The organism is Micromonospora lupini str. Lupac 08 (genome assembly GCF_000297395.2).
Classification (GTDB): Bacteria; Actinomycetota; Actinomycetes; order Mycobacteriales; family Micromonosporaceae; genus Micromonospora; species Micromonospora lupini.
Genome location: NZ_HF570108.1, coordinates 460,838 through 516,318 on the forward strand (window position 1 = coordinate 460,838; position 55,481 = coordinate 516,318).

The 55,481-nt window shown below is 71.3% G+C and carries 54 protein-coding genes (1 of these 54 cut by a window edge); 29 read left to right on the plus strand and 25 right to left on the minus strand.

Going from position 1 to position 55,481, the window contains the following annotated elements; translation table 11 throughout:
* The coding region (locus MILUP08_RS34335; RefSeq protein WP_475027863.1) for a collagen-like domain-containing protein at positions 1-797 on the minus strand (797 nt) is incomplete at its 3' end.
* A 542-nt stretch (positions 798-1,339) separates the two neighbouring features.
* On the opposite strand from MILUP08_RS34335, the gene rfbD reads away from it, so the two are divergent.
* The gene (gene rfbD / locus MILUP08_RS03365) at positions 1,340-2,344 is read left to right on the plus strand and encodes a dTDP-4-dehydrorhamnose reductase (RefSeq protein ID WP_007454732.1); all 1,005 of its coding nucleotides are present in this window, start codon (positions 1,340-1,342) and stop codon (positions 2,342-2,344) included.
* Positions 2,345-2,459: 115 nt separating this feature from the next.
* Here the strand turns inward: rfbD and MILUP08_RS03370 are convergent, their stop codons facing one another.
* A complete protein-coding gene (locus MILUP08_RS03370; RefSeq protein WP_007454734.1) occupies positions 2,460-3,077 on the minus strand; it encodes a pyridoxamine 5'-phosphate oxidase family protein in 618 nt (205 codons plus the stop codon).
* Between the two features lie 164 nt (positions 3,078-3,241).
* Between MILUP08_RS03370 and MILUP08_RS03375 the strand changes: the two genes are divergently transcribed.
* Genes MILUP08_RS03375 through MILUP08_RS03385 form a run of 3 tightly spaced genes read left to right on the plus strand, consistent with a single transcriptional unit; the run spans position 3,242 to position 5,411 of the window.
* On the plus strand, positions 3,242-3,748 hold the full coding sequence (locus MILUP08_RS03375; RefSeq protein ID WP_007454737.1) for a DUF2231 domain-containing protein: 507 nt from the start codon (positions 3,242-3,244) through the stop codon (positions 3,746-3,748).
* Positions 3,745-4,296: an Hsp20/alpha crystallin family protein gene (locus tag MILUP08_RS03380; protein ID WP_007454738.1), complete on the plus strand. Its 552-nt coding sequence runs from the start codon at positions 3,745-3,747 to the stop codon at positions 4,294-4,296. The genes MILUP08_RS03375 and MILUP08_RS03380 overlap by 4 nt, the downstream gene beginning before the upstream one ends.
* A gap of 8 nt (positions 4,297-4,304) precedes the next feature.
* The gene (locus MILUP08_RS03385; protein ID WP_007454740.1) at positions 4,305-5,411 is read left to right on the plus strand and encodes a glycosyltransferase family 9 protein; all 1,107 of its coding nucleotides are present in this window, start codon (positions 4,305-4,307) and stop codon (positions 5,409-5,411) included.
* 7 nt (positions 5,412-5,418) lie between these two features.
* On the opposite strand, the gene MILUP08_RS03390 is transcribed toward MILUP08_RS03385, so the two are convergent.
* A complete protein-coding gene (locus tag MILUP08_RS03390; protein ID WP_007454742.1) occupies positions 5,419-6,297 on the minus strand; it encodes a glycosyltransferase family 2 protein in 879 nt (292 codons plus the stop codon).
* Positions 6,294-8,090: a D-glycero-beta-D-manno-heptose 1-phosphate adenylyltransferase gene (gene rfaE2 / locus MILUP08_RS03395; RefSeq protein ID WP_007454743.1), complete on the minus strand. Its 1,797-nt coding sequence runs from the start codon at positions 8,088-8,090 to the stop codon at positions 6,294-6,296. The genes MILUP08_RS03390 and rfaE2 overlap by 4 nt, the downstream gene beginning before the upstream one ends.
* Before the next feature lie 180 nt (positions 8,091-8,270).
* On the opposite strand from rfaE2, the gene MILUP08_RS03400 reads away from it, so the two are divergent.
* Positions 8,271-8,810: a type 1 glutamine amidotransferase domain-containing protein gene (locus MILUP08_RS03400; RefSeq protein ID WP_007454744.1), complete on the plus strand. Its 540-nt coding sequence runs from the start codon at positions 8,271-8,273 to the stop codon at positions 8,808-8,810.
* Between the two features lie 111 nt (positions 8,811-8,921).
* Positions 8,922-10,598, plus strand: coding sequence for an MDR family MFS transporter (locus MILUP08_RS03405; RefSeq protein WP_007454745.1), 1,677 nt, complete (start codon positions 8,922-8,924; stop codon positions 10,596-10,598).
* Positions 10,599-10,637: 39 nt separating this feature from the next.
* Here MILUP08_RS03405 and MILUP08_RS03410 read toward each other — a convergent pair whose 3' ends face one another.
* Positions 10,638-11,495, minus strand: a complete 858-nt coding sequence (locus MILUP08_RS03410) for a helix-turn-helix transcriptional regulator (protein ID WP_007454746.1) — start codon at positions 11,493-11,495, stop codon at positions 10,638-10,640.
* A gap of 147 nt (positions 11,496-11,642) precedes the next feature.
* On the opposite strand from MILUP08_RS03410, the gene MILUP08_RS03415 reads away from it, so the two are divergent.
* The gene (locus MILUP08_RS03415; protein WP_007454747.1) at positions 11,643-12,752 is read left to right on the plus strand and encodes an NAD(P)/FAD-dependent oxidoreductase; all 1,110 of its coding nucleotides are present in this window, start codon (positions 11,643-11,645) and stop codon (positions 12,750-12,752) included.
* A gap of 111 nt (positions 12,753-12,863) precedes the next feature.
* On the opposite strand, the gene MILUP08_RS03420 is transcribed toward MILUP08_RS03415, so the two are convergent.
* The gene (locus MILUP08_RS03420) at positions 12,864-13,355 is read right to left on the minus strand and encodes an NUDIX domain-containing protein (protein WP_007454749.1); all 492 of its coding nucleotides are present in this window, start codon (positions 13,353-13,355) and stop codon (positions 12,864-12,866) included.
* 56 nt (positions 13,356-13,411) lie between these two features.
* Here MILUP08_RS03420 and MILUP08_RS03425 point away from each other — a divergent pair, with 56 nt between their 5' ends.
* On the plus strand, positions 13,412-15,061 hold the full coding sequence (locus MILUP08_RS03425; protein ID WP_007454752.1) for a fatty acid--CoA ligase: 1,650 nt from the start codon (positions 13,412-13,414) through the stop codon (positions 15,059-15,061).
* Positions 15,062-15,248: 187 nt separating this feature from the next.
* Here MILUP08_RS03425 and MILUP08_RS03430 read toward each other — a convergent pair whose 3' ends face one another.
* The 6 genes from MILUP08_RS03430 to ku form a co-directional block, all read right to left on the minus strand.
* Positions 15,249-16,259 (minus strand): NADPH:quinone reductase, encoded by a 1,011-nt coding sequence (locus tag MILUP08_RS03430; protein WP_007454754.1) that lies wholly within the window; start codon positions 16,257-16,259, stop codon positions 15,249-15,251.
* Positions 16,260-16,287: 28 nt separating this feature from the next.
* Positions 16,288-16,941 (minus strand): HAD family hydrolase, encoded by a 654-nt coding sequence (locus MILUP08_RS03435; protein ID WP_007454758.1) that lies wholly within the window; start codon positions 16,939-16,941, stop codon positions 16,288-16,290.
* Between the two features lie 32 nt (positions 16,942-16,973).
* Positions 16,974-17,864 (minus strand): SCO6745 family protein, encoded by an 891-nt coding sequence (locus tag MILUP08_RS03440; protein ID WP_007454760.1) that lies wholly within the window; start codon positions 17,862-17,864, stop codon positions 16,974-16,976.
* 123 nt (positions 17,865-17,987) lie between these two features.
* Positions 17,988-18,704, minus strand: a complete 717-nt coding sequence (locus tag MILUP08_RS03445) for an FKBP-type peptidyl-prolyl cis-trans isomerase (RefSeq protein ID WP_083915797.1) — start codon at positions 18,702-18,704, stop codon at positions 17,988-17,990.
* A gap of 100 nt (positions 18,705-18,804) precedes the next feature.
* Positions 18,805-19,443, minus strand: a complete 639-nt coding sequence (locus MILUP08_RS03450; protein ID WP_007454764.1) for a DUF4241 domain-containing protein — start codon at positions 19,441-19,443, stop codon at positions 18,805-18,807.
* Positions 19,444-19,517: 74 nt separating this feature from the next.
* On the minus strand, positions 19,518-20,540 hold the full coding sequence (gene ku / locus MILUP08_RS03455; RefSeq protein WP_007454766.1) for a non-homologous end joining protein Ku: 1,023 nt from the start codon (positions 20,538-20,540) through the stop codon (positions 19,518-19,520).
* An 85-nt stretch (positions 20,541-20,625) separates the two neighbouring features.
* On the opposite strand from ku, the gene ligD (MILUP08_RS03460) reads away from it, so the two are divergent.
* Genes ligD (MILUP08_RS03460) through MILUP08_RS33600 form a run of 3 tightly spaced genes read left to right on the plus strand, consistent with a single transcriptional unit; the run spans position 20,626 to position 23,569 of the window.
* Entirely contained in the window at positions 20,626-21,567 is a 942-nt protein-coding gene (ligD, locus tag MILUP08_RS03460) for a non-homologous end-joining DNA ligase (RefSeq protein ID WP_007454768.1), read from the plus strand.
* Positions 21,557-22,468 (plus strand): non-homologous end-joining DNA ligase, encoded by a 912-nt coding sequence (gene ligD / locus MILUP08_RS03465; protein ID WP_007454769.1) that lies wholly within the window; start codon positions 21,557-21,559, stop codon positions 22,466-22,468. Before ligD (MILUP08_RS03460) ends, ligD (MILUP08_RS03465) begins: the two co-directional genes overlap by 11 nt.
* 33 nt (positions 22,469-22,501) lie before the next feature.
* Positions 22,502-23,569: a hypothetical protein gene (locus MILUP08_RS33600; RefSeq protein WP_007454771.1), complete on the plus strand. Its 1,068-nt coding sequence runs from the start codon at positions 22,502-22,504 to the stop codon at positions 23,567-23,569.
* Between the two features lie 6 nt (positions 23,570-23,575).
* On the opposite strand, the gene MILUP08_RS03475 is transcribed toward MILUP08_RS33600, so the two are convergent.
* Both MILUP08_RS03475 and MILUP08_RS03480 read right to left on the minus strand, forming a co-directional pair.
* Positions 23,576-24,316 carry a hypothetical protein gene (locus MILUP08_RS03475; protein WP_007454772.1) on the minus strand — a complete coding sequence of 247 codons (741 nt, stop codon included), beginning with the start codon at positions 24,314-24,316 and terminating at the stop codon, positions 23,576-23,578.
* 76 nt (positions 24,317-24,392) lie between these two features.
* Positions 24,393-25,292: an NAD(P)-dependent oxidoreductase gene (locus tag MILUP08_RS03480; RefSeq protein ID WP_007454774.1), complete on the minus strand. Its 900-nt coding sequence runs from the start codon at positions 25,290-25,292 to the stop codon at positions 24,393-24,395.
* Positions 25,293-25,350: 58 nt separating this feature from the next.
* Between MILUP08_RS03480 and MILUP08_RS03485 the strand changes: the two genes are divergently transcribed.
* Positions 25,351-25,716, plus strand: a complete 366-nt coding sequence (locus MILUP08_RS03485) for a MerR family transcriptional regulator (protein WP_007454775.1) — start codon at positions 25,351-25,353, stop codon at positions 25,714-25,716.
* 27 nt (positions 25,717-25,743) lie between these two features.
* Here the strand turns inward: MILUP08_RS03485 and MILUP08_RS03490 are convergent, their stop codons facing one another.
* Positions 25,744-26,832 carry a hypothetical protein gene (locus MILUP08_RS03490; RefSeq protein ID WP_007454777.1) on the minus strand — a complete coding sequence of 363 codons (1,089 nt, stop codon included), beginning with the start codon at positions 26,830-26,832 and terminating at the stop codon, positions 25,744-25,746.
* Between the two features lie 145 nt (positions 26,833-26,977).
* On the opposite strand from MILUP08_RS03490, the gene MILUP08_RS03495 reads away from it, so the two are divergent.
* On the plus strand, positions 26,978-27,730 hold the full coding sequence (locus MILUP08_RS03495; RefSeq protein ID WP_007454779.1) for a TIGR03089 family protein: 753 nt from the start codon (positions 26,978-26,980) through the stop codon (positions 27,728-27,730).
* Between the two features lie 124 nt (positions 27,731-27,854).
* Here the strand turns inward: MILUP08_RS03495 and MILUP08_RS03500 are convergent, their stop codons facing one another.
* Positions 27,855-28,340 (minus strand): carboxymuconolactone decarboxylase family protein, encoded by a 486-nt coding sequence (locus MILUP08_RS03500; RefSeq protein WP_007454780.1) that lies wholly within the window; start codon positions 28,338-28,340, stop codon positions 27,855-27,857.
* A gap of 78 nt (positions 28,341-28,418) precedes the next feature.
* Here MILUP08_RS03500 and MILUP08_RS03505 point away from each other — a divergent pair, with 78 nt between their 5' ends.
* A complete protein-coding gene (locus tag MILUP08_RS03505; RefSeq protein WP_007454782.1) occupies positions 28,419-29,423 on the plus strand; it encodes an RNA polymerase sigma-70 factor in 1,005 nt (334 codons plus the stop codon).
* A 150-nt stretch (positions 29,424-29,573) separates the two neighbouring features.
* Entirely contained in the window at positions 29,574-30,524 is a 951-nt protein-coding gene (locus MILUP08_RS03510) for a zinc metalloprotease (RefSeq protein ID WP_007454784.1), read from the plus strand.
* A 57-nt stretch (positions 30,525-30,581) separates the two neighbouring features.
* On the opposite strand, the gene MILUP08_RS03515 is transcribed toward MILUP08_RS03510, so the two are convergent.
* Positions 30,582-30,839, minus strand: a complete 258-nt coding sequence (locus MILUP08_RS03515; RefSeq protein WP_007454786.1) for a hypothetical protein — start codon at positions 30,837-30,839, stop codon at positions 30,582-30,584.
* 476 nt (positions 30,840-31,315) lie between these two features.
* On the opposite strand from MILUP08_RS03515, the gene MILUP08_RS03520 reads away from it, so the two are divergent.
* The gene (locus MILUP08_RS03520; RefSeq protein WP_007454788.1) at positions 31,316-31,543 is read left to right on the plus strand and encodes a winged helix-turn-helix domain-containing protein; all 228 of its coding nucleotides are present in this window, start codon (positions 31,316-31,318) and stop codon (positions 31,541-31,543) included.
* 593 nt (positions 31,544-32,136) lie between these two features.
* Here the strand turns inward: MILUP08_RS03520 and MILUP08_RS35105 are convergent.
* Positions 32,137-32,589 carry a hypothetical protein gene (locus MILUP08_RS35105; protein ID WP_007454791.1) on the minus strand — a complete coding sequence of 151 codons (453 nt, stop codon included), beginning with the start codon at positions 32,587-32,589 and terminating at the stop codon, positions 32,137-32,139.
* A 93-nt stretch (positions 32,590-32,682) separates the two neighbouring features.
* Between MILUP08_RS35105 and MILUP08_RS34340 the strand changes: the two genes are divergently transcribed.
* The 6 genes from MILUP08_RS34340 to MILUP08_RS03545 all read left to right on the plus strand — a co-directional run bounded on the left by MILUP08_RS34340 (position 32,683) and on the right by MILUP08_RS03545 (position 41,721).
* Complete coding sequence (locus tag MILUP08_RS34340; protein ID WP_007454794.1) at positions 32,683-33,834, plus strand: DUF4062 domain-containing protein; 1,152 nt, start codon at positions 32,683-32,685, stop codon at positions 33,832-33,834.
* A 478-nt stretch (positions 33,835-34,312) separates the two neighbouring features.
* Positions 34,313-34,525, plus strand: a complete 213-nt coding sequence (locus MILUP08_RS03525) for a hypothetical protein (RefSeq protein ID WP_007454797.1) — start codon at positions 34,313-34,315, stop codon at positions 34,523-34,525.
* The gene (locus MILUP08_RS03530) at positions 34,525-34,869 is read left to right on the plus strand and encodes a type II toxin-antitoxin system HicB family antitoxin (RefSeq protein WP_007454798.1); all 345 of its coding nucleotides are present in this window, start codon (positions 34,525-34,527) and stop codon (positions 34,867-34,869) included. Before MILUP08_RS03525 ends, MILUP08_RS03530 begins: the two co-directional genes overlap by 1 nt.
* A 172-nt stretch (positions 34,870-35,041) precedes the next feature.
* Positions 35,042-35,761 (plus strand): hypothetical protein, encoded by a 720-nt coding sequence (locus MILUP08_RS03535; RefSeq protein ID WP_007454800.1) that lies wholly within the window; start codon positions 35,042-35,044, stop codon positions 35,759-35,761.
* Between the two features lie 152 nt (positions 35,762-35,913).
* Positions 35,914-40,845 (plus strand): carbohydrate-binding protein, encoded by a 4,932-nt coding sequence (locus MILUP08_RS37055; protein WP_051065655.1) that lies wholly within the window; start codon positions 35,914-35,916, stop codon positions 40,843-40,845.
* A 156-nt stretch (positions 40,846-41,001) separates the two neighbouring features.
* A complete protein-coding gene (locus MILUP08_RS03545) occupies positions 41,002-41,721 on the plus strand; it encodes a hypothetical protein (protein ID WP_144056857.1) in 720 nt (239 codons plus the stop codon).
* Positions 41,722-41,837: 116 nt separating this feature from the next.
* On the opposite strand, the gene MILUP08_RS03550 is transcribed toward MILUP08_RS03545, so the two are convergent.
* Positions 41,838-42,209, minus strand: a complete 372-nt coding sequence (locus MILUP08_RS03550) for a DUF4267 domain-containing protein (RefSeq protein ID WP_007454805.1) — start codon at positions 42,207-42,209, stop codon at positions 41,838-41,840.
* A gap of 88 nt (positions 42,210-42,297) precedes the next feature.
* Here MILUP08_RS03550 and MILUP08_RS03555 point away from each other — a divergent pair, with 88 nt between their 5' ends.
* Positions 42,298-42,870, plus strand: coding sequence for a TetR/AcrR family transcriptional regulator (locus tag MILUP08_RS03555; protein WP_007454806.1), 573 nt, complete (start codon positions 42,298-42,300; stop codon positions 42,868-42,870).
* A 115-nt stretch (positions 42,871-42,985) separates the two neighbouring features.
* On the opposite strand, the gene MILUP08_RS03560 is transcribed toward MILUP08_RS03555, so the two are convergent.
* Complete coding sequence (locus MILUP08_RS03560; RefSeq protein ID WP_007454807.1) at positions 42,986-44,665, minus strand: DNA repair helicase XPB; 1,680 nt, start codon at positions 44,663-44,665, stop codon at positions 42,986-42,988.
* Positions 44,666-44,838: 173 nt separating this feature from the next.
* Here MILUP08_RS03560 and MILUP08_RS03565 point away from each other — a divergent pair, with 173 nt between their 5' ends.
* Together MILUP08_RS03565 and MILUP08_RS03570 are read left to right on the plus strand one after the other, a co-directional pair.
* Positions 44,839-45,735, plus strand: coding sequence for a L,D-transpeptidase family protein (locus tag MILUP08_RS03565; protein ID WP_007454808.1), 897 nt, complete (start codon positions 44,839-44,841; stop codon positions 45,733-45,735).
* A 95-nt stretch (positions 45,736-45,830) separates the two neighbouring features.
* On the plus strand, positions 45,831-46,067 hold the full coding sequence (locus MILUP08_RS03570; protein ID WP_007454809.1) for a hypothetical protein: 237 nt from the start codon (positions 45,831-45,833) through the stop codon (positions 46,065-46,067).
* Positions 46,068-46,125: 58 nt separating this feature from the next.
* Here MILUP08_RS03570 and MILUP08_RS03575 read toward each other — a convergent pair whose 3' ends face one another.
* The gene (locus MILUP08_RS03575; protein WP_007454810.1) at positions 46,126-48,609 is read right to left on the minus strand and encodes a helicase-associated domain-containing protein; all 2,484 of its coding nucleotides are present in this window, start codon (positions 48,607-48,609) and stop codon (positions 46,126-46,128) included.
* 83 nt (positions 48,610-48,692) lie between these two features.
* Between MILUP08_RS03575 and MILUP08_RS03580 the strand changes: the two genes are divergently transcribed.
* Together MILUP08_RS03580 and MILUP08_RS03585 are read left to right on the plus strand one after the other, a co-directional pair.
* Complete coding sequence (locus MILUP08_RS03580; protein ID WP_007454811.1) at positions 48,693-49,316, plus strand: HAD family hydrolase; 624 nt, start codon at positions 48,693-48,695, stop codon at positions 49,314-49,316.
* Positions 49,317-49,343: 27 nt separating this feature from the next.
* Positions 49,344-49,730 (plus strand): cold-shock protein, encoded by a 387-nt coding sequence (locus tag MILUP08_RS03585; protein ID WP_007454813.1) that lies wholly within the window; start codon positions 49,344-49,346, stop codon positions 49,728-49,730.
* On the opposite strand, the gene MILUP08_RS03590 is transcribed toward MILUP08_RS03585, so the two are convergent.
* Positions 49,691-50,521: a 1,4-dihydroxy-6-naphtoate synthase gene (locus MILUP08_RS03590; RefSeq protein WP_007454815.1), complete on the minus strand. Its 831-nt coding sequence runs from the start codon at positions 50,519-50,521 to the stop codon at positions 49,691-49,693. The two genes, MILUP08_RS03585 and MILUP08_RS03590, sit on opposite strands and share 40 nt — an antisense overlap.
* Before the next feature lie 575 nt (positions 50,522-51,096).
* Here MILUP08_RS03590 and MILUP08_RS03600 point away from each other — a divergent pair.
* The gene (locus tag MILUP08_RS03600) at positions 51,097-51,984 is read left to right on the plus strand and encodes a helix-turn-helix domain-containing protein (protein WP_007454817.1); all 888 of its coding nucleotides are present in this window, start codon (positions 51,097-51,099) and stop codon (positions 51,982-51,984) included.
* Between the two features lie 53 nt (positions 51,985-52,037).
* On the opposite strand, the gene MILUP08_RS03605 is transcribed toward MILUP08_RS03600, so the two are convergent.
* Positions 52,038-52,688: a futalosine hydrolase gene (locus MILUP08_RS03605; RefSeq protein ID WP_007454818.1), complete on the minus strand. Its 651-nt coding sequence runs from the start codon at positions 52,686-52,688 to the stop codon at positions 52,038-52,040.
* Positions 52,685-54,295, minus strand: coding sequence for an MFS transporter (locus MILUP08_RS03610; RefSeq protein WP_007454819.1), 1,611 nt, complete (start codon positions 54,293-54,295; stop codon positions 52,685-52,687). Before MILUP08_RS03610 ends, MILUP08_RS03605 begins: the two co-directional genes overlap by 4 nt.
* Here MILUP08_RS03610 and MILUP08_RS03615 point away from each other — a divergent pair.
* Positions 54,294-55,223, plus strand: a complete 930-nt coding sequence (locus MILUP08_RS03615; RefSeq protein ID WP_193376564.1) for a DUF3027 domain-containing protein — start codon at positions 54,294-54,296, stop codon at positions 55,221-55,223. The genes MILUP08_RS03610 and MILUP08_RS03615 overlap by 2 nt on opposite strands.
* Positions 55,224-55,252: 29 nt before the next feature.
* Here MILUP08_RS03615 and MILUP08_RS03620 read toward each other — a convergent pair whose 3' ends face one another.
* Positions 55,253-55,481, minus strand: the 3' portion of a protein-coding gene (locus tag MILUP08_RS03620; protein ID WP_007454822.1) for a DUF2530 domain-containing protein. The gene runs 17 nt beyond the window's last position; the window shows 229 of its 246 coding nt (coding positions 18-246); its start codon lies off the right edge, out of view; it ends in the stop codon at positions 55,253-55,255.

The window sequence follows — 55,481 nt, forward strand, 5'->3', positions numbered from 1 at the left end:
CCTATCCCCTGTGTGCCTTGAGTACCCGTGTCGCCCTGGGTGCCTTGAGCACCCGTGTCGCCCTGGGTGCCTTGGGCACCAGTCTCGCCTTGTGCCCCTTGGCTGCCTTGTGACCCGGTGCTGCCCTGGCTGCCCTGCGCGCCTTGTACCCCGGCGTCGCCTTGGGCCCCCTGGAAACCTTGAGCTCCCTGCGCGCCGCTGTTGCCTTGTGCGCCGGTGTTGCCCTGGGCGCCCTGGGAACCTTGCGCCCCCTGCGGACCGCTGTCGCCCTGGAAACCCTGAGTCCCCTGCGCCCCGCTGTTGCCCTGTGCGCCTTGCGCGCCGGTGTCGCCCGGTGCGCCTTGGCTGCCTTGTGCGCCGGTCTCGCCTTGTGCGCCGGCCTCGCCTTGCGAGCCCTGGAAACCTTGAGCACCCGCGTCGCCCTGCGCGCCCTGACTGCCCTTCGAACCATGGGGGTGGCCCCGGTCCGGCTGCTTGCCCCCCTTGTCATGCCCACCCCACGGGCCCTGCCAGCCTTGCGGGCCGCAGTCCGGTGGTGTGCCGGGGGAGGGCTTCCACGAGTCGTCAGATCCACCGTCGTCTCGGAAGGCGGTCGGCCAGTACAACGGGAGCCCGCCGTACTGGCCGACCGGGCCCGGCGTACCGAGATGCATGCCCTGGGAGGACGATTCCGCTTCTTTGGGTGGCGCTGCGGCTGCGGGCCCACCCGTCATCCCGACCAACAGCAGGGCGGAACTCAATCCTGAGGCGGCGCGGCCATGCTTCGGCCCCCGCCGCAGCCGTCGGTCGTTGCTCATGACCCCTCCAGGGCCGCCCCAGATGCACCCAGAGCTACCTACTCGTGACGTACGGTTGTCGGCGAATTGCAGAGTAGGCGACGGATTCGCGAAGCATGACCGTTATGAGGCTTTTGGGTGGTCACGGTGCTATCTCTAGGTCGGCGTCCTGTTGGTCCGGCCACCCCGCAGGCTGGGCCTATGCGCCAGACGTCGGGGCGGTGCGCCAGGCGCGGGGGCGCATGGCGTGAGCCAGCCTCGACCCGCCTGGTGCGAAGAGCGCCGGTGGGTGTTTTGTTATGATTTAACCAAGCTTGGGGCAAACAAGAGGTTAGCGTCGTCAGCACTATGGTCGAGGTTGAGCTACGCAGTCTCCGTCGTGATCTGGCTGACGCCGTGCCGGTCGCCTCGACCATGTCCTCCACGCCCGCGCCGACGGCACCTGCGTCCCTTTTCCCGCCGCCGGCCTTCTTCTCGGGTGTCCGACCGGAGGTCGATCCGCCGACTTCGCAGCGCGCACTGCCGCGGACAGTGCGGGGCCCATCGGTGCTGGCGGAGCGGCGATGATCCGCTGGCTCGTCACCGGTGCGGGCGGCATGCTGGGGCGCGACATCGTCGAGGTGTTACGCGCCCGACCCGGCACGGTGGTGACCGCCGCCGCTCACGACGAACTCGACATCACCGACGCGGCGGCCGTCGCCCGCGCCGTCCCGGGACACGACATCCTGGTCAACGCCGCAGCCTGGACCGACGTGGACGGTGCGGAGACGGCCGAGGAACTCGCCACTGCGGTCAACGGTCATGGCGTACGACACCTGGCTGGCGCCTGCGCCGACCACGGCGTGCACCTGATTCACGTATCCAGCGACTACGTGTTCGCCGGGGACGGGAAGGCGCCGCTGGACGAGGCGGCTCCGCCGGCGCCCGTCAACGCGTACGGGCGCAGCAAACTCGTCGGCGAGCGGGCGGTGCGGGCCATCCTGCCGCACACCGGTTACGTGGTGCGTACGGCCTGGCTCTACGGCGACCACGGCCCCAACTTCGTGGCGACCATGCTCCTGCTCGCGGCGAACCGGCCCGACGTGCAGGTGGTGGCCGATCAGCATGGGCAGCCGACGTGGTCGGCAATGCTCGCCGAGGGGATCGCCGGCCTTGGCGACGCGGCCCGCGCCGGCCAACTCACCGCCGGGATCTACCACGGCGTCGCCGGAGGGCGCACCACCTGGTACGGCCTGGCCCGCGCCGTGTACGAGGAATGCGGTCTGGACCCGGACCGTGTGCGGCCGACCACCACCGACCGGTTCCCGCGACTGGCGCGCCGGCCGGCGTTCAGCGTGCTCACGCGCCGACGGTGGGCGGAAGCCGGCCTGGAGTTGATGGACGACTGGCGCACCCAGCTTCGCGCTGCTCTGCAGAGCCCCGGGCTCGCGAAACTGGCCGAGGCGGCGAGAACGGTCCCGCCCGTTGCCGCGCGACCCCGCACGACCATCACGCCCGGTGCGTGGTCGACGACGCCGTCCGCGGTGCGGGTGACGGCGAACGCGAGCGGCGGTCCGCAGAGCGGGTGAGCCGTGCCGCCTGCGTGACCTGAGTGCCTACTCGTCGGCTGCCTGACCGGAGACCAGGCCGGGAGTCGTCCGGCGACACCACCGGTCGGTCGGCCCGACCACGACGGGTACGACGTCAGACGTAGATCTTCTTGGCGTACTCCGGGCCGTAGTACCTCTCCAGGTCCTCCAGGTTCTCGGAGGGCGCCTCGACCTCCTTGATCAGGCGGGCGCGGGACGGCAGAGCGTCGGGCTGCCAGGTCTCCGGCTGCCACAGCGCGGACCGCAGGAACGCCTTCGCGCAGTGGTAGAAGATCTGCTCGATCTCCACCACCACGGCGAGCACCGGGCGGTGCCCCTTGACCACCATGTCGTCGAACCAGGGCGCGTCGCGGACCAGTCGGGCCCGCCCGTTGATGCGCAGCGTGTCGGTGCGACCCGGGATCAGGAAGAGCAGTCCGACGTGCGGATTGTCCAGGATGTTGCGGTAGCCGTCGGCCCGCCTGTTGCCCGGCCGCTCCGGGAGCGCGATCGTCGTGTCGTCCAGCACCAGCGCGAACCCGGCCGGGTCGCCCTTGGGTGAGACGTCGCAGGTGCCGTCGGCGCCGGCCGTCGCCATCAGGCAGAACGGCGCCGCGCCGAGCCACTGCCGGTCCCGTTCGTGCAGGCGGGTGCGTTCCTTGTTCGCGGCGCGTACGCCCGGCGTGCCGAGCAGTTCGCGTAGTTCCTCGTGCGAGGTGATCTCCACCGTCACGTGATCCTCCCCCAGCCGTTGACCCGGGTGGCGGCGCCACCGTCGCCAGCCTAGGCCCGCGTGGCCAGCGCGAGGTTTGCTCCCGGTCGCCGGGGGTACGGCCTGAACCGACGCGCCCGCCGCACGTACCGTCCGCAGGAACGCCGACCAGTGGAGGCCGGGAGATGGAGAGCCGACTCAAGGTGCTGGGTCACCCAGTCCATCCGATGCTGGTCATGTTTCCGGTCGCGCTGCTGGTCACCGCGCTGCTGTTCGACATCGTCGACACGGTCGGCGGGCCCGACTTCCTCGGCGAGGTCGCGTACTGGAACATCACCGTCGGCCTGGTCGGCGGCCTGCTCGCCGCGGTGGCCGGCTCGTTCGACCTGCTGGCGATCCCGACCGGCACCCGCGCGAAGCGGGTGGGCCTGCTGCACGCGGGCGCCAACGTCGCGGTGATCCTGCTCTTCGCCGCGGTGTGGGCGGTTCGGCTCAACGCCGACTCGCGGGCCGCCGGCGGGTCGTTGATCGCCATCGAGGTGGTCGCCGTGGCGATCCTCGGCATCAGCGCCTGGCTCGGTGGCGAGTTGGTCGACCGGCTCGGCGTGGGCGTCGACCGCGACGCCGGTCTGGACGCGCCCAGCTCACTGCGGCCCACCGCGGCCAACCAGCGGATCGGAGACGTGCGATGAGCGAGCAGCAGCAGACCGGCGGTTCCGGCCGGGGTTGGCGCGGCCGGCAGCAGGGCTGGGACCCGATGGGCGAGTTGCAGTCGTTGCGCGCCGAGCTGAGCCGGCTGGTCGGCGGCCGGGCCGGGTCGTCAGACGTCGAGCTGACCGAGACCGCGGACGGCTGGCAGGTGGTCGTCCGGCTGCCGGGCGTCGCGCCGGAGGAGGTCGCCGTCGAGCTGGACGACCGCGAGCTGTGCGTGCGGGCCCGCTCCGAGGCGGAGGTCAACGCCGAGCAGGGCATTCCCGAGGGCTTCGAGACCCGCGGTTTCGAGTACCGCATCGACCTGCCGTCCCGCGTCGACCCGGAGGGCATCGACGCGGTGATGGATCACGGTCTGCTGCGGGTCCGCCTGCCCCGGGCGGCGCGGCCCACGGCGCGCACCATCACCGTCGGCCGCACCGGGCCGCGCTCGGGCGGCCTCTCCAGGGGTACGCCGAGCCCAGCCGATCCCGCCGCGGACCGGGAGCTGCACCACCCGGACACCGTCGGCGAGATCGACCGGCCGTAGCGGACCGCGTGGTCACCCCGTCCCTGCTCGGCCCGACGGCCGGGCGAGTCGAAGATGTGCACCGGATCGCGGTGCTGCGTGCCAACGCCCTCGGCGACTTCATCTTCGTGCTGCCGGCGTTGGACGCGTTGCGCGCCGCGTACCCCTCGGCGGAGATCGTGCTGCTCGGCGCGCCGTGGCACGCGAAGCTCTGGCGCGACCGCCCCGGCCCGGTGGATCGGGTGCTGGTGGTGCCGCCGGGCCCCGGCATCCGGCAGCCGGAGGCGGGTGAGCCGGAGTCCACGATGGACGAGTTCGTGGCGGCGGCCGGCGGCGAGGGTTTCGATCTTGCGTTGCAGGTCCACGGCGGTGGTGCCAACACCAACCCGTTGATCGGCCGCCTCGGTGCCCGGGTGACGGCGGGTCTGCGCGCCGAGGACGCGCCGCCGCTGGACCGGTGGGTCCGCTACGTGTACTACCAGCACGAGGTGATCCGCTATCTGGAGGCGGTGGCCCTGGTGGGCGCCCCGGCGACCACAATCGTGCCGTCGCTCGCGGTCACCGACGCCGACCGGGCCGAGGCGGAGAAGGTGCTCGGCCCGCCGACCCGCCCCCGGGTCGCGCTGCATCCCGGCGCCAGCGACACCCGACGCCGCTGGCCGGCCGAGCGGTTCGCCGAGGTGGCCCGCGCGCTGCACGGCGACGGGTACGAGGTGCTGGTCACCGGTACGCCCTCCGAGCGGGAGGTGGTGGACGAGGTGGTCGCGGCGGCGGGCGTGCCGGTCCGGCCGCAGGTGGGCACGCTCAGCCTCGGTGGGCTGGCCGGCTGCTACGCCGGTTGCGCGCTGGTGATCTCCAACGACACCGGCCCGCTGCACCTGGCCGCCGCGGTGGGCGCGTCGACGGTGGGCATCTTCTGGGTCGGCAACCTGATCAACACGGCGACACCGCTGCGCGGGCGGCACCGGCCGATCAGCTCCTGGATGGTGCACTGCCCGGTCTGCGGGGTGGACTGCACGCCTGGCATCTACCCGCACCGGCCGGGCGACGGCGAGTGCCCGCACCGCGACTCGTTCGTCGCCGACGTGCCGGCGGCCGAGGTGTGGGAAGCGGCAGGCGAACTGCTCAACCCGTAGCCGGCGCTCAGGCCGGCTGCGGAGTGTCCTCGTCGGCGAGGACGACCTCCCACGCCTCCACGTCGCGTTCGGTGACGGTGGTGGGGGACTCCAGGTGGTAGGCGCCGCTGGGCAGGATGCCCGCCCCACCGTGGCGGGCCAGCACCGCGAGCTGGGCGGCAACGTCCTCGCCCTGGTGTTTCTCGTGCACCCGTCGCCAGAAGTCGAAGCCTCCGGAGTCGACGAGCTTGGCCCGGTCGTAGAGCACGCATCCGCCGATCCAGGACACCTTGTACGCCCGCCACGCCCCCGGCGGCAGCGCCAGCTCGGCGGTGACGTGCAGCAGGTTCGCCGCCGAGTGGATGCGGGCACGGTCCCACTCGGGGGTGCCCGGCCGCACCCGCTCCGGAACGGGCCGGCCGACCCACTCCTCGTAGTGCCGGTGTGCCTCCGGCCGCACGTCGTCGGTGTACGACAGGCCGTGCACGCCGTTGCCGACGAACCCGCAGCCCAGCTCCTCGATCGCGGTGACCAGCCGGTGCAGCGCCCCGGGTTCCAGCCACACGTCGTCGTCGAGGTTGAGCACGTACCGGGCGGACGACGCGGCGAGCAGGTAGGCGCGGTGCTCGGCCAACCCGCGGCGCGGCAGTCGGCGGGTCAACAGCACCGGGTGGCCCGCGTGGCGCAGCGCCCGGACCATGGTGGCCGCGGCCGGGTGGGCGTACGCCGGATCGCCGTCGGACTGGTCGCTGACCACCACGCCGAAGCCGGGCACCCCGCCCTGTGCGGCGAGCCCGGCCAGGGTGACGGCCAGTTCGGCGGGCCGGTTACGGGTCGGAACCAGCACGTCGACCAGCCGGTCGGCGCGGAACTCCGCCGGGGTGCCGACGGCGAGGGGCCGGTTCACGACGCCTGGGTGCGGGGGCTCAGCGACGGGTCGGTGGCGTGCGACGACGGGTCCTGGCTGTGCGACCGGATCCGCTCGATGATCGCCGAGGTGGACCGGTCCGGCACGTACCCCAGGGTGCGCACCTGACCGCCCAGCCGGCGCACCAGCGGCGCCTCCGGCACCAGCTCGGGCGGGTAGTCGCCGCCCTTGACGTACACGTCGGGCCGGACCGCCTCGATCAGCGCGGCGGGCGAGTCCTCCTCGAACACCACCACGTGGTCGACACAGGAGAGCGCGGCCAGCAGGGTGCCCCGGTCCTCGACCGGGTTGACCGGCCGGTCCGGCCCCTTGAGCCGGCGTACGCTGCCGTCCGAGTTGACCGCCACGATGAGCAGGTCACCCAGGGCGCGGGCCTGTTCCAGGTAACGCACGTGCCCGGGGTGCAGCACGTCGAAGCAGCCGTTGGTGAACACCACCGACCGGCCCGCCTCGCGGTGTTCGGCGACGATCGCGTCCAGTTCGTCGGTGCCGACCACCGCCGGGTGCCCGGTGGTCTCCGACGGCATGTCGAGGGCGGCGAGCAGGTCGTCCCGCAGGCACACGCAGGTGCCGGTGTCGGACACGGTGATGGTGGCCGCGAGCTGGGCGAGTTGCGCGGCGGTGGGCAGCGGCGCGTCGGCGGCCAGGGCCAGCGTCATGGCCGCCAGGTACGCGTCTCCCGCGCCCACGGCGTGGCTCGCGGGGACCGGGGTGCTGTGGCTGCGCCGCCGTTCCCCGTCCGCGCCGCCGACCACCGCGCCGTCGGTGTCCAGGGTCACCGCGACCACGTCCGCGCCGGTGTGCGCGCGCAGCTCGGCGAGGCGCGACTCGGCCAGTACGGCCCGGTCCACGCCCGCTCCGGCCTCGGTGTTCACGGTGACGCCGGTGCCGGTGACGCTGAGGCCGTCGCCGGTGAGGGCCACCCGACCCTCGCTCGGGGTGGGCTCGCCGACCGGGCCGGGTCGGTCGTCGGCGTGGGCCCCGCCCGGGGCGGCGCCGACGCTCAGCTCGGACGGCCCGTCGGCCGGATCGCTGTCCGGGTGTTCCAGGTGCAGGTCGGTGCCGGCGGTCGAGCGGTTCGCACCGCCGGCACGGGCCAGCAGCCGGGTCGCCTCGGCGAAGCTGGGGGTGACCACCGTCGGCGCGAGCCCCCGCCAGTCGGCGAGGTCGTGGGCGTCCAGCGCCACAGTGGCGTACCGCTCGCGCTGTTCGACAAGCCACGCGCGGACCGGCGCGGGCAGTGCCCCCAGGCCGTAGTCGCAGACCACCAGGGTCGGCGCCTCTCCGCCGGCGGCGGCGCGCAGCTCCTCGGTGGCGCAGTCCAGCGCCGTGAGCAGCCGGGCCACCCCGTCCGGGTCGAGCGCGTCGTCCGCGTCGCCGGAGTCCTCCCGGAGCAGGATCTGGTTGCCGGCGAGCATCCGCCGCTTCACCGGGGTGGGCCGACCGGGTTGGTTGACCGTACGGTCCCAGACGCCGGCCCGGTCCAGGCAGTCGTGCAGTTCGTCGCCGGCCACGTCCGCGCCGACCGGCGCCACAAGCACGGCCCGACCACCGAGGGTGGCGACGTTGACCGCGGTGTTCGCGGCCCCACCGGCGGCGGAGATCCGTCGACGCAGGGTGAGGACCGGTGCGGGCGCCTCCCGGCAGAGCCGGTCGGAGTCGGCGAACCGCCACTCGTCAAGCATGGCGTCGCCGACGATCAGGACCGGGCGCCCGAGCCAGCTCTCCACGACGGTGGCGAGCCGGCGCTGTTCCGCTGCTGCTCCTGCCATGCCTCCCCGGGTCCCCAGCGGCCCTCGGGACAAACCTGCGCCGGGACCGGCTGCGCCGCAGGTCCGCGGCCTTTCGTCCCGCCCTCGTCGACGCGGTGCCCGTCGTCACCGACGTGGGGTGTTTCGGGCGTTGGGGGTCGGGAAGGAAATTGGGGTACCCCGGAAAGGAGATGTACCGAGATGGCAGCGACATTGCAGGGCAAGAGGATCGCCTTCCTGGCCGCCGACGGCGTCGAGGAGGTCGAGTACGTCCAGCCGCGCGAGGCCGTCGAGAACGCCGGCGCGACGGCCGAGCTGGTCTCGCTCAAGCCCGGTTCCATCCAGTCCTTCAACCACCTGGACCAGTCCAAGACGTACGACGTGGACGTCACCGCGGACAAGGCGGACGCCGCCGGGTACGACGCGCTGGTGCTGCCGGGCGGTGTGGCGAACCCGGACTTCCTGCGGTCCGACCCGGACGCGGTGCGGTTCGTGAAGGCGTTCTTCGACGCCGGCAAGCCGGTGGGGGTGATCTGTCACGGCCCGTGGACGCTCATCGAGGCGGACGTGGTGCGCGGCCGGCGGATCACCTCCTGGCCCAGCCTGCGGACCGACCTGACCAACGCCGGCGCGACCTGGGTCGACGAGGAGTGCGTGACGGACGGCAACCTGACCAGCAGCCGAAAGCCGGACGACCTCCCCGCCTTCTGCGCGAAGATCACGGAAACCTTCGCCGCCTGACCCCGCCCCTGGCCCTCGTTGATCATGAAGTTATTGCCTCCCCGTTCGGCGTGTCGGGGCAATAACTTCATGATCAACGCATGTTCTGGGGTGGTCGGGAAAGAGGGCTTGATGACCACCGAAGCCTCTGCCGCGCCGGTACTGAATCGCCAGCAGATCCGGCTGCTCATGCTGGGCCTGATGACCGGCATGCTCCTGGCCGCCCTCGACCAGACCATCGTCGGCACGGCCCTGCCGACAATCGTCGGTGAGCTGGGCGGGATCAACCACTACTCGTGGGTGGTCACGGCGTACCTGCTCGCCTCGACGGCGTCGACCCCGCTGTACGGCAAGATGGCCGACCTGTACGGGCGTCGCCCGGTCTTCCTCTTCTCCATCGGCACGTTCCTGCTCGGGTCGCTGCTGGCCGGCCTGTCGCAGAACATGACCCAGCTGATCATCACGCGGGGCATCCAGGGCCTCGGCGCCGGTGGTCTGCTGACGCTGGCGTTCACGATCATCTCGGACGTGGTCTCACCCCGGGAAAGAGGCCGCTACCAGGGTCTCTTCGGAGCGGTGTTCGGAATCGCGTCGGTGGCCGGCCCGCTGGTCGGCGGGTACTTCGCCGAGACCGACTGGCGGTGGATCTTCTACATCAACGTGCCGCTGGCGATCCTGGCCATCGTGGTCTGCTACCACGTGATGCGGCTGATCCCGTTCGAGCGCCGGGACCACGCGATCGACTGGCTGGGCGCCGGCCTGCTGGTGGCCGGGGTGAGCTGCCTCCTGCTCGCGCTGAGCTGGGGCGGGAACGAGTACCCGTGGGGCTCCGGGCTGATCATCGGCCTCTTCGTCGCCGGTGCGGTGCTGGCCGTGCTCTTCGTGCTCCAGGAGGCGCGGGTCGCCGAGCCGATCCTGCCGCTGCGGCTGTTCCGCAGCGCCACGTTCGCGCTTGCCAACTCCGCCGGCTTCGTGCTCGGTCTGGTGATGTTCGGGTCGATCATCTTCATCCCGCTGTACCTGCAGATCGTCAAGGGCGCCTCGCCGACCCGCAGCGGTCTGCTGATGCTGCCGATGATGGCAGGCATCATCGTGACCTCGATCCTCACCGGCCGGGCCATGAGTCGGATCGGCAGGTACAAGTGGTTCCCCGTGGCCGGGTCGGCGACCCTGCTGGTCGGCATGCTCCTGTTCACCCGGTTGCAGGTGGGTACGTCGCTCTGGGTGGCGTTCGGCTTCATGGTGGTGATCGGCGTCGGCCTCGGTCTGTGCATGCAGTCGCTGGTCCTCGCGGTCCAGAACGCGGTGTCCGTCCGCGACCTGGGCGCCGGCACCTCCTCGGCGACGTTCTTCCGGTCGCTCGGTGGTTCGTTCGGGGTGGCGATCCTCGGCACGGTGCTGTCGTCGCGGCTCAACTCGCAGCTCGCCGACCGGTTGCCCGGCGCGATCGCCCAGCTCCCGCCGGAGCAGCGGGCGGCGGTAGCGGCGAGCGGCGGTACGAACATCTCGATCAACGACCCGGCGACCATCATGGCGCTGCCCGGCGCCGTCCGGTCGGCCATCCAGGCGTCGTTCGTGGAGTCGCTGCACCTGGTCTTCCTGACCGCCGGGCTCGTCGCCATCGTGGCGGTGCTCGTCACCCTGGCAATGCCCAACAGCACGCTGCGCGGGGCCGGCCCCGGGGGTGCGACAGGCGGCGCCGACCCGCTGGGCGGCAAGGCGGCAGCGCCGGGCGGTAAGCCGCTGACGCGGGAGTCCAAGGAGGAGGCCGCCGCCGACATGGAGTCCAAGTCCCAGACGATGATCTGACAGGTGCCTGCCGACCGCCCCGAACCGGGGCGGTCGGTGTCACCCGGCCACGAGGCGGAGCGGCTGCGGGTGTTGGCCGTTGAGACGGTCGAGCGCGGCGGAGGTCGCCGCGTCGGCGGGCAGGTACGCGATCAGGCGTTGGTCGTCCTCGGCGGGAAGTTCGAGGGTCTCGTACGCGAGCCGGAGCATGCCCGCCTCGGGATGCGCCAGGCGGAAGATGCCGCTGGGCTGCGCCAGGCCGGGAACCGTCTCGACGCGATGGGTGAAGGCGTCGCCGGCAGTGACGGTCAGCTCGTCCGCAAGCGCGGCCACCGGCGGGTAGGCCCGAAACGGGCCCTGCTTGAGGGCGGCGACCTGCTCGTCGGCGACGTGGTCCCAGTCCGGGTACACGCTGCGGGCGCGGCTGTCGGTGAGGACGAAACGGGCGAGGTTGGGCTCGGCCGCGTCCAGCATTCCGGTCGGTGCGGCCAGCCGCTGGAACCCGGTGGTGTGGGCGAGGATGTCGCTGGGTTGGTTGAGCAGCACCGCGGGCGTGGGTTCGAGACGGTCGAGCAGTGCCTGCACGGTCGGGCGAACCGAGCGTGCCGCGGTGCTTTGACCTCGGCAGTTGAAGCCGGGATCGCTCGCCTTGGTGAGGCGGTGCAGGTGGACGCGCTCGTTGCGGGTCAACCGAAGTGCGTTGGCGAGCGCGGCGAGCACCTGCGGAGACGGCCGGCGGTCGCGGCCCTGTTCGAGTCTCGTGACGTACTCCACGCTCACGTCGGCGAGGGCCGCCACCTCGGAGCGGCGTAGCCCGGCGGCGCGGCGACGCGGCCCGGTGGGGAGTCCCACCTCGGCCGGAGTCACCGCCTCACGGCGGACGCGCAGAAACAGCCCGAGCTCGTTGTCGCTCACCATCCGAACGTAGCAACGTCGGCCCGTCGGATGGTGTCCCTGCTGCTACCAGCTTCACGCCGGTCTCCCTGTCCGCCGTCCGGCTCACGACCGTTGGGGGAGGCGCCCGACAGCGGTCGAGCGCGGTTTCCCTCGGCAGGAGCAGAAATCATGAGTCGTACGGTTGTGGTCGTCGGCGGCGGTTACGGGGGCACGGCGGTTGCCAAGGCGCTGGAGGCCGAGGCGGATGTCGTCCTCATCGATCCTCGGGACGCGTTCGTCAACGTCGCCGGATCGCTGCGGGCGCTGACCCGGCCGGACTGGGCCGGCACCATGTTCTTCCCGTTCGACACGGTGCTCACCCGGGCCAGGGTGATCCGAGATCGAGCGGTCTCGGTGGATCCGGGCGGCGTCACGCTGGCCTCGGGTCAGCGTGTCACGGCGGACTACCTGGTCCTGGCCACCGGCTCCGGTTACGCCTACCCGGCCAGACCCACGGCCGACTCCGTCGCGGAGGCGCTCGACGACCTGCGCCGGACCAACAAGGAGCTGGTCGGCGCCGGGCGGGTGCTGATCCTCGGCGCGGGGCCGGTCGGGTTGGAGCTGGCCGGTGAGATCAAGGAGGCCTGGCCGGACAAGCACGTGATGATCGTCGATCCGGCGGAGCAACTGCTGCCCGGCTTCAAGGCCGAGATGCGCGAGGACCTGCACCGGCAGCTCGACGAGCTGGGCATCGAGGTGCGGCTGGGCACCAGCCTGGCCACGCCGTTGACCACCGAGGCCAATCGGGCCGCGACCTGCACGGCCACCACCACCGACGGCGACGAGATCACCGCCGACATCTGGTTCCGCGCCTACGGCGTGCACGTCAACAGCGACTACCTCGCCGACGGTCGGCTCACCACGCTCACCGCGCAGGGGCAGGTGCCCGTCACCGAAACCCTCAACGTCCGTGGGACGGGCAACGTCCTCGACCACGTCTACGCGATCGGCGACCTCACCGATGTCGCCGAGGACAAGATGGCCGCGTACGCGTTGCGGCACGCCGAGGTGGTGGCGCAGAACATCGTCGCGCACCTGCGCGGCGAGCAGCCCACGGCCACCTACCAACCGATGTCCGACCCGATGATCCTGGTCCCACTCGGGTCGCGGCACGGTGTCGGCCAGATGCCCACGCCGGACGGCCCGGCCGTCGTCCCCGCCGCGACGGTCTCCGAGTACAAGGGCGTCGACCTGTTCACCGGCCGCTTCACCGAGCAGTTCGGCCCCACCGCAGCCTGACGAAGCCGCCCGGCAAGCTTGATCGACTCCAGATCATGGAAGTCGGGGTGTCCTAGGCGCTCGGATACCCCGACTTCGGCGATCTGGAGTCGATCAAGCCCGTGGCTGGCGCTACTTGAGGATCAGCCGGTTGGTCTGCTCGAAGACGTCCAGGTCGGCCAGGGTTTCCAACACCGAGCCGGAGAGTGGGGTGGGGAAGCGGTCGCGGGGGAAGAAGCCGGCGTCGGTGGTCTCGTCGGTGATCCGCTCCAGCTGACCGTCCCACTCCTCCACCTTGAACGCCGTGGTGAAGACCTGGTACGTGTGCCCGTACATGTTGGTGCTGGTCCGGTCCGGGCCGGTGTAGAGGGCGAAGGCGCAGACCCGCAGCGCCCGCAGGCCGGTCTCCTCGCGGACCTCGCGGACCGCGCAGTCGGCGATCGATTCGCCCAGCTCCATCGCCCCGGCGGGCATGGCCCACTGGCCGTTGTCCGAGCGTCTGATGAGCAGGATGCGCCCCGCGTCGTCGTTGACCACGGCTCGGGCGCCGACGAACATCAGCGTCCGGTCCCCGGCGAGCGCGCGTAACTGCCCCACGTACGAGTCGGCCCAGGAGATGCTCACCTGCGACAATTTACGGGGGTTCCCAACGTGTGACCGCCGACACTAGCTTGTTACCCATGCGTAGCACGATGATGGACGCCCCCCTGCAGGTCTCCCGGATCCTCGACCACGGCGCAGGGGTGCACGGCACCGCCGAGGTGGTCACCTGGACGGGCGGCGAGCCCCGTCGGATGACGTACGCCGAGGTGGGTCGCACCGCCGCCCGGCTGGCCCACGCGCTGCGCGACGAGTGCGGGGTCACCGGCGACGAGCGGGTCGCGACCTTCATGTGGAACAACAACGAGCACCTGGTGGCCTACTTCGCGGTGCCGAGCATGGGCGCGGTGCTGCACACCCTCAACCTGCGGCTCTTTCCCGACCAGGTCGCCTACATCGCCAACCACGCCGAGGACCGGGTGGTGCTCGTCGACAGCACGCTCATTCCGCTGCTGGCCCGGGTGATCGGCGAGTTGGCCACGGTGCGGCACGTGGTGGTGGTCGGCGGTGGCGACCCGGCGCCGCTGGTGGCCGCCGCCGGCGACCGGATCACCGTGCACCACTGGGACGCGCTGCTTGCCGACCGGCCCGAGGTGTACGACTGGCCCGAGGTGGACGAGCGGGACGCCGCGGCCCTCTGCTACACGTCGGGCACCACAGGTAACCCGAAGGGCGTCGCCTACTCGCACCGGTCCATCTACCTGCACTCGTTGCAGGTCTGCATGCCGGAGGGCTTCGGTCTCGGGCCGACCGACCGCGAGCTGGCGATCGTGCCGATGTTCCACGCCATGTCCTGGGGTCTGCCGTACGCGGCGTTCCTCTCCGGCGCGTCGTTGATCATGCCGGACCGCTTCCTCCAGGCCGCGCCGATCGCCGAGATGATCGCCGCCGAGCGGCCCACCCTGGCCGGGGCGGTGCCGACCATCTGGACCGACCTGCTGGCCTACCTGGACAGCCACGACGTGGACACGTCGTCGCTCACCGAGGTGATCGTCGGTGGCTCGGCCTGCCCGCCGGCGTTGATGCACGCGTTCGACGAGCGGCACGGGATCGACGTCATCCACGCCTGGGGGATGACCGAGATGTCGCCGCTGGGGTCGGTCTCGCGTCCGCCCGCCGGTGCGACAGGTGAGCAGGCCTGGCGTTACCGCTACACCCAGGGACGGGTGCCGGCGGGCGTGCAGGCGCGGATCGTCGGCCCGTCGGGTGACCCGCTGCCCGCCGACGGCACGGCCGTGGGCGAGTTGGAGGTCCGCGGGCCGTGGGTGACCGCGCGGTACGTCGGTGACGACACCCCGGACGAGGAGAAGTTCCGCGACGGCTGGCTGCGTACCGGCGACGTGGGCACGCTCTCCTCGGACGGGTACATCACGCTCACCGACCGTGCGAAGGACGTGATCAAGTCCGGCGGTGAGTGGATCTCGTCGGTGGAGTTGGAGAACGCGCTGATGGCGCACCCGGCCGTGCGGGAGGCGTGCGTGGTGGGCGTACCGGACGAGCGGTGGGACGAGCGGCCGCTGGCGACGGTGGTGGTCCGCGAGGGCGCGTCGGTGACCGCCGAGGAGCTGCGGGACTTCCTGGCCGGGTCGGTGGCCCGGTGGCAGTTGCCCGAGCGGTGGGCGTTCATCGACACGGTGCCGAAGACAAGCGTCGGCAAGTTCGACAAGAAGGTCGTCCGTTCGCGGTACGCCGACGGTGAGCTGACTGTCCGGGAGCTGACAGCACCGTAACGTTTTACCGGGCACTGTCGCCTGTTGGGCAGAGGAGTACTCCTGACATTCCTCCCCAGGGGCGGCCCCGGCGTTCGCACCGCGCCGGGGCCGCCCGCTCCACACGGGGTGACCCCGCACCGTCATTGTTGCGAAAATTGTTCGGGTCTGTCCCGATGACGGGGAAATCGGGTGCCCAGCGACCCGTTCAGGCGTCGCTGGTGATGATCAGCACCTTGCCCACCGCCGAGTCCTCGACCGCCTGGTGTGCCCCGGCCGTGTCGGCCAGCGGGTAGTGGTGCAGCGGCAGGCCGGCGTCCGCGCCGACCCGGACGCCGCCCTGGTTGGCCGCGGCAGCCACGTCGACCACACCCTGCGCCTTGGCCGCCTTCGGCTCCGTGTAGACGAGCACGAACTGCCAGCGGGCGTTCACCACGTACAGCGGGCGGATCGGGAGCGTCACCTCGGTGCCGCCGTTGTCGGCGTACACGCAGACCGCGCCGCCCTGCCGGATCATCTGCACGTCCGCCGCCGCGTTCGTGGCCGGCGCGACCTCCACGATCGTGTGGACCCCGTCGGGGGCGATCTTGCCGACCTCCTCGACCACGTCCTGCTCGCGATAGTTGATCACATAGGAGGCGCCGGCCGCCGCCGCGAGCTGTGCCTTCTCCGCGCTGCTCACCGTGGCGATCACCGTCGCGTCGGCCCAACGGGCGAGCTGGATCGCCGCGTTGCCGACCGCCCCCGCGCCGCCCTGCACCAGCACCGTGTGGTCGGCAAGCGCGCCGGCGCGCAGCGCGTCGGGCATGAACTCGCCCGCCGTCAGACAGCGGTGTGCGGTGAGGAACGGGATGCCCAGGCTGGCGCCCAACTCGAACGAGGCGTCGCCCAGGGGGACCGCCTGCCGCACCGGCACCAGCGTGTACTCCGCCGCGGTGCCCCACGGCCGCTGCCAGGCCGCCTCCCAGATCCAGACCCGCTGGCCGATCAGCTCGCGGTCGACGCCCTCGCCGACCGCCTCCACCACGCCCGCGCCGTCCTGCCCGGGGATCTGCCAGCCGTCGGGCGGGAAGGCCCGCCGCGACTTCCAGTCCGTCGGGTTCACCCCCGACACCGCCAGCCGGACCAGCACCTCACCCGCCCCCGGCTCCGGCACCGGGCGGTCGACCAGCTCCAGCACCGAGGGGTCGCCGGTGCGCTCGTACACGATGGCTTTCATCAGTTGTTCCTTCCCCACTCTGCTCGCGTCAACCCAGCCCCTCCACCAACTCCGGCGTCAACTCGCCGATCGACCCCAGCGTCACGACCGCGAGCCCGGCGGCGTCTCCGTCGAGGGGGTACGACCTGTGGGGCACGGCCACCACCCGCATTCCCGCCGCCGCGGCCGACCGCACGCCGTTTGACGAGTCCTCCACGGCCACGCAGCGGGTCGCGTCGACACCGAGGCGGCGCGCAACGGTCAGGTACACGTCCGGCGCCGGCTTGCCCCGCTCGGTCTCCTCGGTGGACAGGGTCGCGCCGAAGGCGCCGGTCAGGCCGGTGGCCTCCAACGCCGCCGCGATCAGCCGGGTCGGCGATGAACTGGCCAACCCCAGCGACCACCGCGCCGCCAACCGGCGCACCACGTCGTCGGCGCCGTCGATCAACGGCACGTGCTCCTGGTAGCGCCGGGCCATCTCCCGCACCACCTCGTCGGCGACCTGCTCGGCGCTGCGCCGCACGCCCAGCTCACCGCTGAGATAGCGGGCCCACTCGCCGGTGCTCATGCCCATCAGCCGGTGCTGGGTGTCCGGCTGCCAGGCCCCACCGTGTGTCGCCACGTACGCCCGCCGGACCTCCTCCCAGACCGGTTCGGAATCCACGATCACGCCGTCCAGGTCGAAAACCACCGCATCCGCCACGGGCCCATCCTGCCCGAGAGACCGACCTCCGGTCAGCCGGGCAGCGCGGGCAGCATGATCGGGCTGTTCGGCGGGATCACCGTGTGACAGGACCGGGCGATCGGCTCCAGCAGCTCACGCAGGCGGTTGGTGTCGTCCGGGCCGAGAACCCGCCAGGGATGCTCGGCGGCCAGGTCGGTGGCGTCCTCGACCGCCTGGAACCCGGCGCGACCGACGTCGGTGGCCGTGCCGTCGACTGTCAACCAGCCGCGCTGTGTCAGCCGCTCGCGGGCGGCCCGCCACTGCTCCTCGGACCAGCCCCGGCCGAGCAGGTTCTCCGCCGACATGTCCACCGCGACCCGCCAGGCCAGCGTTTCCACCGGGTCCAGGCCGGCGGCCACCAGGGCGGCGTTGTGCCCGTCGCCGCGCAGCTCCCGCAGCGTGGTGGCGGCCTGCCAGAGGCGCGCGAGGGGGTATTCCCCGACCGGTAGGGCCGCGTTGGCCGCGCCGAGCACCCGCCCGGGGGTCTGCGCCGCCGAGGCGGCCCGCTCCAGCAGGTCGGCGGCCTCGGCCAGGTGCCCCTCGGGCAGCTCGTAGGTCAGCTCCGCGAGGGCCTGCACGGCACCGGTCAGCCGCGCGCGAAGCGACTCCTGCGGGGTCGCCAGTCGCCAGACCGCAGGCAGGGCCCGGCTCACCATGGGTGGTGCGAAGCTGAAGAACGCGGCGATCACGGGAGCGGCCTCGACGGCGCCCAGCGGCGCGGCCCGGCCGGCGAAGTAGCCCCGCCAGTAGCCGCGCAGCCCGACCACCTCGGTCGCGGCCCGCGCTCGGGGATGGAAGTAGGTGACCGCGTGCACCGGCTCGAAGTGCGTCCACATCAACCGGGCGGTCCGCCCGGGCTCGTCCAGCGCCGTCACGTGCACCTCCGCGTCCCAGGTCCGCATGGTCACCCCGGACGGCGGGCCGCCCGGGGTGACGCCGAACCTACTGCCGGAGGGTGACGGGCAGGAAGCCCGATGTGAACAAGTCCATCGCGCCACGGCGACAACCGGGGCGATCCGGACGGGTCACTGGGCGGCGAGCACGTCCACCACGAAGCGCAGCGGACCGGTGGGGCGGCCGTTGGCGTTGGCCTCGTCGTTGCCGTACCCCAGCTCGCCCGGAATGTCGAGCTGCACCCGGCTGCCCACGGTCACGCCGACCAGGCCCTGGTCCCAGCCGGGAATGACCTGACCCACGCCGATGGCGAAGGTGGCCGGCTGCCCGGCGTTCCAGGACGAGTCGAACTCCTTGCCGTCCTTGTAGAAGACACCCACGTAGTTGGTGGTGATGGTCTGGCCCTTCTTCACCGCCGGGCCCTTCCCCTTGATCACCGGGGTGACCGTGAGCTTCTTCAGCTCGCCCTTGCCGGCGGCCACCGTCGGCTTGGTGCCCAGCGCCGGGTCGGCGCCCTCAGGCAGCTGCGGCGCCGGGGGCGCGGTGGGGGCGTCCGCGGCCGGGGCGGAGGCGGACGGGGTCGCGCCGGCCTGGTTGGCGGGCTTGTCGTCGTCCCGGTTCCGGTCGATCCACACGAAACCGCCGATCAGCAGCGCCATCACCGCGACGCCGGCGAGGCCACCCGCCCACGCCTGGCGGCGGCGCTTCGCCTCGGCGGCCTTCTGCGCCGCCAGCTGGGCGGCCAGCCGCCGCCCCGCCTTCGTCGCCGGGCTCTGGCCCTCCGACCGGTTCTCCTGCGTGCGCTCGCTCACGTCGTCGACTCCCTGCTGCGAAGGTGTGGCCGGCACCCGGTGCCGGGGGGAAAGCCGACGCACACGGTACTCGCCCGGCGGCCCGCCGTGCCCGCCCCGGATGCCTCGGATCGCCCAGAGAGGCCCCCGCGGGACGTTATTTCGGGATCACCATGAAGTCGGTCACGAACGACGTCACGCCGCCGTCGGCCGCGCGCCCGATCCAGGTGCCGTAGCAGCCGTCGCCCCAACCCGTGGCCACGGTGACGACGTTGGCGCCGGTGGCCTCGTCGAGGACGGCGGTGATCAGGCCCCGGACCGGCGACACGGGCAGCTCGTCGGGGATGAACACCTCCTCCACCTGGTCGTGGTCCCAGCCGTCGAGGACGGCGAGCGCCGTCGGGTCGGCGAGCGTGCCGGCGCCCGCGTCCACCCCGTACCCGAAGTAGTCGTCCGGACCGAGCGCGGCGACGTCCTGGTCGCCCGCGACGGCCGGCTCCCAGCGGATCGCCGGCTCGTCCGAGACCACCAGTTGCAGCGCGGCCACCCGCCGGTCCACCTCGGCGCCCTCCCGGAGCACCACGGCCACCCAGGCGCGGGCGGGATACCGTCCCGGCGCCACTGTCACCGTGTACGGCTCGGCCTCCGGGCAGACCAGCGGGTCGCACCCGACCACCTGGCCGGTGGGCAGCACGACGTCATCCACCCGATGGGCCTCGATCAGGTACGCGCCGTACTCGTCGGTGAAGCGGGCACCGGGCGTCAACAACCGGTCCAGGTCAGGGGTGTACGGCATGGGGGCTCCTCCGGTGGCCAACGGCCGGCGGAGCGTACCCGGTCCGGCGGACACCCTTCGTCGCCGCCGTACGGTCAGGCGCTCTTGCGGGGTGCGGTCTTGCGCGCGGCCGTCTTCTTCGCCGGTTCCGCCTTCTTCGCGGCGGTCTTCTTCGCCGGCTCGGCCTTCTTCGCGGTGGTCTTCTTCTCGGCCGTCTTCTTCGCCGTGGTCTTCTTCGCGGGCGCCTTGGCGGCCTTCTTCTCGGCCGCCTTCTGCGCCGAGCGGGCCGACGAGATGGGCGTCGGCTCGCCGCCGCCCCCACCGCGCGTGGGCTGTTCGCCGCGTGCCGCCCGGGCCCGGTCCACCGATGCCTTCAGCGCGGCCATCAGGTCCACCGCCGCGGCCGGCGCCTCCTCGGCCTCCTCCGGCTGGACGACCTCGCGACCCTCCACCTTGGCGTCGATGACCTCCTGCAACGCGGCCCGGTAGTCGTCGGTGAAGACGTCCGGCTCGAACTCGCCGGTCATCGAGTCGATGAGCGAGCTGGCCATGGCCAGCTCCGGCGGGCGCACCTTCAGGTCCTCGTCGAGGAAACCGAAGTCCGGCGTACGGATCTCGTCCGGCCAGAGCATCGTGTTGAGCAGCAGTACGCCCTCACGGACCCGCAACGTGGCGAGCTGTTCGCGTTGGCGCAGCGCCACCTTGACGATCGCCACCCGCTCCGAGTCGGTGAGGGCGTCGCGCAGCAGCACGTACGGTTTGGTCGCCGTGCCCTCCGGCTCCAGGAAGTACGCCTTGTTGTAGAGGATCGGGTCGACCTGCTCGGCGGGGACGAACTCCAGCACGTCGATCGCGCGGGAGCTGGTCAGCGGCAGGTCGGCGAAGTCCTCGTCGGTGAGGATCACCATCTCGCCGCCGCCGATGTCGTAGCCCTTGGCGATGTCGTCGTAGGTGACCTCCTCGCCGCAGACCGAGCAGGTGCGCTTGTAGCGGATCCGGCCACCGTCCTCACGGTGTACCTGATGGAACCGGATGTCCTTCTCCTCGGTCGCCGAGTAGAGCTTCACCCCGATCGAGACGAGCCCGAACGACACGGCTCCCTTCCAGATGGCACGCATCCTGCGCTCCCTTCCCCGGTATCGACCATGCTCGCATCCGTTGGAACTCCACGCGAGGTGTTCCGCCTGCTACTACAGTCGGGTCGTGCCCGGCGCGCCGCTCAAGCCGATGCTCGCGATGACCGGGCCGCTCCCGGCGGGTGACGGCTGGGCGTACGAGTTCAAGTGGGACGGGGTCCGCGCGCTCGCCGACATCTCCGGCGGCGTCCAGCACCTGTACGCCCGCTCCGGCGTGGAGATCACCGCCGCGTACCCCGAGCTGGCCACCCTTCCCGAGCAGGTCGACGACGTGCTGCTCGACGGCGAGGTGGTGCTGCTCGGCCAGGGCGGGCAGCCCTCGTTCACGGCCCTCGCCGAGCGGATGCACGTGCGGGACCGCAACAAGGCGGCCCGGCTGGCGGCGGTCATGCCGGTCACGTACATGATCTTCGACCTCCTGCGCCGCAACGGCGAGGACCTGACCGGCTGGCCGTACGAGCGCCGCCGGGAGGCCCTGGACGAGCTGGGGCTGGGCGGCCTCCGGTGGGCGGTGCCGCCGGTCTTCGCCGACGGCCCGGCGACCTACGAGGCGGCCGGGGAGCACGGCCTGGAGGGCGTGATGGCCAAGCGGGTCGGCGCCGTCTACCGCCCCGGGGTGCGCTCCCCGGACTGGGTGAAGGTCAAGCTGGAGGTGACAGGCGACTTCGTCGTGGGCGGCTGGCGGCCGGGCGCGCGCCGCATCGGCGGGCTGCTGGTCGGGGTGCCCGGCCCGGACGGTCGGTTGATCTACCGGGGTCGGGTCGGCGGCGGGATCGGCGCGGCCATCGAACGGCAGCTCCTCACCGAGCTGGAGCCGCTGCGCTCCGGCGTGTCACCGTTCGCGCCGGGCGTGCCGCGCGAGGATGCCCGGGGCGCCATCTGGGTAGAACCCCGGGTGGTGGTGGAGGTGAAGTACGGCCAACGCACCCCCGACGGCCGGCTGCGCTTCCCCCGGGTGCTGCGGTTGCGCCCGGACAAGCCGCCGGAGGAGGTCGACGATGCCGGCTGAGAAGCTACGGGTGGACGTCGAGGGTCGGCCGCTGGAGCTGTCCAACCTGGACAAGGTGCTCTATCCGGCGGTCGGCTTCACCAAGGGCGAGGTGATCGACTACTACACCCGGATCTCCCCGGTGCTGCTGCCGCACCTGGCCGACCGCCCGGTCACCCGGATCCGCTTCCCCAACGGCGTGGACGACAAGTCCTTCTTCGAGAAGAACAAGCCCGCGTCAACGCCGGACTGGGTGCGCGTGGAGACGCTGCCCGCGCCCGGCTCGACGAAGGGTCGGGAGACCATCGACTACGTGGTCGCCGACGACCTGCCCACCCTGGTCTGGCTGGCCAACCTCGCCGCGTTGGAGCTGCACACGCCGCAGTGGAAGGTCGACGAGCAACCCGACATGATGGTGGTCGACCTGGACCCGGGGCCGCCCGCCGGGCTCGCCGAGTGCTGCCCGGTGGCCGTGCTGATGCGCGACCGGCTCGCCGACGACGGCATCGACTCGTACCCGAAGACGTCGGGCAAGAAGGGCATGCAACTGTGCTGCCCGATCGCGGGCACCCAGTCCGCCGACGACGTCTCCGCCTACGCGCGCCGGATCGCCCAGGAGTTGGAGAAGGCCCACCCGAAGCTGATCGTGTCGAAGATGGCGAAGAACCTGCGTCCGGGCAAGGTCTTCATCGACTGGAGCCAGAACAACGCGGCGAAGACGACTGTGGCGCCGTACTCGCTGCGCGCCCAGTCGGTGCCGTCGGTGTCGACGCCGTTGACCTGGGACGAGGTCGAGGCCGGCGCCCGCGGTCGGCGACCGGCCGTCCGCCCGTTCACCGCCGCCGAGGTCCTGACCAGGGTCGAGGAGTACGGGGACCTGCTGGCCGCGCTGCTCGACGGTGGGCCCGAACTGCCCGACTGAGACCGGCGAGGCATCTGCCGTTACAGTTCGTCGATGCACCAGAGTGAGCTTGTCGATGCGCTGGGTGAGCTTCCGGCGCTGCGGGTCGAGCCCGACGGCCCCGCCCTGGTCGTCACGGTGCCGGCCATCGGTGAGAGCCTGCGCCTCTACGCCGAGGCGGTGGCGTGGCTGAAGCGCGGAGCACTGCCCCAGGGGGCTCCGCTGCTGCAGATCGTGGTGCATCACCATGGCCAGGAGCTGCGGATGATCCTGCTGAACGACGACGTCGTGTGGCAACCGGCCGACGCCGACTCGCTGCTGGACGCGCCGATCCCCGTACGCATCACGGACGCGCCGGAACTCGTGGCGTACACCGAGATGGAACGGGAGTCCGCCGCGGCGCTGCGTGCCCTCGACGGGCCGGCGGTGAACCTGGACGCTCTCGCCGCGACGCTGCTGCTGCATCGGTGCGTGATGGTCGCCGCCATGCGACTCGGCCTCCGGCCGCTTCGTGCCGTGCGGCGGTGGCATGAGCTCTGGTGTGCGGTGGGCGAGTTGCTGCCCGGCTCGTTCTGGCCCGACCCGGACTGGGACCGGCTCCTGGTGCAGGCCGGGGTGCCGCTGGCCCCGTACGAGGAGGCCCGGGCCCGGGACCGGCCCGCCGGGATCGAGGCGCTGACGCCGGCGGACCTGCGGGCGACGGAACCGAAGCTGACGATCGACCGGGCCGACGACTCGACAGTCGCCGCCTGGCGGCAGTGGATGAAGCTGACGCCACGCCAGTTCTGCGAGGTGTTGACGGCGGAGCTGCCCGAGGCGCGGGTCGAGGTCTCGCTCTATGCCGACGGCGGAGGAGCCGTCTCACTGCGCATCGCATCGAGCGGAGTGCTGCGGGCCCTGCTGGAGCTGCGTCTCTCCTTCCCGCGCAGGATGACGTATCTCGACGAGATTCGCATCGCCGACGAGGCGACCGACACCGGGCTCTTCCAACGCCTCATGTCCAACGTGGAGAACCTCAGTCGCTCGCTGGGACTGAGGGGCATCAAGGTCTATGCCACAGGTGACGGCAGCGTCGCGTTCGCCCGTGCCGGCTTCGACTGGGATCGTGGCGCACCCGAGTGAGCTGACTCAGCGCTGTTGTGCCCGGTCTGCCAGCGTCCGTCGCAACTGGGCCGTGGCGTCCGGGCCGATGGCCTCCTGGGTCGCCCCGAGCAGTCGGGCGCACAGCCCCCGGGCGCTGTCCAACCCGGCGCGGGCCTGCACCACCTCGCCTCGCAGAGTCCCGCGCTCGTCGTCCGCGACGGCACGGATGTCGGCCACCTCCCGCCGCCGCGCGCTGCGTACCTCGTCCGCGACCACCAGGACGAAGTCCGTCCGGTTGCGGTCGATTGCGGTGACACTCGAACCGGCCGGGGTGGCGGCCACCGCGCGGGTGAGGGCCTCGGCGGGCAGGAAGAACAGCGTGGTGGTGGAGAACCGACTCAGGGCGGCCTGTTGCTGCCAGCGGGTGAGCAGCCCCGACTTGGCGTCGAGGAACGGCGCCATCGCGAACGCGAAGTCCACGTCGACGGTGGCGAGCAGGGCGCGCGAGGCGTCGAGGCCGCTCCTGAGTTGGTTGATCAGCGCGGACTGCCGGCGTAGCAGCGCGGCGAACTCCGTCTGGTCGTCCGCCCTTGGCTCGGTGGTGGCGATCATGGTGTCGGCCAGGCTCAGGAGACGGTCGCCGTTGAGGCACAGCTCCTGCAGCGTGAGGACCACGTCGAGCAGATGGGCGCCGACCTTCGCGTCCTTCGCAACCGTCCGCCGGTCCAGCAGTCTGGTGACGTACGAGCTGACGACCTGAATCAGGCTGGACAGCAGTTCACCCACTGCGCCGCCCCCTCCGAAGTGGTGTGAGCGCGAGTGTAATCGCCAGGTCACAGCGGTTGGCCGCGGACGTCTCCGCCTACGGGTGATCGGCCGGCACGAGCGACTCGGCGAGCCGGGCGTAGCTGTCGCCGCCGTGGCCCGCCGCGACGGCCCGGTCGATGATCGATTGGACGGCCCGCAGCGGTCCGGTCTCGATGCCGCGTGCCGCGGCGGCGTCGACGACGTGGGTGACCGCCGAGCCCGCCGACGCGATGCTGGAGATGTCGGCGGCGAAGGTTCCGGACGTGAGTTGCTCGGCGAACCGGTCGGCCATGTCGGGCAACAGGTCACCGATTCCTCTGGCGAAACGGGCGAACGCGGCCGGCGGGATGCCCTCGGCGCGGGCCAGGGCGAAGGCGTGCGCGAGTCCGCCGACGGACATGGTGAACAGGTCGAGCAAGGCCATTTCGTACGCTGCTGCCGTGCCGGCGTCCGCGCCGAGGTGGACGCTGGAGCCGCCGAAGCTCTCCAGCGCGGGAAGGCTGTCGTCGAAGAGATCCCGCGGACCGCTGTAGAGGATCGTGGCGGCCGGTGTCCCGATGGTCGGCGCGGGCGTCAGGATGGCGCCGTCCAGGTAGTCGACGCCCCGCTGCGCGGCCCAGGTCGCCAGGTCCCGCGCCTCGGTGGCGTGCCCGCTGCTGAGGTTGACGAAGGGTCCTCTCGGCGGGCTTCCGAGGCTCGACAGGACGGCGCGAGCCGCCTGGTAGTTGATGACGCAGGCGATGACGACCGATGCCCGGCGTGCCGCGTCGGCCACCGTGGGAGCGAGCACCGCCCCGGCTGCCACGAGCGCGGTCGCCCGGCCGGGTGTGCGGTTCCAGACCACTGTGGGGTGACCGGCGGCGAGTGACGCGGCGGCCAGCGCCCGGCCCATCGGGCCGAGCCCCAGGACGGCGACGGTGGGGGACGTGTTGTCCTCATGATTGCGGTGAGTCACAGCGACGACGCTAAACCTTGCCGTTGACGTGAAGGTCAAGCGCTGATCTGCTCTCGATGTGCGGATCAGTGAACTGGCACGGCAGGCCGGCACCACCCCACGCGCCCTGCGCTACTACGAGGAGCAGGGCCTGTTGCGACCGGCCCGTCTCGCGAGCGGGTACCGCCACTACGAGCCGCAGGCGCTGGGCACCGTGCGGCACATCCAACTGCTGCTGTCCGCGGGCTTGAACACCGCCGCGATCGCCGAGATCCTTCCCTGCATCCCCGACGACGTGACCGTGTTGGCCCCCACCTGCCCCGAACTCCTCGACGCTCTGGCGGTGGAGCGCAACCGGATCACGACGTCCATCGACCGGCTCGCCGCCGCTCGTGCCGTCCTGGACCGCCTCATTCAGGCGGGCTCCGCCCGCGACCAGCCCTGAGCACCGTCCGGCCTGCGTAGGGGCGGTTCAGCTCGCGGCGACGTGCGCAGCAGGCGAAGCGCGGCGCAGCCGCCACCACGCGCCGCCGACCAGGGCCACGGTGACGACGCTTACCGCGATGTCGCCGGCCCGGGCCGCCGCCGGGCTCGCCGGGGAGTACGGCGGCACCAGGTACGCGAACGCGGCGGCGCTGACCACGCTCGCCGAGCCGGCGGCGAGCAAGTGCCGCTGCCCCCAACCGTCGCGCGACGACAGGTACGCGATCAACCCTCCGACAGCGGCGGCGAGGGCCAGCGCGATCGCCACCCCCGCCCAGCCGGGCGTCAGGTCGGTGCCGAAGCGGGCGAGGATGATCAGCAGAGCCGCCCAGAGTGGGTGCGGCGCCCGACGGGCGCGCCGGGTCCGTCCGGCGCTCGACGGATCGGTGGGGCGCGGCCGCGGGTGTCGCCAGCGGGGCAGCAGGGCGACGCCGACGAGGACGAGGATCACCGTGCCGGCGAAGGCGAGCTGGAGCGGGCTGGCCAGGAAGTTCTTCCGACCCTCGGGGGAGGTGAAGACCAGCAGACTGCCGAGCAGGTAGACCACGGCGACCACCGCCAAGCCGGGCCGCCCCAGCCACGGCCGAAGCCGCCGCCTCTCCCCGAGGAACGACTCGACGAAGACGATCGGCGCACAGACGGTCAGCAGGATGTGGTTGCCCACGTAGTCGAACGCCTGCCGGAGGCTGAACCCGAGCCCCGGCACCAGCGACGCCTCGGCGGCGGCCCGGGTGTCGGCGTACTGCGTGTCGTCGAGGTAGCCGGGGTTGAACAGCGACTGGTCCACCAGGCCGGCCTGGAGCACACCGAACGCGGCGGCGAGCAGCACGATCGTCGGCCAGCCCGCGCCGAGGCGTCGGGCGGTCTCCCGGATCAGGATCGCCGCTCCGCCGTACATCGGAGCGAGGCCGATCACCACCGGGAGGAAGCCGTCGATGGCGAAGCCACCCCACGAGCACTCGGCCGCCCACGGCGCGATCAGCAGCAACGCCAGCACCGGCAGGAGTCGCCGGCGCAGGGGCAGACGGTCAGGGGTGGCAGGGCGTTCAACGGTGGCGGGATCGGGTCCGGTCGGCATGGGGGCTCCTCGGCGGCGTCGCGGGGGGTCACCGGTCACCGTGCGCGGGCCATCCGGCCACCCGATACGGCCATCGGCCGACGAGGCGTACGACCAAAGTCGTTGCGTAGGGTGGTGGCGACGTCGTCACCCGGGGAGCACGCAGATGCAGTCACACGCCACGGCCGACCTCACGGTCCCACCCGCCGCCGCCGAGAGCCCACTGCTCAGCTACCGCGACGAGGCGACCGGCGAACGCGTCGACCTGACCGCACAGCAGGTGGGCGTCTGGGCGGCGCGCAGCGCGAGCCTCCTGCGGGACGGCTGCGGTCTCGGCCCCGGCAGCCGCGTAGCGGTCCTGCTGCCGCCGCACTGGCGTACCGCAGCGGTGTTGATGGGCGCCTGGGCCTGCGGCCTGGCGGTGTCGTTCCGGCCGCGCGCCACGGCGGGCCTGGCGGTGCTGGAGCCCGGCGGCGACCGGCCGTTCGACGCGGTCTTCGTCACTCCCGAGCGGCAGGACGACTGGCTGGAGGACGTGCCGGACGCCCCGCACCGCTACCTCGTCGGCACCGGGCCGGGGCGGCTGGCCGACGTGCCGCTGGGCTGGCTGGACTGGTCCGCCGAGGTGCTCCGCCACTCCGACGTGACGCCCGACCACACGGCCATCCACCCGTCGGATCCCGCGACCGCGGACGGCACGACCTACGGTCAGTGGGGTGCGCTCGCGCGGGAGTTCGCGACGATGCTTGACCTGCGCGCCGGTGACCGGCTGCTCGTCGACGCCGCCGAGACCGAACAGCCGCTGAAGTGGTTGCTCGCACCGCTGTCGGCGGGCGCGTCAGTGGTCATCACTGCCAACCTCGACCCGGCGCGACGGGACGCGATCATCGCCGCCGAGCGGGTGACCCGGGTCCTCTGAGCCAGGTGCCGCTCCGGGGCCGAGCAGCGCACGCGCCGCGCCCCGCGCCACGTCGTGAGGTTTCCGGCTACCGGCGTGCGCCCGGCCCGGGATCGGATGATCCCGGGCCGGGTCCGATGCCGATTCAGCCGAACGCGGCGGCCAACGTGCCGACCTCGTAGGAGCCGCCCTTCTGGTGCAGGATCACGGCGAGCCGGTTGGCCGCATTGATCAGGGCGACCAGCGCGACAAGCGCGGCGACCTGGTCGTCGTCGTAGTGCTTGCGCACCTGAGCCCAGGTCTCGTCGGACACGCCCTGGTAGGCGTCGGCGAGCCGGGTGCCCTCCTCGGCGAGCGCGAGCGCGGCCTGCTCGGCCTCCGTGAAAACGGTGGACTCGCGCCAGGCGGCGACCAGGCTGAGTCGAACCGCACTCTCGCCGGCCGCCACGGCCTCCTTGGCGTGCGTGTCGATGCACCAGCCGCAGCCGTTGATCTGGCTCGCGCGCAGCGACACCAGCTCCTGCGTGGACTTCGGCAGCGGCGACTGCTGCAGCACCATGCCGACGTTCGCGAACCGCTTGAAGAACTTCATGGCGAACTCGTTCTCGAACATGTTGAACCGGGCGTCCATGGTTCCGTCCTTAGCTGTGGTGTTCGATCGGACGAACATGAGATGCCGGCGAGCACAGCCCTGTGACGGTCGGGCAGGGTGACGACCGCCACGGGCCGGAAGGTGTCACAGAACGGCCGGCTCCGGCATCTGGTGGGTGACGCAGTCGACAGCGAACAGGAGTTCACCGTGGTGGACATGCCGCAGACCGCAGCCGACGACCGGCCGGACCGGGCCACCAAGGCTTTCCTCGCCCACCGCAACCTGCTCTTCACCGTCGCGTACGAGATGCTCGGCTCGGCCGCCGACGCGGAGGACGTACTCCAGGACACCTGGCTGCGGTGGGCGGGCGTCGACCTGGACGCAGTCCACGACCAGCGCGCCTACCTGGTCCGCATCACCACCCGCCAGGCGCTCACGCGGCTGCGGACGCTCGGTCGCCGCAAGGAGTCCTACGTCGGATCGTGGCTGCCCGAGCCGCTGCTCACCGCGCCCGACGTGGCCGAGGACGTCGCGCTGGCCGACAGCGTCTCGATGGCCGTGCTGCTGGTGCTGGAGACGCTCGCGCCGACCGAACGGGCGGTGTTCGTGCTGCGCGAGGTGTTCGACCTCGAGTACGACGAGATCGCCGAAGCCGTCGACAAGAGCCCCGCTGCCGTCCGCCAGATCGCGCACCGTGCCCGGGCACACGTCTCGGCCCGCAGGCCCCGTCAGGTCGTCTCCCCGGCGGAGGCCCGGCGCGCGCTCGACGCGTTCCAGCGGGCGGTCGACATGGGCGATCTGCAGGGCCTGCTCGACATCCTCGCGCCGGATGTGGTGTTTCTCGGCGACGGTGGCGGGATCAAGCAGGCCGTCCCGCGGCCCATCCTCGGTGCCGACAAGGTTGCCCGCGCGCTGGCCTCTGGTTGGGGCAAGGTCGCGGGCAGCACGTCGTGGCGGCCGGCGCAGGTCAACGGCTACCCGGCGCTGATCGTCCACCTCGACGGCGAGCTGGACACCGTCGTGGCCGTGCGCATCGAGGGCGGCCTCATCACGGGGATCTACGCCGTCCGCAATCCGGAGAAGCTGTCCCACATGCAGCGGGAGAACGTCCTGAGCCGCTGACGTCGGGCCGTAACAGCGCGCCTCGCGCCCCTGCCGTTACATCCCGCATCAGGGCCGTACGCAGGTCTTTTGCCGGTGTCGTCGACGTGGTCTCATACCGGAAGACGACGTCATCGACAGCGCACCGCTCCCTCACCGAAAGGTGCACCGATGCCCAGGAGACCTATCTTCCGACTGGCGGTCCTCACCGCCACCGCCGCCACGTTCCTGGCCTCCGGCGGCGCCTCCGGGGCGCTCGCCACGGCCGCCCCCGCGACCGCCTCCCCGGGTGTCGCGGCGTGCGACCCGGGCACCGCGGCGCGGGTCGCCGAGGGCGCCACCGCGCAGGAACCGGCGCTGTACTCCAAGAACGAGGCAAACGCCTATGGGGTGATCAAGGACGCGCCGCGCCTGCCCAACGGCAGCGTCACCATCCCGACGGTCTTCCACATGGTGTCCGACCACCCGCTCACCGCCGCCGAGACGACCAGGTGGAACACCCTGATCGCGGCCCAGATGACGGTGCTCAACGACTCGTACGCGGGCCGTACGGCAGCCGACGCCTCGGACACCCCGTTCCGGTTCTCGCTCGTCGACACCACGTTCACGGTGAACAGCGCCTGGTACACGGTCGAGCCGGGCAAGAACGAGCGGGACATGAAGAAGGCGCTCTACACCGGCGACTCCCGCACCCTGAACGTGTACGCGGCCAACATCGGCGGCGGCCTGCTCGGCTGGGCGTACTTCCCGAAGGGCTACAACAACGGCCGCGACTACATCGACGGCGTGGTGATGCTCGACGAGTCCATGCCGGGCGGCACGGCCGGCAAGTACGCCCTCGGTGACACGCTGACGCACGAGGTGGGGCACTGGCTGATGCTGGAGCACACCTTCGCGCACGGCTGCTCCGCGTCCGGCGACTTCGTCGCGGACACCCCGCGCGAGGCGGCCCCGCAGTTCGACTGCCCGGTGGGCGCCGACACCTGCACCGCACCCGGGCTGGACCCGATCCACAACTTCATGGACTACACGCAGGACTCCTGCATGGACATGTTCACCGCGGGTCAGGCGGACCGGATGAGCGACGCCTGGGTGGCGTTCCGCGCCGGCGGCGCCGGCTGACGCAGGGCGTGTCGGGGGCTGGCGGGCTGTGCCCCGCCAGCCCCTTTCCGTTCCTCCTCACCGCCGGTGCAGTCGGGGCGAGCAGGGCGCGGTGTGGTCGGCGGGCAGGGCACACCGGCCGCCGCCGGGCAGTCGCCGGTCGCAGAAGACCCAGTGGCGTACGCCCTGCTGGTCCTCGGCCGACACGGTCACCCCGCCCGGCTCGACGCGGGCGCTGAGCCGGGCCAGCACGCGGGCGGCGGTCCGGGCGAGGATCCGGGCCCGGAGCAGGTCGGGTGCCGTGACCGGCAGGTGGATCACCCAACGCTCGGTCATCGGTAACGGTGGTTCGCCGACTGGACGCTCTGCCAGGGTTTCTGGCCCGCTGCTGCCATCGGTGGTTCCTCCTCTCGTCGGCTCACCAGCCGGCGGATCAGGTCGCGCACGGGGGACCGCCCTTCGTCGGGTCGCGTCGAAGTGGAAGGGGCGGCCTCCGCCGGTTGCGGTCGGCGGAGACCGCCCCACCCTGCGACCGCAGCCTCGATCGGCGGTACGGCAGCAGGGCCGCGCCGGGGGAGCGCGGAGGGTGGGGTCTCGGCGGCGATGCGAGACCGGTACGAGAGGCGCCAACCGACCGCAGCAGCACCGCATCACCGAGAGCGACGCTACCGATACCTGTCACCTCTGTCAACGCTCTCTTATCTATCGAATCTGGCTCGCGCTTCCTACCTGCTTCTCCTGCGTCAGTTATTGCCGCTCTTTCACCTGTTGCTCGATACTGGGAGGGCCAACCGACTGCAAGGGGCCTCCACGTGCCGATTCCGCCGACCATGAGTGAGTTGATCGACGATCTGCTGAGGCGGATCGAGGTGGGTGAGTTCCAGCGCGGGTCAAAGATCCCGTCCACCCAGCAGTTGTCTGACCACTACGACGTGTCGGTCTCCACGATCCATCGGGCGGTGGCGACGTTGCGGGAGCAGGGTGTGCTGGTCGGCCGCCCGGGTCGGGGCGTCTTTGTTGCTGAGTCCGCTCGGGGCTGAACAGCCCGTGGTTGCCAAATGGGGAAGCGCCTCAAGGCGGGCCCTGAACGGGCCGCACGCGCCGCCGCCTGGGCGCGCGTCCGACGCTCCGCTGTCGCTCCACGCCGGTCACGCAAGGCGCCCGCCGGCTGGCGCGGAAAGCGGGGAGCCCGGGGCCCGCCGACGGTAGCGGCGAAGGTGGTTGGAGTTCGTGGGCCGGCAGCCGGCCGGGGGCGCGGCGGCCGTGGCACTGCCGCGCCGTGGGGCAAGTCTCCGCCGGCCGGGGTGGGGAGGCGGCGCGAAGGATCGCGAAGGATGCGGGCCCGACCTCAAGGGTGCTTCGCATCGCTGCGCGACGGCCCTGTGGGCCGCCCTTGACCTCGGAGCCTCTGCGACCCCTCGGGCCGGCGTTGCCGGCAGGCGGGGGCCTGCCCGGGATGCACGCGCCGCCTCCCCACCCCGGCCTCGTCGCGCTTATCGCCCGTCAACTTCGAGTTGACTCAGGCCTTAAGAAACGATCCAACCCTAGACTCTGCTCGCCGAACGCTAATCGCAGTGTGGCTAGCGGAAGGGACGGGCGCTGAATTTGGCGCTCGTCGTCGTGGTTGCCCATTCTAAAGGTTCGCTATGACAGCGCCAGTCAAAATTAACCCTGCGATCGCGACGATTCCGTGAAGGGTGACCCACAGTCCGTATAGAGGGATTCTAATCAAACGAGGGAATGCGGCCGCCTGGTTCGTATAAACCGCAGCTTGCATGGCTTCCAAGTCCAACGCCGCGAAGCGCTCGTTGAGCCGTTGCCGCAATGCCGCCGCCTCGGCGAGGTGGAAGCGAAATCGTTCGTAGTACTTTGCTGAAAGAACGCCGCCGTACGCACCCAGTACCGTCACCGTAATCGCGGCAGGCAGCATCACTGGCTTCAGGCCCTTGCTTGCGATCAAACCGAGGAGGGCTGAGACGACAACGATGATTATGTTGGTTGTTGCGGTCCTTTGATTCTCCGATTGACGTATCTGCTCCCACCGGCTTAGCCACATTTGTAGTATTACGTCCACTTCGTCTGCCACCTTGAAGCTCCTTGCTCTGCGCGCCTCGATCGCCTCCTCGACATCTACACTAGGATGCATGTCGATGGCAAGATCAGGCTCTGAGATCGTACGGTGGGGGACATCTTGATCGGTGACTCTAAGCGTTACCAGGTATTCCTAAGCTCAACCTACCTCGACCTGCGCGAGGAGCGCCAAGCAGTCATCACTGCCTTGCTTCAGTTGGATGCATTTCCTTCTGGAATGGAATTGTTTCCGGCGGCAGACGACGATGCTTGGACTTTGATTAAGCGCGTCATTGATGATTGCGACTACTACCTGTTGGTAATTGGTGGCAAGTATGGGTCGCTGGACCCAGCGGAAGATATTAGCTACACCGAGAAGGAGTTCGACTACGCCCTTAAAGTGGGCAAACCTATCATGGCGTTTCTGCATGGAGACGAGCCTTCAATACCAGTAGGCAAGGCGGAGCTCGACCCGCTCGCTCGCGACAAGCTGTCTAATTTCCGGAGCAAAGTAAGGAATGCGAAGCATGTCAGGTTCTGGACATCACCCGAGTCTCTGGCAGCTCAAGTAACGACCACCTATGTGCGTTTTGCCAAGCTCTACGAAGCCACGGGGTGGGTCCGCGCCGATCAGCAGACGTCAGCGGAGTCTCTCGCCGAGATTGCGGGCCTCCGGAAGCGAATAAGTGAGCTGGAAGCATCGCTCCACGAAGCCGCCACGAGTGCGCCTGCGGGGTCTGAAGAACTCGCGCAAGGTGAAGAGGAATATGGATTTCTGGCCAATGTTACTGCCGAGTATCAACCGGCCAATGGTTTGGCTATCGGGGCCAGAGGTTGGGAACGCATTGAGGTGAGTTGGAACGACCTGCTTCAAGCCGTCGGGCCGAACCTCTTGGACGAGTGCGAACAAGAGCGGCTGCGCTCGGCGCTCGGCAAGGGTCTTGAAAACGACTACTTGTTTGCGCCTGTTGCGCCGCTTTGGGAAGCGCTGCTGAAGGATATTAAGAAAAGGGCGAAAGTGGAGGAGGTTGATCTAAGTCGAGTCACTAATTGGGAGATTGGGGTAGAAGAAGACGATTTTGGCACGATACTCTTGCAATTCCTTGCGCTCGGCCTAATCGCGAAAAGCGAGCGGAAGCGGAGTGTTGCCGACAAGGGCACTTACTGGAAGCTGACGCCTTTCGGAATGAATCGGCTTGTGCACTTGCGCGCAGTGAAGCGGGCGCAGCAACCGTCGGAAATAGTGCGGCAACGAACGTAAGCGGCAGTAGTTGGGTGTGGGTCGTGGGGAGTGGCGTCCCTCGGACGTCCCACTCTGCCTGCGCACGCTCCTCCGCAGACATCTGCTTGCGTGACTTGCGCCGATCCGGGCTGCCCCTAATCGAGCGCTCCATGTGCAGCGAGAAGGCATCGTTAGCGCCGGCAGGTTCTGGATTCGTACGGCAAGCATCGATGATGCGCCCCTGCTCGCCAGGGGTTTGCCGACACCAGTTGGCAGCAGTCGACAACCTGAGACCGCATCCCCCCGGCGGGGTCAACTCTTGCCGGAGGTGCTGGCGGAACGCTGTTGACATCAAAGCCGACAGCAATCGCACCGGACGGCCCACGCCTCACCGGATCACCCGGCCGTCCTCGCAGACGAGGGTGGCGATCAGGCGGGGCTGGCAGCGAAGCGGCGGTCTGTGGTACCGCGCTCAGTACCATCACCGTGGCCGTCCATAGACAAGCTCGTTGAAGCGATGCGGAAGAGCCAGCAGAACATCGCCTATAACGATCTTTACGGGGTGTGCGAGCACTATTTCGGGAAGCCGCGGCAGGCCGGCACCTCCCATGCGGTGTTCAAGATGCCCTGGGCGGGCGATCCACGTGTCAACATCCAGAACGACAAGGGCAAGGCCAAGGCGTACCAGGTACGGCAAGTGCTCAAGGCGATCGACAAGGAGGCCATGTGATGCAGACCGATCCTCACCCTGACGTGTCCCACTACACCTACCGCGTTACGTGGTCGGTCCAGGACCGCGAGTTCGTCGCCACCTGCGCCGAGTTTCCGTCCCTCTCCTGGCTGGCCCCTTCGCAGATCGAGGCTCTGCAAGGGCTCCAGGACCTCCTGCGGGAAGTGATCGCGGACATGGAGGAGCAGGGCGAAGAGGTGCCGCAGCCGTTCGCTGAGCGCAGCTACTCGGGCAAGTTCAACCTCCGCGTCGGCGAGAGCCTGCACCGCGAGCTCGCCATCCACGCCGCCGAGGATGGGATGAGCCTCAACCAGTACGTCCTACGGAAGCTCAGCGCCGCCTGAGCGGTCGGGCAGCCCGTGTTGCGGTAGAAAGCGCAGTTGATCAACTAACTGTTCATCCCCGCTGCGCCCGTTTCTCATCAAGCTCGCCTGGCGAGTTCGCCGACAGCCGGCAGGGTCACTGAACGGTCGCGCCCACCGGCGTGCCACAGCACCTGTAGACCGGAGCGCTGGCATGCCCTCAACCGCACGGTGGCCCCGCCGCGTCGTGATCGCGGTGGCGTTCACAGTCACCCTGCTCGCCATGGCGGTTCCCGCCGGAGCACACCCGTACGGCTATCCGCAGACCGTGACCATCGCGGCGGATGCGACCCGCCCCGAGGTGGTGCGCCTGACGTGGAAGGCGGGCGGCGTCGACGAACTGACCCTGCTCGGCGTCAAACTCGGCCTGCTGCCGCAGGACCGGGTGCTGCTCGACGGCGCGATCTCCTTCCAGGCTTCGGACGCGACGGTGCTCGCCTCGTCCGCGCCGTTCGCGAGCTACCTGCTCACGCAGATGACCGTCAGCAGTGACGGACACGCGTGCGCCGGCACCGTCGACCCATCGAGCGATCTCGCGGGCTCCGGCGTGGACGTCGACTACACCTGTGCGGGGCCGGTCGGCGTGGCCCGCATCGAGGTCCGGATGTTGAGCGATCTCGACCCCGCGTACCAGACGGTGGCGACCGGCCCGCGGGGCCAACGCCAGGTGTACGGCCCCGGCCGGTACGCCCACGACTGGGCGCTCGGCGACGCGCCCGCCGCGAGCGAGGCGACCGTGCCCGACCACGACGGCGCCACCGTCTGGAAGGTCGCCGGGAGCGTCGGCCCCCTGCTGCTCGTCGCGGCCGTTGTCGCGCTGCTGCTGCGACGTCAGGTACGTCGTCGGCGGGTCGCCCACGCCCGACCGTCCTGAGACCGGCCACCCGCTCTGGCCCCCCGTGCCCGCCGCGGTCGGCATTCCGGTGCTCGGCGTCGGCGGTTCCTCGCACCCAACAAAGGAGAAACCTCGCCATGACGCACGCACCACGTGCGCGTAGGAAGCGAACACGCGGACTCCTGTCCGCGGTGGCGCTTCTGCTCATCGCCGGACCGGCGACGACCCTCAGCCCCACCCTCGCAGGAGCGCAGACCGTCCCGACCAGCGGTAACACGCCGCTGATCAGTCTGAGCGACGGGCAGAACGTCGAGGGCACGGTCCCCGTCGTCGTCGAGCCGGTCACCGAGAACGACTCGGTCACCGCCCTCGCCGTCGACGGTGACCGGGTCGCCGCCGACAAGACCGCAGGCACCGCCCACTTCGCCTTCGAGATGGGCGGCAACGGCACCGAGGCCCGCTATCGCAACTACATCACCGTGAACGGCCACACCGCAGAGGCCGACCGGGTGTACCTCCCGAATATCCCGGGCGGGCAGGTCGGCACCCTCGACTTCCCCGGCGACTGGTTGCAGCCCGGCACGAACACCGTCACCGTCCAGGCCGGAGCGAACTGGGTCGACACGACCACCAAGACCGCCGTCGGGTACGAGGAGTTGCCCAACGGTGAGGGTGGCCGCTGCCCCAACTACGACGACTACGCGTTGAGCAGCATCAGCCTCAGCCTGCTCGGTGTGGTCGCCGACGGCGAGCAGAACCTGTTCAGCTACAGCTTCGGCGACGGCACCTGCGGCACCTCGGCGAAGCTGCTCAACCAGGCCCTGACCTTCGTCATCTCCGGCGAGCCGGGCGGCACGTCCGGCCTGCGTACCGACCTGGACACCACGAAGCTGGCCAACGGCACGCACACCGTCAGCGCGACGACCCTGTCGGGCGCGAAGACGTCAGTGACCGTCGACGTCAACAACTCGCCGGCCGGCGCGGCGGTCGTCACCCCCGGTGACGGCGCTCGCATCCGGGGCACGCGTCCGGTCATCGCCGCGCTGCCCACCGGCGGCAAGGACCACGTCGAGTCGCTGGCCATCGACGACAAGCCCGCCGAGAACGCGGAGGCGCTGGCCACCGGCACCGCCACCCTCGGTCTCCGGGTCGAGGCGGGCAACTCGATCGAGGCCCGCTACCAGAGCTACGCGCTTGTCAACGGCCATCGCGTCGACCTCGGCGGCGACTACGGCGCGACCGGCGCGGAGGACGTCAGGCTGGCGTTCCCCAACCGCTTCCTGCACCTCGGTGACAACGTCGTCGAGGTCCGCACCGGCGACTACAACGGCACCCTGAACGGCGCGACCTGCGCCAACCACGACGACTTCACCCTCAACCGGGCCGCGACGAGCCTCACCCTGAGCACTGCGGGCACGGTGACGGCCGGCACCACGTACGTCGTCACCACAAGCGGCACGACCGTGACGAAGGCGGAGACGACAGCCGCCACGCTGGCGCTGGGCGACGGCACCTGTGCGGCCAACAGGGACGCCGAACTCCACTTCACCGTCGACGGCGCGCCGACGACCCGTACGGTCGACACCCTCGGCAGCGGCGGCGACGCGCACCTGAAGGCGTTCGTCGGCGGCAACGGCAGTGACAACGGGTACGACAACAAGGTGCTGATCAACGGCATCCCGCTGGAGATCGGCATGTGGGAGAAGGAGACCGCCGACCTGGCGTTCCCGAACGAGTGGCTGGTGCCGGGCGTCAACGCCGTGGAGTTCGTCGCGGGCAACGACCACGGCAGCGCCAAGCCGGGCGGCTGCGACAACTTCGACGACTTCACGCTGCGGGACTTCGAGCTCCTGCCGACCGACGCGAAGGCGACCCCGCTGACCCGCTCGACCGCGCAGACCACTGTCACCATCGGCTCGGCGACCTACCCCGCCGGTTCCCAGGTGACCACGTATCTCGGTGACGGCACCTGTGGCAGCAGCTACAACTCGGTGCTGACCAAGGTGGTCCTGTTCGACGTCACCGCGCCCGACGGCGCGGCGCTGCCGGCGCTGGGCAAGCGTGCCGACGTGGACACGACGACGATCGCGGACGGCGCCCACACCATCAAGGCGGTCGTCGGGGACAAGACCTCGACGCGGCGCTTCACCACCGACAACACCGCCCCGGAGATCGAGAGCAGCGTGCCGGCGGCCGGGCAGCGGCTGACGTCGACAGTCGCGCTCAACGTCAAGATCAAGGACGCCTCCGGCGTGGTCGGTACGCCGGTCATCACCCTCGACGGCGCGGCCGTCAAGCAGGGCGACCAGATCGGCCACGGGCTGCCGGCCGGTGCGCACGTCATCGCCCTGACGGCGACCGACGCGCTCGGCAACACCGCCACCCGCGAGGTGCGCTTCAGCAGCGCCAGCATCCCGGACGTTCCGACCGAGCTGAACTCGACGGTCAAGAGCACCGACCCGCTGTCGGCCGAGCTCTCCGCCCGGATCCCCGGCGCCGAGGGCGTCGGGCTGACCGCCACCTTCACCAAGGCGGACGTGGTCCTGCCGACGGGCGGCTACCAGGGCGAGGCGGCCGACGTGCCTACCACGCTCGACGTCCAGCACGACAAGAGCGTGAACGTCGCCTCGCTGCGTCCGCTCGACGGCGCGACGATCGACACCCCGTCCAGCCGTGGGGTGATCTTCCAGCGGTACGACCTGCCGCTCGGAGCGACGAAGCAGGAGCCGACACTGCGCTGGTCGGGCACCATCGACCCGGCGCGGATCGTGGCGCTGCGGGCGTGGGACCCGGCCACCAGGAAGTGGGTCGTGCTCACCAGTTCGCGGGGTCAGGCCGGGCAGGACACCGTCCTGACCGCGCAGATCGAGGCCGGCTACCGCGACGGCGGCGTCGTGCACGTGCTTGTCACAGGCGAGGACCCGTTCGCCGACGACCTGTCGCCGCGCGACGCGACGGCGCAGGACGACAAGGACCACTTCGAGGATCCCGCGTCGTACGACTTCTCGTTGGCGCACTTCACCGACACCCAGTACGTCACCGAGGGTGCGGCCGGCGGCACGTACGACGACTTCGACGGCAACGCCGAGCCCTCGGACGTCGAGACGGCCGAGGAGCAGGCGATCTGGTCCGCCGCGTACCGCGACCAGATGCAGTGGATCGCCGACAACGCCGCCAGCCGCAAGATCGCGTACGCCGCGCACACCGGCGACGTCATCGAGAACGACTACTACGACCCGCTGGCCAAGAACCCGGACGGCTCGCTGAAGCGGCCCGGTCTGCACGAGCAGGTCGAGAAGGAGCTGGCCACCGCCTCGGGCTTCCAGAAGATCCTCGACGACAACGGCGTCGTCAACCAGGTCATCGCGGGCAACCACGACGACCAGTTGGGCGCCGAGACGGGCCCGACGTCGCGGTTCAGCCGGACCTTCAGCGCCGACAGGTACTACGGCACCGCCAAGGGCTGGCCGAAGGGCACGGAGTACCACGCGTGGGACGAGGTGACAAACGCCGACGGGTCCGTGACGCCGGGCAGGGACAACCAGAACAACTACCTGCTCTTCTCCGCCGGCGGCCTGGACTTCGTGGCGGTCGGTCTGTCGTACGGCGTCACGCCGGCCGAGGCGAGGTGGGCTGACTCGATCTTCAAGCGGTACAAGGACCGCAACGGGATCCTGCTCTCCCACGACTACCTGAAGCCGTCGCCCAACCCGGACGGTCGCGGGGCGGACTTCTCCGCACCCGACGGCTCACCGCTGTTCAAGCAGGTCGTCGAGACCAACCCGAACGTCTTCCTGGTCCTCGCCGGTCACGAACACGGCGTCGGCACCAACCTGAAGTCGAAGATCGGCGTCACGGTCAGCCACGACGTCGTCGAGCTGCTCGCGGACTACCAGTTCTACACGGTCACCGCCGCCGAGCTGTGGCCGACGCGGATCGCCCCCGACGGCACCATCGACGTCAACGGCGACGGTACCCCGGATCACAAGGCCACCGACCGGCTCCAGTTCGGCGCGAGCTTCCTGCGCCTGCTCCAGTTCGACGTGGACCGGGCCGAGATGCACATCGACACGTACTCGCCGTTCCTGAAGAACTTCGGCGCGACCGAGTACGACGTCCGCCAGGACGGCAGCCAGCCGAAGCCGCGCTACAACGGCTCGGAGGACAACCTGACCCTGCCGGTGGACCTCAGCACCCGCAAGACGTCGTTCACCACCGACTCGCTCGCCGCGTACGTGCCGTCCGGCACGATCGGCACCGACGAGGTGACCTCGAACGGCGTCGCCACGGCGACCTGGGACAAGCTGCTGCCGGGCACCTCGTACGGCTGGATCGTCTCCGCGCGGAGCGCCGACGGTGGCGAGGCGGTGGCCCAACCGGCCGTGTTCACGATCGCCAAGCAGGTCCCGACGATGACCGTCACCGCCGCCCCGACCACCTGGGGCACCGCGGCGACGGTGACCGTGAAGGTCGCCGCCGGCAGCACGCCGGTCACCGGCGCGGTGGAGCTGCGCGAGGGTACGACAGTTCGCGGTTCGACCACCCTTACCAACGGGACCGGGACGTTCACCCTCCCGGTGGGCCTCGCGGGCGGCCAGCACACGCTCACCGCGTCGTACGCGGGTGACGACCACCTCACGCCGGTGGAGGCCACCGCCGTCCTGACGGTGCGTCTGCCGGCGGAGTGGAGTTCGTCGACCGTCTACAACGACGGGGACCGGGTCACCTACCAGGGTCGGGTCTTCCGGGCCTCGTGGTACACGAAGAACCAGAAGCCGGGCGCCGACGCCAACGGCGCATGGCAGGAAATCGCCATGACCGAGGACGGTACGGCGATCTGGACCGCGTCGCGGATCTTCAACTCCGGTGACATCGCCATGTACGACGGCAGGAAGTGGCGGGCCCAGTGGTACACCCGCAACCAGAAGCCGGGTGACCGCAACGGCTCCTGGGAGGAGATCGCCCCGACCCCACCGGACAACAGCCCGGCGGCCTGGACGCTCACCAGGGTCTACAACGCCGGTGACCGGGTGTCCTTCAAGGGCCACGTGTACGAGGCGAAGTGGTGGACGCGCGGCCAGGAGCCCGGTGACAAGTTCGGCCCCTGGAAGCTGATCAAGTAGTCAGGTTCGCGTGACGTCGGCCCGGGACCGCTGCGGTCCCGGGCCGGTGTGCGTTCTTCACCCGTCCGGTGGAGCCCATCCGTTCCACCCGCTCTCACGTTTTTCCTGCTCCTAGGCTGCGCCGAAGGCAGATGCGGACGGCGGAGGGCGATGGTGGTGTCGAGGCGTACACGTCGGATGGTGGTGTCGGCCGTGGCCGGCGGCCTGTTCGTCCTGGGCGTGGTCGCGCCGGGTCCGGCGGCGGCGCCGCTGCCCCGCGCGGCCCAGGCCGACGGTCCCACCGTCCCGGAACCGCGCGAGCCGCGTCCCCCGCTGCTGCCGGCGGACTTCCAGGGCACCGGCCGGTACATCGTGCGGGACCTCGGTATCGACGTGCCCTTCACCTGGCAGGGCCGGGGCGGCAACAGCCAGATGACCGCCGGCGGCCCGGAGTACCCGATCTGGTTCACGAACCTGATCTACGAGAACACCCTCTACACGCTCACCTACCGGTGGCCGAACATCCCGCTGTTCCCGCCGCGCCCGTGCAGCAAGGTCCCGGGGTTCTTCAACAGGCAGATCTTCAACGACAAGCTGAAGACCGCTCGCTATGTCGGGCCGGAGATTTTGCAGGGCGACCAGGACCGGCACGTCGACCACTGGCGGGTCGGGGTCGTCGGCGGCTCCACAGTGCCGGGGGAGTTCTTCCGGTTCCCGCTCGCGCTCGGCGACATCTACGTCGACCAGCGGGACCCGACCCGGTGGTGGCAGGTGTTGCAGTTCGGCCTGCAGAACCTCTTCGACCCGGAACTCGACGAATGGTTCACGATGGACACCTTCGACCTCCGCCCCGGCGAGGTCCAACTCCCCGACCGCTGCCCACCCCCGACGCCCTGACGCCCTGGCGCGCGCCGCGTGCCTTGCGCTTTGATCGACTCGGCTTCGGTGAAACCGGGGCATCAGCCTGCGTCGGATGCCGCGACTTCCAGGAAGCCGAGTCGATCAAAGCGCCGTTAGAGGGCGAACAGCAGGGCGGCGTCGAGGAGGACGACGACGGCGGTGGCGAAGTGGATGCCGAAGGCCACGGCCTTCGTTCCGCCGTTGCGGAGCACGATGACTGTGTCGCCAAGCGGGACGAGCGCGACGATCAGCATGAACCAGGCGACCGAGTCGGCGGTGGTGAAGGCGATCAGGGCGAGGCCGAGCAGCCCGAAGGTGAGGTCCTTCAGCCCCTTGACCGTCAGGTAGGCGGGGTCGCCGTCCGGCCGGGCCGGCACGCCGTACCCGGCGGCTGCGGCCTGCGGCACCAGCAGGAACCGCGCGCCGATGAAGGCGACGAAGAGGCTGAGGACGACGGCGAGCCCGTAGGCCAGGGGTGACAACATGGTTCGCTCCAATTGCTAGCGCTGCTAGATGTAGGAGCGACGCTAGCAGAGCAACGGCAGCAATGCTAGCGGTGCTAGGGTTGCGGTCATGTCGACTCAGACGCGCCGGGAGCGCGAGCGGGCGGAACGGGAACGGGCCATCATCGCCGCGGCCCGCGACCTGGCCCTGGCGGAGGGCTGGGACGCGGTGACCACTCGCCGGCTCGCCGCCGAGATCGAATACAGCCAGCCCGTCCTCTACAGCCACTTCAAGGGCAAGGACGCCATCATGGCGGCGGTCGCCGTCGAGGGCTTCGCCGAGCTGGCCACCGCCCTGGCCACGGCCCGGACCTCAGCGGCCGACCCCGGGCGGGCGGTCGCCGACGTCGCTGCGGCGTACACCACCTTCGCCGACCAGCGGCCCGCGCTCTACGACGCGATGTTCACCCTCGCCGTGGACCTGCCGTTCGCCAGCCAGGGCGTCCCGACCGACCTGGCCCGGGGCTTCGCCGAGCTGGCCGAGGCGGTGCGCCCGGCGGCCGGTGACGACGACCTGGAGGCGGTCACCGAGACGTTCTGGAGCGGCCTGCACGGGCTGGTCACGCTGATGCGCAGCGGCCGGCTCCGCCGCGCCGACCACGACCGCCGGCTCGCGGTGCTGGTGGACCGCTTCTCCCGCTGAAGGCCGCCGGTCGGGGCCCACGCATTGATCGACTCGGTTTCCCGGAAACCGGGGTGTCAACCTGCCCCGGACACCGCGACTTCCGGAAAACCGAGTCGATCAAGGAGACGACAACTCAGTCGAAGGTCGGGAGGGACGGGCCGAGGACGTCGTCGGCGTCCACGATCGTGTACGCGTACCCCTGCTCGGCCAGGAAGCGCTGCCGGTGCGCCGCGTACTCCGTGTCGATGGTGTCGCGGGAGACCACCGTGTAGAAGTGCGCCTGCCGGCCGTCGGCCTTCGGGCGGAGCACCCGACCCAGCCGCTGCGCCTCCTCCTGGCGTGACCCGAACGTGCCGGACACCTGGATCGCCACCGCCGCCTCGGGCAGGTCGATGGAGAAGTTGCCGACCTTGGAGATCACCAGCGTGCGGATCTCCCCGGTGCGGAACGCGTCGAAGAGCCGCTCCCGCTCCTTGTTCGTGGTGGAGCCCTGCACGATCGGCGCGTCGAGATATTCGCCGATCTGGTGCAACTGGTCGATGTACGCGCCGATCACCAGCACCTGGTCGTCCGGGTGCCGGTCGACGAGCGCCTTCACCACCGGCAGCTTCGTGCGGGCGGTCGCCGCCATCCGGTAGCGCTCCTCGGCCTCCGCCGTCGCGTACGACATCCGTTCCGCGTCGGTAAGGGTCACCCGGACCTCGACACACTCGGCCGGGGCGATCCAGCCCTGCGACTCGATGTCCTTCCACGGCGCGTCGTACCGCTTCGGCCCGATCAGGCTGAACACGTCACCCTCGCGGCCGTCCTCGCGTACCAGAGTGGCAGTGAGGCCCAGCCGGCGGCGGGCCTGGAGGTCCGCGGTGAACCGGAAGATCGGCGCGGGCAGCAGGTGCACCTCGTCGTAGACGACCAGGCCCCAGTCGCGGGCGCCGAACAGGTCCAGGTGGGTGAACGCGCCGCCGCGCCGCGAGGTGAGCACCTGGTACGTGGCGATGGTGACCGGGCGGATCTCCTTGCGCTCGCCGGAGTACTCGCCGATCTCCTCCTCGGTCAGCGACGTGCGGGCGATCAGCTCCCGCTTCCACTGCCGGCCGGCGACCGTGTTGGTGACGAGGATCAGCGTGGTCGCCTTCGCCTCGGCCATCGCCGCCGCGCCGACGAGCGTCTTGCCGGCGCCGCAGGGCAGCACCACCACGCCCGACCCGCCGGCCCAGAACGCCTCGACGGCCTCCCGCTGGTACGACCGCAGCGTCCACGGCTTACGCCCGTCCTTGCCGGCCTCGGCCAGCTCGATCGGGTGCGCCTCGCCGTCGACGTAGCCGGCCAGGTCCTCCGCCGGCCAACCCAGCTTGAGCAGGGCCTGCTTGAGTCGACCCCGCTCGGACGGGTGCACCCGGATCGTGTCGTCGTCGATCTTGTCGCCGAGCATCCCGGCGAGCTTCTTGCTCTTGGCCACCTCGATCAACACCAGCCGGTCCAGCGCCCGCAGCACCAGCCCGTACGCCGGGTCGTTGGCGAGCTGGAGCCGGCCGTAGCGGTCCATCGTGTCGGCCACGTCCACAAGCAGCGCGTGCGGCACCGGGTACCGCGAGTACTTGATCAGCGAGTCGACCACGCCCTCGGCGTCGTGCCCCGCCGCCCGGGCGTTCCACAGCCCGAGCGGGGTCAGCCGGTACGTGTGCACGTGCTCCGGAGAGCGCTCCAGCTCGGCGAAGGGAGCGATCGCCATCCGGCAGGCCTGCGCGTCGGGGTGGTCGATCTCCAGCAGCAGGGTCTTGTCCGACTGCACGATCAGGGGTCCACCACTCACGCCAGCGTCCTCTCCTCGGTTGGCCGTCCGGCCGGAACGGGTCGCATACCCGCTGCTGGCCGACCATCCAGTGTTGCACGGCGGAGAACGTCGAAAGAAAGATGAGCACCGGGTGCAACCAGGACGGCACTTACGAACGTCTAGCAAAGGGACGACTGTCCAGGGGAGGTGCCATGAGGCGTGTCCGCAACACTTCCCTGCTGGTTGCCCTGGCGGTGGTCGTGCTGGTCGGTGCCGGCGCGTGCACGCTCGATCCGCAGTCCGGCGGGAGTGGTGGCGGGGGAGCCGCCCCGGTCGGTGCGGCGGAACAGGCATCGGGGGCGAGCGGCACGTCCGGGCCGGACCAGCGCGGCCGGCCCACGTCGGCCGCGCCCACCCCCAAACCCACAGGGAAACCCACGCGGAAACCCACGCCGAAGCCGACCCGCGCGGCGTCCGGCCCGACCCCGACCCCTGGCACCGGTACGCCGACCGTCGCCGGCTGCCCCCAGGGCCAGCACCAGCGCGCGGTGGAGACCTACCTCGCGCGGTTGGGCGGGTTCGGGCCCGTCACTGTCGACGGGCGGCAGTCCGCCGGCGACTGCGCCGCCATCAAGAAGTTCCAGAAGAGGTACGGCATTCGCCCCGTCGAGGGACGCGCCGGGCCGACCACCCTGGACGTGGCCCAGCGCCTCGCGACCACCGACACGACCCGCTGCAAGGCCGGCACCGGCACCACCTTCTGCGTGGACCTGACCCGGCAGACCGTGTGGGCCCTCCGGGGCGGCAAGGTGGTTCTGGGGCCGACGGTGACGCGCACCGGCATGTCCGGCTACCGCACCCCGTCCGGCACCTACACGGTCAACTACCGCAACCCGAAGGAGTGGTCCAACCCGTACGAGGTGTGGCTGCCGTACTGGCAGCACTTCACCCAGGGCATGGGGTTCCACGAGACCACTACCTACCTGCACGACAAGTCGATCGGCTCGCACGGCTGCGTCAACCTGCTGCACGCCGACGCCGTCCGGATGTGGGAGTTGGGCAAGGTCGGCACCCGGGTGGTGCTGATCGGCCGCCGCCCCGGCACCTGAACATCCCACCCGACTCGGGGTTTATCCCCTGTCACACGCGTCGCCGTAGTGACACTCTTGGGAGTCCAGGGCCGCACCGGGCGGGGAGGCTGGGCATGACTGTCGACCGTGACGTGATCGCAGAGCATGACCAGGCGCCATCCGACGAGGTGTCCCGCGCGACAGTGGTCGCGTACGCCCTCGCGGCCGCGCTCCTCGTCGCATGGTTCCTCTTCGGCTGGCTGGTGCTGCGGCAGGGCTTCGTCGACTCGGTCGGTGAGTCCGCCGGCGCCGGCTTCGCCCTGTTGCTGATCGTGTCGGTGGTCGGCACCTTCCGGCGCAGCCGCCGCTGACCGAGCACGCGGCAGCCGCCGCTGACCGAGCACGGCCGGCGGCGGCGTTGCCCCGTGCTCAGTCCGCCAGGACCGCCGCCGTGATCCGGTGCAGTGCGAAGGTGTGCAGCATCTCGGTCCGCTCGTCCTCGGCCCGCAGGTAGCCGGCGCCGATCGAGACCGGCTTGACCAGCCGGGACGCGGTCGCCCCGTGCGCGTCGACATAACCGACCCAGACCAGCGCCTTGTCACGGACCGCCTGCTGAAGCACGGCGAGGGCCTCGCTGTGCGTGTGCGCCGGCACCGGGCCTCCGCCCAGCCCCGCCGCCCCGCCACGGACGACGGCCGGCGCCCGACGGGCCGCCCGCGCCGCCGCGTCGCCCCGCCGGATGTGCTCCACCACCCCGAGCAGTCGGGGCATCGGCAGCTTCGGGGCGGCCAGCGGATCGAGGGTCCTGGTGGTCACCGCGACCCGCGCCGGAGCACGCCGGATCCGGGGGCGGGACAGCATCGTGCCGCCCGTGCCGTCCTCCTGCACCGGCGCGTACCCGGCGTCCCGCAGCGCACCAAGCATCCGGCTGACCTGGTACGGGGTGCTCAGCACCGTCGGCGCCAGCCGGCGCAGCGTCAACGACTCCAGCCGTCGGTCGGCAAGTACCTCGGTGAGCAGCGCCTCGTCGTCGCTGCGCAGGTACGCCCCGGCCGACCCGACCCGCAGCCCACCGTGCTTACGGGCCACGTCGTCCACCAGATAGCTGAGCCCCTGCGGCACCGGGGTGCGGGACCGGCGCCGGAACAGCTCGTGCAGGTCGTCGGCCGTGTAACCGGCGTCCAGCGCCCGCCGCACGCTCGCCGTGGTGACCCGGTGCACACTGGCCCCGCCGGCCGACTCGGGTTCGGTGGTCGCCTCCAGCTCGGCGGCGAGCGCCGGCTCGGGCGGCCCCGGCACCACCACTGTCAGGTCGGCCTGCACCAGGAAGTGGTCGACCGGGGCGGGCAGCAGCGCGTCCAACGCCCGCGCGGCACTCGACGGGTCGCCACTCTCCGCGTCCGCGTGCAACCCCAGCGGGTCGCCGCCCGGCTCGTCGGCCGACGTCAGCTCACCCAGCAACAACCGCCCGTACGAGGTGAGCGCCCCCAGGCCGGTCACGCCGAGCTGCGCCGCCTCGGCCAGCACCTCCCGGTGGGCGGCCTCCCGACCCCGGCTGCGCCGTGGCGCCCGCCAGTCCAGCAGGGCCTGCACCTCCTCCGGGGCGGGCGCGGTCGCCGGCTCCAGGTCGGCGAGCACCCCGAGCACGGCCCGCCGGGTGGCCGGGGCGCTGGCCCGCTCGGCCTCGGCGGACAGCGCGGTGATCGGCCGATCCCGGTCGTCACGCCGACCGACCAGGCCGACCTGCCGGGTCATCGTCATCCAGGCGCGAGCCAGGTGCTCCCACCGCTGGGCCAGTGAGGCGGCCCGCCACACCTCGTACCCGCCGGTCGGCAGCACCTGCTGATCCGCGCCGTACCTGCCGGTTGTCGAACCGGGCATCTCCAGCTCGCCGGCGAGCCCCGCCGCGTACGCCACCTCCAGCAGCAGCGCGGTGGTCGGCTCGTCCAGGCCGGCGGTACGCGCCAGCCGACGCAGGTCCCGGACGCCGATGCCGCCCGAGCGCAGCACCGGCGCGGGTTCGGCGGCGAGCTGCTCCAACAGCCCCTCGGTGTGCCGGACCACCTCCATGGTCTGCCCGGCGCCGGCCGAGTCGACCGCCTTCGGCTCGCGGGGCGGGGTGGCCACCGGCGGTGGGCTGGTGCGCAACGGGCCGAGCGGGCCAGTGTCGCGGCGCAGCAGCAGGCCCACCTCGCGGGGCAGCTCGACAGTGCCGCCGGCCGTCGACGAGCCGGCCGGGACCGCGACCAGCAGCCGGTTGTCGACAAGCCAGCGCACCGGCGAGCCGGTCGGCGCGCCACCGTTCGTCGGGTCGGCGAGGACGGCGTCCTGCGCGCCGATCGGCGGCGCCTGCAACGCGCCCGGCGGCACACTGCCCACGGGTGGTCCGGCCGCCAGCCGGTCCAGGATCGCCCGGGCCGACGGGGGTGCGGCGAGCAGCGTGCGGCGCAGTTTCGCCGGGTCCGCGCAGAGCGCGGCCGTGCGCGGGTCCAGCTCCGCGGCGGGTCGGCCGAGCCCGGCGGGGTACGGGGAGACCTCGTCGACGGCGGGCACCACGTGCAGGGCGTGCTCGGGGCCGTACAGCAGAAAAAGCGCCCTCAGCCGGCTCACGGCGGCCCGGACGGCCGTCGGTGCCGGCGGGTGCGGCCCGGTGGTCGCCATGGCGAGCACGGCGTCGGTGGCCGTGGTGCCCTCGTCCGGGTGTCGGGTGAGCCGGGCTGCGTCGAGGATCTGGAGGGTGAACTGGTCCAGCCCGTCCAGGGCGCGGGCCACCGAGACCCGGGACTGGGCGCGGATGGCCAGGGCGGAGACGTCGGCGGGCACGGGCACGACGAGGTCCGGCCGGAGCTGGAGGAGCGCGGCCAGCGACTCGTCGGGCAGCGACCGCAGGTGGTCGGCGAGTGAGGTGGTCATCGTCTTTCCACGCTAGCCCGGGGTGGGGCTGTCGCGCCCCTCGGACGTCCGGCCGGTCCGGGGTCACCGGTACGTTTCTCGACATGCCCGCACTGACCGTCGGATTCGATCTCGACATGACCCTGGTGGATTCCCGCCCCGGCATCGCCGCGGCGTACCGGGCGCTGACCGCGAGGACCGGTGTGCCGGTCGACGCCGAGTTGGCCGTGTCCCGGCTCGGGCCGCCGCTGCGCACCGAGATCGCGCACTGGTTCCCGCCGGAGCAGGTCGAGTCGGCCGTGCGGGTGTACCGCGAGCTGTATCCGGCGTACGCGATCACCCCGACGCTCCCGCTGCCGGGAGCGCGGGAGGCCCTCGACGCCGTCCGCACGCGGGGAGGCCGTGTGCTTGTCGTCACGTCCAAGATCGGCCGGCTGGCCCGGCTGCACCTCGAGCACCTCGGTCTCACTGTCGACGAGCTGGCCGGTGACCTGTTCGCCGAGCAGAAGGCGACCGCGCTACGGGAGCACGGCGCGACCCACTACGTCGGCGACCACGTTGCGGACATGGTCGCGGCTGCTGCGGCCGGGGTGCCGGGAATCGCCGTCGCGACCGGGCCGTGCTCCTCCGACGAGCTGCGCGCGGCCGGGGCGAAAGTGGTGCTGGACGATCTCATCGGATTCCCAGCGGCGCTCGACGGCATGATCCAGCTAGCCTGGGAGCAGTAGCGGCTCAAGTGAAGCAGGGGTTTTCAGGTGCCTACGGGTCGAGTGAAGTGGTACGACACGGCCAAGGGATACGGCTTCGTCACCAGTGACGAGGGCGGCGACGTGTTTCTGCCCAAGGCCGCGTTGCCGGCGGGCGTCACCGACCTCAAGGGTGGTCAGCGGGTCGACTTCAGCGTGGTGGACAGCCGCCGGGGCGCGCAGGCCATGGGCGTCAAGCTGTTGGACGCGCCGCCGTCGATGGCGGAGCTGCGGCGTCGGCCGGCCGAGGAGCTGCACGGCCTCGTCGAGGACATGATCAAGGTGCTGGAGGCGAAGGTCCAGCCGGACCTGCGCCGGGGCCGGTACCCGGACAAGAAGACGGCGCAGAAGATCGCTCAGCTGGTCCACGCCGTGGCGCGCGAGCTGGAGGTCTGAGGCACCAGGCCGGCGGTGGCGGCGCGATCGAGGAGCGCCGTCACCGCGGCGAAGCCGGCCTCGCCCAGGTCGGCGGTGAACTCGTTGACGTAGAGACCGATGTGCCGGTCCACCACGTCGAGTTCCATCTCCTGGGCGTGCGCGAGGACGTACTCCCGGCTGACCGTCGGATCCGCCCAGGCCTGCCGGACGGACTCGCGGATCCAGCCGGCCGCGGCCACCGGGTCGACCGCGCCGCGCCGGGCCAGGATCGCGCCGAGCGGGATGGGCAGCCCGGTGTCGGCCTCCCACCACTCGCCGAGGTCGACGAGCGCGGTCAGCCCGTGCCGGTGGTAGGTGAAGCGGGCCTCGTGGATGACCAGCCCAGCGTCGTAGCGACCAGCCGCGACGCCCGGCATGATCTCGTGGAACGGAACCACCTCGATCCGGGCCGGTGGCTGCCCGGCCGACCAGAGCCGGAACAGCAGGTAGGCGGTCGTCCGATCGCCGGGCACCGCCACCGTGGCGCCGGCCAGGTCGGCGCGGTCACCCTTGGTGAGGACCAGCGGCCCGCATCCGCGACCGAGCGCGCCCCCGCAGGGCAGCAGGTGGTAGTCGTCGAGCAGCCAGGGCAGCGCCGCGTAGCTCACCTTCACCAGGTCGAACGCGCCCCGCTCGGCCGCCGTATTGGTGACGTCCACGTCGGCGTACGTCACCTCGACCGGCGGTGCGCCGGGCACCCGCCCGTGCACCAGGGCGTCGAAGACGAACGTGTCGTTGGGGCAGGGCGAGATCGCCAGGGAGAGCGCCACGCCCTCACGTTAGCCCCACCCGCGCGCACCCGGCCGGCGCGGTCCGGGCCCTGTGACGCTGCCCGCTGAACAGGGTCCGAGCCTGCACGCGTGCACGCCTGCCGCCTGCACGCCAGCCTGCCGCCGACGTTCAGCCGCCCCGGGGTGCTCGGGCATTGCCTCCCTCCTGTAGAGCTGCCCCGTCTGTGGGGCACGGTGCCAGTGACGGCGGGCGGGGTGAAGGGCGGTGGTGTGGATGCGGTGACGGCGGTGGTGCGGTGGGCGCCGGTGACGGGCGGTGGTGCGGGGTGCCGGTGAACGGCGGGTGCCTGCCCGGGGTTCTCGAATAGTCGGCTCACAGGCCGGGCCGGGGGTGGTACCGGAGGCGTCTCCGGCTGTTCGGCGCGTCCGCACCGGGTGAAGGTTGATCGGTTCTGGCTCGATGAGGAAGAGGACGACTCGCCCCATCAATGGGGCACCTCTACAGGCGCTCAGCAAGGGGATCCGCGCACAGCGCGGCGGTGTTATCAACAGGGTTATCCACAGATGGATGACGCCCTGTTGACGACGCGAGGCTGAATGAAAACCATGGATGGGTGGCTATCGGCAGAGGTGTGATCGACCTGGGGGAGGCCCTACGGGAACTTCGCCGGTGTGCCGACCTGAGCCAGCGCGAGTTGGCCGAGCGGTCCGGGGTGCCGAAGAGCACGTTGGCTCGCATCGAGGCGGGGCAGGACGCCCGACCGGCGTTCCGGACAGTGGAGCGGCTGATCAGGGCGGCCGGGGGTGAACTCGTCCTCGGGCTGCCCGGCGACTCCCGCTGGGCGGCAACCGGCGACAGCCGCCTCACGGCAGCCGGGGAGTCACCGCTCGCGCTCGACGAGGAGCCGCCGGTTGAGCCACCGGGCGAGCAGCCGGAAGAGATGCGGGACGAGGCCGGTCGCCGCTACCCCGCGCACCTCGACGTACGTCGGGTCCGGACCCTCAAGGACTGGCCGGCCGCCTGGTGGGTGCACTCGTACACGCTCCCGTCGCGGTTGTGGCCGGTCCGCGTTCCCGAACTGACCTATGACCTGAACCGGGCTCGTCGGGACGAGCGGCGACGGCGGAGTTGGACGCGTGCCCGGGTGCGGTTTCGGCGTACGTCCGAGGGGTTGCCGGCCACCTCCTGGCGTCTTCTCGCCGAGGTGCCCGGAGCCGGGCCGGTCGGTGAGCTGAGGGCGCACGAGCGGAGCGTGGATCTTCTCTTGGGCGAGGAGTGGGGCGATCAGCGTGAGCTGGTGTTGGAGGGCGTCGTCGTGGCTCCCGGCCTGCGGACTCTGGGCATCGGGCGGGGTCTGATAGAGCTGCTGGCCAAGGAGATGGCTGCGGCTGGGCTGCGGGCCGCCCACGCGATCGCCGAGGCCGGCGACGTGCAGTTTCTGCTGGCCTGCGGGTTCGAGCTGCAGGCAAGTCGACCGTCGGCGCTGATGCTCGAAGTCTGACGGTCGTTCCCCGAGGTGGGCGCCTGCGACGCGGATCTCAGCCGGGCCACGGGTCAGCGCAGTGCCGGAGCCGCTGTGGTGAGCGCGCTGAGGGCCTCGCGCAGCCGCCAGGCGTCGCGGTCGCGGGGGCCGATCGGGTTGGAGATGGTGCGCAGCTCGACGAAGGGCACCCCGGCCTGCGCGGCGGCGACCGCGACCCCGTACCCCTCCATGGCCTCGGCGACCGCCTCCGGATGCCGGCGGCGCAGCTCGTCGGTGCTTGCGGCGGTGCCGGTGACCGTGCTGACGGTGAGTACCGGGCCGGTCGTGGCCGACGGCAGGGCCGCCCGGAGCGCCGCGAGCAGGCCCGGGTCCGCGGGCATGACGCTGCCTCCACCGAGGAGCGCGGGTGGCATGCCCAGGTCGTCGACGGCGATGAAGCCGTCGGGTGACTCGGCGCCCAGGTCGGCGGCGATGCTCGCGGTGCCGAGCACCGTGTCGCCGACGGCGGCCCGCCCGGTGAAGCCGCCGGCCACGCCGGCGCTGACCACCGCGCGGTACGGTCGGCCGGCCGCCTCGGCCAGGGCCAGCAGCCGTGCGGTGGCGGCGCCCGCGACCGCCGGGCCCACCCCGATCGGGGCGACCGTGACGCTGGTGTCGGTCAGGCCGGCGCGTACGGCGTCCGCCTCGGCCGGCACCGCGGTCACCACCAGCAGGCCGGTCACGAGAGCGAGCCGGGGGACTCCCGGCGGGTCTCGTCGTCCGCTCCGCCGCCCGGGCCGCCCACCGCCGAGGAGGGGCGGTAGATGTGGTAGCCCGGCGGCGCGAGCCCCGGCTCGTCCTGCCGCGGTGGGTTGGCCTGGGTGGGAGCCGGCGAGGTGGGGGCCACGTCCGCGGGCTCGGCCACCGGCTCGGCCATCGGCTCGTCCTCGGCCAGTTCGTCGTCGCCCAGCGGCCGGCCGGCGAGCTTCTCGGCGCGCAGTCGGGCGGCGACCAACACCCCCCGGACGGCGGCCAGGATGCCCACGCCGGCGGCGACGGCGATGCCGGTACGGCCGTCGAACGGAACCAGCCCGAGCCCGCCGCCCACGACGAAGGCGAGCATCAGGACCGTCTCGGAGTGGGCGAAGGAACTGGCCCGTAGCCGCTCCGGGATGCGCTCCTGGATCGAGGCGTCCACGGCGAGTTTGGCCACCCCACTGACCAGCGCGGTGACCAGACAGAGCAGGGCCACCATCAGCAGCGAGAACTGGATGACGGCGAGCACCGCCACACCCGCCACGATGATCATGCTGCTGGACTGGATGGCGGTCGGCCGGTGGATGCGCAGACGGGTGCCGACGGCTGTCGCCAGGAAGCTGCCCACGGCCAGCGCCGCGCCGATCAACCCCAGCGCCCACTCCGCGCCCAGGTCCCGGCCGAACACGCCGGTGGTCAGGTCACCCTTCTTGATGGCGAAGGCGAGGAACAGCAGCAGGAAGCCGTACACGGCGCGCAGCGTCGCGGCGCCGACCAGTGTGGCGATCACCAGTCGCCCGGCGGGTCGGCCCCGGCCCAGCGGCCGGTCCTTGCGGCGGCCCAGCGCGCGCAACGCGCGGGGGACCCGCTCCGGCGGCTCCGAGTCCGCCTTCGGCGGCAGCCTTAGGGAGATCACCATGCCGATCAGGAAGATCACCGATGCGACGCGCAGCGGCCACTGCGGCCCGAACCAGAAGGCCGCCAACCCGATCGGCGCGACGAGCGCACCCGCCACCGTGCCGTAGACGCTGGCCCGCGCGCCCACCTGGGAGAGGCCCAGCCCCTCCGGCAGCAGCCGGGGCACCGCCGCGGACCGGGCCACGCCGTAGGCGCGCGACAGCGCGAGCACACCGAACGCGGCCGGATAGAGCCCGAAGCCGTGGATGTAGTCGGAGATCAGCCAGGCCAGGAACGCCCGGCCGAGCATGGTGGCGGCCAGCGCGTACCGCCGGCCGTGTCGGAAGTGGTCCAGCAGCGGGCCCACCACGGGGGCGAGCATCGCGAACGGCACCATGGTCACCAGCAGATAGAGCGCGACCTTGCTGCGGGCCTCGCCCAGCGGCACGTTGAAGAAGATCGTCCCGGCCAGGCCGATGGCGATCAGCGTGTCGCCCGCGCACGAGACGGCATGCAGGTCGAACAGGCGGACCATGCCGACCTCGCCGCCAGCGCCCCGCGCCCGGGCCCGCCCGGCCCGGCGGGTCACCCAGCGGCCGCTGCCCACCGAACCACGTAGGAGCAGGCGGACGGCCCGAATGCCGGTGCCGACGGTCCGCCCGAGGACGGATCGCCCGGAGCGGGAGTACGGCGGCATGTGCACCATCCTCGCCCATCTGATCCAGGTACGCCGCACCACTGCGGTGAAAGGTTCCCCGGGAGTCCCTGTCACCCCTGCGGGGAGCATGGGGAACAATGGTCGGGTGACCAGGCCCGTCTCCACCCGTGCCGCCCGTCTCGACCAGGTCTGCGCCGCCGCCGTCGAGGTGGCCCGCGCTGGCATCACCGAGGTCGACGCCGACGACGTCGGCGACCACTTGCAGGTCGTGGCCGAGGGTGAACGGCTGGTCACCCACTACTTCGAGTGCCTCCTCGCCGGCTACCGCGGCTGGCGGTGGGCGGTCACCGTCACCCGCGTGGCGCGCAGCAAGACGGTGACCATCTGCGAGACGGTGCTGCTGCCCGGCCCGGACGCGCTGCTCGCGCCCGGCTGGCTGCCCTGGCAGGAGCGGCTCAAGCCGGGTGACCTCGGCCCGGGTGACCTGCTGCCGACCTCCCCGGAGGACGAGCGGCTGGCCCCCGGCTATCTGCTCTCCGACGACCCGGCGGTCGAGGAGACGGCCTGGGAGCTGGGTCTCGGCCGGGCCCGCGTGCTCTCCCGGGAGGGGCGCGCCGACGCGGCGCAGCGCTGGTACGACGGCGACCACGGCCCGACGGCGGCCATCTCCACCGCCGCCCCGGCCGCCGCCCGCTGCGGCACCTGCGGCTTCTACCTGCCGCTGGCCGGCTCGCTGCGACAGGCGTTCGGCGCCTGCGGCAACTTCTACGCCCCGGACGACGGCCGGGTGGTAAGCGCCGACCACGGGTGCGGCGCCCACTCCGAGACGCTGATCGAGGCCGCCGAGACCGCGGTGGAGGATCTTCCGACGGTGTACGACGACAGCGCGGTGGAGGCCATGTCGGTCAGCCGTGCCCCGGGCTCGGTCGAGGCAGCCGAGCCGGCGGAGCCGTACGGGCACCCCTGAGCATTCGCTCCGGCGCGGGCCGGGTGCGCTCAGTTCGCGCGGCGGCGGCGTCGGTTGGCGTCGTGACGCAGCATGACGGCGAGGCCGGGGAACCCCCAAAGGAAACCGGCCAGGCAGGTCCAGAGCCAGTTCTCGTGATCGTGCTCGGTCAGCCAGCCCCGGAAGAACACCAGCAGCACCAGCCCCACGACCGCCCAGGCGATCAGCCCGGCGACGGCGAACGGCACCATCGGCGGGTCCAGCGGCGCGGGACGCGGA

What these genes read in the sequence shown, in the direction of transcription:
- MILUP08_RS03525 (WP_007454797.1), top strand. Translation starts at nt 34,313, where the DNA reads ATGCGGAAGAGCCAGCAGAACATCGCCTATAACGATCTTTACGGGGTG.
- MILUP08_RS03570 (WP_007454809.1), top strand. Translation starts at nt 45,831, where the DNA reads ATGACTGTCGACCGTGACGTGATCGCAGAGCATGACCAGGCGCCATCC.
- MILUP08_RS03550 (WP_007454805.1), bottom strand. Translation starts at nt 42,209, where the DNA reads ATGTTGTCACCCCTGGCCTACGGGCTCGCCGTCGTCCTCAGCCTCTTC.
- MILUP08_RS03610 (WP_007454819.1), bottom strand. Translation starts at nt 54,295, where the DNA reads ATGCCGCCGTACTCCCGCTCCGGGCGATCCGTCCTCGGGCGGACCGTC.
- MILUP08_RS03565 (WP_007454808.1), top strand. Translation starts at nt 44,839, where the DNA reads ATGAGGCGTGTCCGCAACACTTCCCTGCTGGTTGCCCTGGCGGTGGTC.
- rfaE2 (WP_007454743.1), bottom strand. Translation starts at nt 8,090, where the DNA reads ATGGCAGGAGCAGCAGCGGAACAGCGCCGGCTCGCCACCGTCGTGGAG.
- MILUP08_RS03410 (WP_007454746.1), bottom strand. Translation starts at nt 11,495, where the DNA reads ATGGTGAGCGACAACGAGCTCGGGCTGTTTCTGCGCGTCCGCCGTGAG.
- MILUP08_RS03575 (WP_007454810.1), bottom strand. Translation starts at nt 48,609, where the DNA reads ATGACCACCTCACTCGCCGACCACCTGCGGTCGCTGCCCGACGAGTCG.
- MILUP08_RS03450 (WP_007454764.1), bottom strand. Translation starts at nt 19,443, where the DNA reads ATGCCGTACACCCCTGACCTGGACCGGTTGTTGACGCCCGGTGCCCGC.
- MILUP08_RS03400 (WP_007454744.1), top strand. Translation starts at nt 8,271, where the DNA reads ATGGCAGCGACATTGCAGGGCAAGAGGATCGCCTTCCTGGCCGCCGAC.
- MILUP08_RS03415 (WP_007454747.1), top strand. Translation starts at nt 11,643, where the DNA reads ATGAGTCGTACGGTTGTGGTCGTCGGCGGCGGTTACGGGGGCACGGCG.
- MILUP08_RS33600 (WP_007454771.1), top strand. Translation starts at nt 22,502, where the DNA reads ATGCACCAGAGTGAGCTTGTCGATGCGCTGGGTGAGCTTCCGGCGCTG.
- MILUP08_RS03490 (WP_007454777.1), bottom strand. Translation starts at nt 26,832, where the DNA reads ATGCCGACCGGACCCGATCCCGCCACCGTTGAACGCCCTGCCACCCCT.
- MILUP08_RS03495 (WP_007454779.1), top strand. Translation starts at nt 26,978, where the DNA reads ATGCAGTCACACGCCACGGCCGACCTCACGGTCCCACCCGCCGCCGCC.
- MILUP08_RS03580 (WP_007454811.1), top strand. Translation starts at nt 48,693, where the DNA reads ATGCCCGCACTGACCGTCGGATTCGATCTCGACATGACCCTGGTGGAT.
- MILUP08_RS03380 (WP_007454738.1), top strand. Translation starts at nt 3,745, where the DNA reads ATGAGCGAGCAGCAGCAGACCGGCGGTTCCGGCCGGGGTTGGCGCGGC.
- MILUP08_RS03515 (WP_007454786.1), bottom strand. Translation starts at nt 30,839, where the DNA reads ATGACCGAGCGTTGGGTGATCCACCTGCCGGTCACGGCACCCGACCTG.
- MILUP08_RS03425 (WP_007454752.1), top strand. Translation starts at nt 13,412, where the DNA reads ATGCGTAGCACGATGATGGACGCCCCCCTGCAGGTCTCCCGGATCCTC.
- MILUP08_RS03405 (WP_007454745.1), top strand. Translation starts at nt 8,922, where the DNA reads ATGACCACCGAAGCCTCTGCCGCGCCGGTACTGAATCGCCAGCAGATC.
- rfbD (WP_007454732.1), top strand. Translation starts at nt 1,340, where the DNA reads ATGATCCGCTGGCTCGTCACCGGTGCGGGCGGCATGCTGGGGCGCGAC.
- MILUP08_RS03500 (WP_007454780.1), bottom strand. Translation starts at nt 28,340, where the DNA reads ATGGACGCCCGGTTCAACATGTTCGAGAACGAGTTCGCCATGAAGTTC.
- ligD (WP_007454769.1), top strand. Translation starts at nt 21,557, where the DNA reads ATGCCGGCTGAGAAGCTACGGGTGGACGTCGAGGGTCGGCCGCTGGAG.
- MILUP08_RS03535 (WP_007454800.1), top strand. Translation starts at nt 35,042, where the DNA reads ATGCCCTCAACCGCACGGTGGCCCCGCCGCGTCGTGATCGCGGTGGCG.
- MILUP08_RS03440 (WP_007454760.1), bottom strand. Translation starts at nt 17,864, where the DNA reads ATGCGGACCTGGGACGCGGAGGTGCACGTGACGGCGCTGGACGAGCCC.
- MILUP08_RS03510 (WP_007454784.1), top strand. Translation starts at nt 29,574, where the DNA reads ATGCCCAGGAGACCTATCTTCCGACTGGCGGTCCTCACCGCCACCGCC.
- ku (WP_007454766.1), bottom strand. Translation starts at nt 20,540, where the DNA reads ATGCGTGCCATCTGGAAGGGAGCCGTGTCGTTCGGGCTCGTCTCGATC.
- MILUP08_RS03430 (WP_007454754.1), bottom strand. Translation starts at nt 16,259, where the DNA reads ATGAAAGCCATCGTGTACGAGCGCACCGGCGACCCCTCGGTGCTGGAG.
- MILUP08_RS03615 (WP_193376564.1), top strand. Translation starts at nt 54,294, where the DNA reads ATGTGCACCATCCTCGCCCATCTGATCCAGGTACGCCGCACCACTGCG.
- MILUP08_RS03375 (WP_007454737.1), top strand. Translation starts at nt 3,242, where the DNA reads ATGGAGAGCCGACTCAAGGTGCTGGGTCACCCAGTCCATCCGATGCTG.
- MILUP08_RS03530 (WP_007454798.1), top strand. Translation starts at nt 34,525, where the DNA reads ATGCAGACCGATCCTCACCCTGACGTGTCCCACTACACCTACCGCGTT.
- MILUP08_RS03555 (WP_007454806.1), top strand. Translation starts at nt 42,298, where the DNA reads ATGTCGACTCAGACGCGCCGGGAGCGCGAGCGGGCGGAACGGGAACGG.